The sequence below is a fragment of the Candidatus Bandiella woodruffii genome (assembly GCF_034359465.1).
Taxonomy (GTDB): domain Bacteria; phylum Pseudomonadota; class Alphaproteobacteria; order Rickettsiales; family Midichloriaceae; genus NDG2.
Genome location: NZ_CP110820.1, coordinates 1,063,225 through 1,120,755 on the forward strand (window position 1 = coordinate 1,063,225; position 57,531 = coordinate 1,120,755).

Annotated in this window: 64 protein-coding genes, 1 tRNA gene and 6 pseudogenes (1 of these 71 only partly in view); 40 read left to right on the forward strand and 31 right to left on the reverse strand. The window is 35.8% G+C overall.

The annotated features are described in order from the left end of the window. Positions 1-208: 208 nt before the first annotated feature. Positions 209-694, forward strand: a pseudogene (locus Bandiella_RS06470) (IS6 family transposase); the annotation flags it as partial. A 304-nt stretch (positions 695-998) separates the two neighbouring features. On the opposite strand, the gene Bandiella_RS06475 reads toward Bandiella_RS06470, so the two are convergent. From Bandiella_RS06475 to Bandiella_RS06520, 10 genes and pseudogenes are all read right to left on the reverse strand, one after another. Beyond that, on the reverse strand, positions 999-1,691 hold the full coding sequence (locus Bandiella_RS06475; RefSeq protein ID WP_323732848.1) for a hypothetical protein: 693 nt from the start codon (positions 1,689-1,691) through the stop codon (positions 999-1,001). A 62-nt stretch (positions 1,692-1,753) separates the two neighbouring features. After that, positions 1,754-2,122, reverse strand: coding sequence for a TrbC/VirB2 family protein (locus tag Bandiella_RS07635; protein WP_407651245.1), 369 nt, complete (start codon positions 2,120-2,122; stop codon positions 1,754-1,756). Between the two features lie 11 nt (positions 2,123-2,133). After that, positions 2,134-2,619, reverse strand: a pseudogene (locus Bandiella_RS06485) (IS6 family transposase); the annotation flags it as partial. 489 nt (positions 2,620-3,108) lie between these two features. Next, positions 3,109-4,299, reverse strand: a complete 1,191-nt coding sequence (locus Bandiella_RS06490) for an MFS transporter (protein ID WP_323732850.1) — start codon at positions 4,297-4,299, stop codon at positions 3,109-3,111. Between the two features lie 16 nt (positions 4,300-4,315). Then, on the reverse strand, positions 4,316-4,684 hold the full coding sequence (locus Bandiella_RS06495) for an IS1 family transposase (RefSeq protein ID WP_323733367.1): 369 nt from the start codon (positions 4,682-4,684) through the stop codon (positions 4,316-4,318). Further along, on the reverse strand, positions 4,588-5,061 hold the full coding sequence (locus Bandiella_RS06500) for an IS1/IS1595 family N-terminal zinc-binding domain-containing protein (RefSeq protein ID WP_323732851.1): 474 nt from the start codon (positions 5,059-5,061) through the stop codon (positions 4,588-4,590). Before Bandiella_RS06500 ends, Bandiella_RS06495 begins: the two co-directional genes overlap by 97 nt. A 378-nt stretch (positions 5,062-5,439) precedes the next feature. After that, positions 5,440-5,994: a 30S ribosomal protein S9 gene (rpsI, locus tag Bandiella_RS06505; RefSeq protein WP_323732852.1), complete on the reverse strand. Its 555-nt coding sequence runs from the start codon at positions 5,992-5,994 to the stop codon at positions 5,440-5,442. A 3-nt stretch (positions 5,995-5,997) separates the two neighbouring features. Continuing rightward, on the reverse strand, positions 5,998-6,456 hold the full coding sequence (gene rplM / locus Bandiella_RS06510) for a 50S ribosomal protein L13 (protein ID WP_323732853.1): 459 nt from the start codon (positions 6,454-6,456) through the stop codon (positions 5,998-6,000). Between the two features lie 141 nt (positions 6,457-6,597). After that, positions 6,598-8,151, reverse strand: a complete 1,554-nt coding sequence (locus Bandiella_RS06515; protein WP_323732854.1) for a lysine--tRNA ligase — start codon at positions 8,149-8,151, stop codon at positions 6,598-6,600. A 138-nt stretch (positions 8,152-8,289) separates the two neighbouring features. Beyond that, a complete protein-coding gene (locus tag Bandiella_RS06520) occupies positions 8,290-9,231 on the reverse strand; it encodes a DMT family transporter (RefSeq protein WP_323732855.1) in 942 nt (313 codons plus the stop codon). A gap of 146 nt (positions 9,232-9,377) precedes the next feature. Here Bandiella_RS06520 and Bandiella_RS06525 point away from each other — a divergent pair. The 9 genes and pseudogenes from Bandiella_RS06525 to Bandiella_RS06565 all read left to right on the forward strand — a co-directional run bounded on the left by Bandiella_RS06525 (position 9,378) and on the right by Bandiella_RS06565 (position 16,188). Further along, a tRNA-Ser gene (locus Bandiella_RS06525) sits at positions 9,378-9,467 on the forward strand. Positions 9,468-9,483: 16 nt separating this feature from the next. Continuing rightward, positions 9,484-10,410 carry a lipoyl synthase gene (gene lipA, locus Bandiella_RS06530; protein ID WP_323732856.1) on the forward strand — a complete coding sequence of 309 codons (927 nt, stop codon included), beginning with the start codon at positions 9,484-9,486 and terminating at the stop codon, positions 10,408-10,410. Continuing rightward, the gene (mreC, locus tag Bandiella_RS06535; RefSeq protein WP_323732857.1) at positions 10,411-11,271 is read left to right on the forward strand and encodes a rod shape-determining protein MreC; all 861 of its coding nucleotides are present in this window, start codon (positions 10,411-10,413) and stop codon (positions 11,269-11,271) included. After that, positions 11,255-11,626, forward strand: coding sequence for a dihydroneopterin aldolase (locus Bandiella_RS06540; protein ID WP_323732858.1), 372 nt, complete (start codon positions 11,255-11,257; stop codon positions 11,624-11,626). The genes mreC and Bandiella_RS06540 overlap by 17 nt, the downstream gene beginning before the upstream one ends. 207 nt (positions 11,627-11,833) lie before the next feature. Beyond that, positions 11,834-12,597, forward strand: a protein-coding gene (locus Bandiella_RS06545; RefSeq protein ID WP_323732808.1) for an IS5 family transposase whose coding sequence is annotated in 2 segments (ribosomal slippage) — positions 11,834-12,206 and positions 12,206-12,597 — 765 coding nt in all. Because the reading frame shifts where the segments join, the coding sequence is not laid out codon by codon here. 484 nt (positions 12,598-13,081) lie between these two features. Then, positions 13,082-14,062, forward strand: a complete 981-nt coding sequence (locus tag Bandiella_RS06550; RefSeq protein ID WP_323732859.1) for a polyprenyl synthetase family protein — start codon at positions 13,082-13,084, stop codon at positions 14,060-14,062. A 17-nt stretch (positions 14,063-14,079) separates the two neighbouring features. Beyond that, complete coding sequence (locus Bandiella_RS06555; protein WP_323732860.1) at positions 14,080-14,916, forward strand: 4-(cytidine 5'-diphospho)-2-C-methyl-D-erythritol kinase; 837 nt, start codon at positions 14,080-14,082, stop codon at positions 14,914-14,916. A gap of 202 nt (positions 14,917-15,118) precedes the next feature. After that, positions 15,119-15,882: pseudogene (locus Bandiella_RS06560) on the forward strand (IS5 family transposase). 84 nt (positions 15,883-15,966) lie between these two features. Then, positions 15,967-16,188, forward strand: a complete 222-nt coding sequence (locus Bandiella_RS06565; RefSeq protein WP_323732861.1) for a transposase-like zinc-binding domain-containing protein — start codon at positions 15,967-15,969, stop codon at positions 16,186-16,188. 5 nt (positions 16,189-16,193) lie between these two features. Here the strand turns inward: Bandiella_RS06565 and Bandiella_RS06570 are convergent, their stop codons facing one another. Further along, positions 16,194-16,958 (reverse strand): IS5 family transposase, encoded by a 765-nt coding sequence (locus tag Bandiella_RS06570; protein WP_323732862.1) that lies wholly within the window; start codon positions 16,956-16,958, stop codon positions 16,194-16,196. A gap of 186 nt (positions 16,959-17,144) precedes the next feature. Between Bandiella_RS06570 and Bandiella_RS06575 the strand changes: the two genes are divergently transcribed. Further along, on the forward strand, positions 17,145-17,549 hold the full coding sequence (locus Bandiella_RS06575) for an IS1 family transposase (RefSeq protein ID WP_323732863.1): 405 nt from the start codon (positions 17,145-17,147) through the stop codon (positions 17,547-17,549). On the opposite strand, the gene Bandiella_RS06580 is transcribed toward Bandiella_RS06575, so the two are convergent. After that, a complete protein-coding gene (locus Bandiella_RS06580; RefSeq protein WP_323732864.1) occupies positions 17,536-17,991 on the reverse strand; it encodes a transposase in 456 nt (151 codons plus the stop codon). The genes Bandiella_RS06575 and Bandiella_RS06580 overlap by 14 nt on opposite strands. A 68-nt stretch (positions 17,992-18,059) precedes the next feature. Here Bandiella_RS06580 and Bandiella_RS06585 point away from each other — a divergent pair, with 68 nt between their 5' ends. The 15 genes from Bandiella_RS06585 (at position 18,060) to Bandiella_RS06655 (ending at position 30,733) form a co-directional block, all read left to right on the forward strand. Next, complete coding sequence (locus tag Bandiella_RS06585) at positions 18,060-18,668, forward strand: ankyrin repeat domain-containing protein (protein ID WP_323732865.1); 609 nt, start codon at positions 18,060-18,062, stop codon at positions 18,666-18,668. A gap of 22 nt (positions 18,669-18,690) precedes the next feature. Next, positions 18,691-19,392, forward strand: coding sequence for a hypothetical protein (locus Bandiella_RS06590; protein WP_323732866.1), 702 nt, complete (start codon positions 18,691-18,693; stop codon positions 19,390-19,392). Between the two features lie 22 nt (positions 19,393-19,414). Next, the gene (locus tag Bandiella_RS06595) at positions 19,415-20,521 is read left to right on the forward strand and encodes a hypothetical protein (protein WP_323732867.1); all 1,107 of its coding nucleotides are present in this window, start codon (positions 19,415-19,417) and stop codon (positions 20,519-20,521) included. Between the two features lie 185 nt (positions 20,522-20,706). Further along, on the forward strand, positions 20,707-21,147 hold the full coding sequence (rimP, locus tag Bandiella_RS06600; RefSeq protein ID WP_323732868.1) for a ribosome maturation factor RimP: 441 nt from the start codon (positions 20,707-20,709) through the stop codon (positions 21,145-21,147). 19 nt (positions 21,148-21,166) lie between these two features. After that, positions 21,167-22,462 (forward strand): transcription termination factor NusA, encoded by a 1,296-nt coding sequence (gene nusA, locus Bandiella_RS06605; RefSeq protein WP_323732869.1) that lies wholly within the window; start codon positions 21,167-21,169, stop codon positions 22,460-22,462. Between the two features lie 396 nt (positions 22,463-22,858). Continuing rightward, complete coding sequence (locus tag Bandiella_RS06610) at positions 22,859-23,065, forward strand: cold-shock protein (protein ID WP_323732870.1); 207 nt, start codon at positions 22,859-22,861, stop codon at positions 23,063-23,065. Between the two features lie 29 nt (positions 23,066-23,094). After that, positions 23,095-23,370 (forward strand): HU family DNA-binding protein, encoded by a 276-nt coding sequence (locus Bandiella_RS06615; protein ID WP_323732871.1) that lies wholly within the window; start codon positions 23,095-23,097, stop codon positions 23,368-23,370. Between the two features lie 85 nt (positions 23,371-23,455). Next, positions 23,456-23,914 (forward strand): single-stranded DNA-binding protein, encoded by a 459-nt coding sequence (gene ssb / locus Bandiella_RS06620; protein ID WP_323732872.1) that lies wholly within the window; start codon positions 23,456-23,458, stop codon positions 23,912-23,914. Positions 23,915-24,148: 234 nt separating this feature from the next. Further along, positions 24,149-24,574 (forward strand): tRNA (adenosine(37)-N6)-threonylcarbamoyltransferase complex ATPase subunit type 1 TsaE, encoded by a 426-nt coding sequence (tsaE, locus tag Bandiella_RS06625; RefSeq protein ID WP_323732873.1) that lies wholly within the window; start codon positions 24,149-24,151, stop codon positions 24,572-24,574. Positions 24,575-24,710: 136 nt separating this feature from the next. Beyond that, on the forward strand, positions 24,711-25,103 hold the full coding sequence (locus Bandiella_RS06630; RefSeq protein WP_323732428.1) for a transposase-like zinc-binding domain-containing protein: 393 nt from the start codon (positions 24,711-24,713) through the stop codon (positions 25,101-25,103). After that, entirely contained in the window at positions 25,052-25,183 is a 132-nt protein-coding gene (locus Bandiella_RS06635; RefSeq protein ID WP_323732528.1) for a hypothetical protein, read from the forward strand. Before Bandiella_RS06630 ends, Bandiella_RS06635 begins: the two co-directional genes overlap by 52 nt. Next, positions 25,132-25,455 carry an IS1 family transposase gene (locus tag Bandiella_RS06640; protein WP_323732685.1) on the forward strand — a complete coding sequence of 108 codons (324 nt, stop codon included), beginning with the start codon at positions 25,132-25,134 and terminating at the stop codon, positions 25,453-25,455. The genes Bandiella_RS06635 and Bandiella_RS06640 overlap by 52 nt, the downstream gene beginning before the upstream one ends. Positions 25,456-26,250: 795 nt before the next feature. After that, positions 26,251-27,014 (forward strand): IS5 family transposase gene (locus tag Bandiella_RS06645; protein ID WP_323732779.1). Its coding sequence is split into 2 segments (ribosomal slippage): positions 26,251-26,623 and positions 26,623-27,014, totalling 765 coding nucleotides; the frame shifts between segments, so codons are not numbered across the junction. A gap of 34 nt (positions 27,015-27,048) precedes the next feature. Then, positions 27,049-28,641: an MFS transporter gene (locus Bandiella_RS06650; RefSeq protein ID WP_323732874.1), complete on the forward strand. Its 1,593-nt coding sequence runs from the start codon at positions 27,049-27,051 to the stop codon at positions 28,639-28,641. A 37-nt stretch (positions 28,642-28,678) separates the two neighbouring features. After that, positions 28,679-30,733: an MFS transporter gene (locus Bandiella_RS06655; protein WP_323732875.1), complete on the forward strand. Its 2,055-nt coding sequence runs from the start codon at positions 28,679-28,681 to the stop codon at positions 30,731-30,733. A 67-nt stretch (positions 30,734-30,800) separates the two neighbouring features. Here the strand turns inward: Bandiella_RS06655 and Bandiella_RS06660 are convergent, their stop codons facing one another. Continuing rightward, positions 30,801-31,196, reverse strand: coding sequence for an IS1 family transposase (locus Bandiella_RS06660; RefSeq protein WP_323732876.1), 396 nt, complete (start codon positions 31,194-31,196; stop codon positions 30,801-30,803). A gap of 435 nt (positions 31,197-31,631) precedes the next feature. Between Bandiella_RS06660 and Bandiella_RS06665 the strand changes: the two genes are divergently transcribed. After that, complete coding sequence (locus Bandiella_RS06665) at positions 31,632-31,841, forward strand: hypothetical protein (protein WP_323732877.1); 210 nt, start codon at positions 31,632-31,634, stop codon at positions 31,839-31,841. Next, the gene (locus tag Bandiella_RS07640; protein ID WP_407651266.1) at positions 31,790-32,134 is read left to right on the forward strand and encodes an IS1 family transposase; all 345 of its coding nucleotides are present in this window, start codon (positions 31,790-31,792) and stop codon (positions 32,132-32,134) included. Before Bandiella_RS06665 ends, Bandiella_RS07640 begins: the two co-directional genes overlap by 52 nt. A 242-nt stretch (positions 32,135-32,376) precedes the next feature. Here the strand turns inward: Bandiella_RS07640 and Bandiella_RS06670 are convergent, their stop codons facing one another. Further along, the gene (locus Bandiella_RS06670) at positions 32,377-32,727 is read right to left on the reverse strand and encodes a transposase (RefSeq protein ID WP_323732514.1); all 351 of its coding nucleotides are present in this window, start codon (positions 32,725-32,727) and stop codon (positions 32,377-32,379) included. Between the two features lie 20 nt (positions 32,728-32,747). Then, entirely contained in the window at positions 32,748-32,948 is a 201-nt protein-coding gene (locus Bandiella_RS06675; protein ID WP_323732878.1) for a hypothetical protein, read from the reverse strand. Positions 32,949-33,226: 278 nt separating this feature from the next. On the opposite strand from Bandiella_RS06675, the gene Bandiella_RS06680 reads away from it, so the two are divergent. Next, positions 33,227-33,811, forward strand: a complete 585-nt coding sequence (locus Bandiella_RS06680; RefSeq protein WP_323733405.1) for an IS6 family transposase — start codon at positions 33,227-33,229, stop codon at positions 33,809-33,811. 394 nt (positions 33,812-34,205) lie between these two features. Here the strand turns inward: Bandiella_RS06680 and rho are convergent, their stop codons facing one another. Both rho and Bandiella_RS06690 read right to left on the reverse strand, forming a co-directional pair. Continuing rightward, positions 34,206-35,729: a transcription termination factor Rho gene (gene rho / locus Bandiella_RS06685; RefSeq protein WP_323732879.1), complete on the reverse strand. Its 1,524-nt coding sequence runs from the start codon at positions 35,727-35,729 to the stop codon at positions 34,206-34,208. Between the two features lie 248 nt (positions 35,730-35,977). Then, on the reverse strand, positions 35,978-36,424 hold the full coding sequence (locus Bandiella_RS06690) for a DDE-type integrase/transposase/recombinase (protein WP_323732880.1): 447 nt from the start codon (positions 36,422-36,424) through the stop codon (positions 35,978-35,980). A 90-nt stretch (positions 36,425-36,514) separates the two neighbouring features. Here Bandiella_RS06690 and Bandiella_RS06695 point away from each other — a divergent pair. Beyond that, positions 36,515-37,080 (forward strand): annotated as a pseudogene (locus tag Bandiella_RS06695) (IS5 family transposase); the annotation flags it as partial. Here Bandiella_RS06695 and Bandiella_RS07675 read toward each other — a convergent pair. Next, entirely contained in the window at positions 37,067-37,240 is a 174-nt protein-coding gene (locus tag Bandiella_RS07675) for a transposase-like zinc-binding domain-containing protein (RefSeq protein WP_458693266.1), read from the reverse strand. The pseudogene Bandiella_RS06695 and the gene Bandiella_RS07675 overlap by 14 nt on opposite strands. Before the next feature lie 87 nt (positions 37,241-37,327). Further along, on the reverse strand, positions 37,328-37,612 hold the full coding sequence (locus Bandiella_RS06700; RefSeq protein ID WP_323733417.1) for a DUF2610 domain-containing protein: 285 nt from the start codon (positions 37,610-37,612) through the stop codon (positions 37,328-37,330). A 314-nt stretch (positions 37,613-37,926) separates the two neighbouring features. Between Bandiella_RS06700 and Bandiella_RS06705 the strand changes: the two are divergent. From Bandiella_RS06705 to Bandiella_RS06730, 6 genes and pseudogenes are all read left to right on the forward strand, one after another. After that, positions 37,927-38,412: pseudogene (locus tag Bandiella_RS06705) on the forward strand (IS6 family transposase); the annotation flags it as partial. Between the two features lie 129 nt (positions 38,413-38,541). Beyond that, positions 38,542-39,015 (forward strand): IS1/IS1595 family N-terminal zinc-binding domain-containing protein, encoded by a 474-nt coding sequence (locus tag Bandiella_RS06710; RefSeq protein WP_323732830.1) that lies wholly within the window; start codon positions 38,542-38,544, stop codon positions 39,013-39,015. Further along, the gene (locus Bandiella_RS06715; RefSeq protein ID WP_323733418.1) at positions 38,919-39,287 is read left to right on the forward strand and encodes an IS1 family transposase; all 369 of its coding nucleotides are present in this window, start codon (positions 38,919-38,921) and stop codon (positions 39,285-39,287) included. The genes Bandiella_RS06710 and Bandiella_RS06715 overlap by 97 nt, the downstream gene beginning before the upstream one ends. Then, the gene (locus tag Bandiella_RS06720; protein ID WP_323732577.1) at positions 39,272-39,883 is read left to right on the forward strand and encodes a transposase; all 612 of its coding nucleotides are present in this window, start codon (positions 39,272-39,274) and stop codon (positions 39,881-39,883) included. The genes Bandiella_RS06715 and Bandiella_RS06720 overlap by 16 nt, the downstream gene beginning before the upstream one ends. A gap of 20 nt (positions 39,884-39,903) precedes the next feature. Next, positions 39,904-40,254, forward strand: coding sequence for a transposase (locus Bandiella_RS06725; protein WP_323732514.1), 351 nt, complete (start codon positions 39,904-39,906; stop codon positions 40,252-40,254). Between the two features lie 190 nt (positions 40,255-40,444). After that, positions 40,445-40,576: a hypothetical protein gene (locus tag Bandiella_RS06730; protein WP_323732807.1), complete on the forward strand. Its 132-nt coding sequence runs from the start codon at positions 40,445-40,447 to the stop codon at positions 40,574-40,576. A 43-nt stretch (positions 40,577-40,619) separates the two neighbouring features. On the opposite strand, the gene recR is transcribed toward Bandiella_RS06730, so the two are convergent. Then, on the reverse strand, positions 40,620-41,210 hold the full coding sequence (recR, locus tag Bandiella_RS06735; RefSeq protein WP_323732881.1) for a recombination mediator RecR: 591 nt from the start codon (positions 41,208-41,210) through the stop codon (positions 40,620-40,622). Between the two features lie 4 nt (positions 41,211-41,214). Then, a complete protein-coding gene (locus Bandiella_RS06740; protein WP_323732882.1) occupies positions 41,215-41,937 on the reverse strand; it encodes an SDR family NAD(P)-dependent oxidoreductase in 723 nt (240 codons plus the stop codon). 29 nt (positions 41,938-41,966) lie between these two features. On the opposite strand from Bandiella_RS06740, the gene Bandiella_RS06745 reads away from it, so the two are divergent. The 3 genes from Bandiella_RS06745 (at position 41,967) to Bandiella_RS06755 (ending at position 46,317) form a co-directional block, all read left to right on the forward strand. Then, the gene (locus Bandiella_RS06745; RefSeq protein WP_323732883.1) at positions 41,967-43,715 is read left to right on the forward strand and encodes a cation:proton antiporter domain-containing protein; all 1,749 of its coding nucleotides are present in this window, start codon (positions 41,967-41,969) and stop codon (positions 43,713-43,715) included. Between the two features lie 26 nt (positions 43,716-43,741). Next, the gene (gene nhaA, locus Bandiella_RS06750; protein WP_323732884.1) at positions 43,742-44,899 is read left to right on the forward strand and encodes a Na+/H+ antiporter NhaA; all 1,158 of its coding nucleotides are present in this window, start codon (positions 43,742-43,744) and stop codon (positions 44,897-44,899) included. 194 nt (positions 44,900-45,093) lie between these two features. Then, complete coding sequence (locus Bandiella_RS06755; RefSeq protein WP_323732885.1) at positions 45,094-46,317, forward strand: pyridoxal phosphate-dependent aminotransferase; 1,224 nt, start codon at positions 45,094-45,096, stop codon at positions 46,315-46,317. 152 nt (positions 46,318-46,469) lie between these two features. Here Bandiella_RS06755 and Bandiella_RS06760 read toward each other — a convergent pair whose 3' ends face one another. Next, positions 46,470-48,098, reverse strand: coding sequence for a phosphoethanolamine transferase (locus Bandiella_RS06760; RefSeq protein WP_323732886.1), 1,629 nt, complete (start codon positions 48,096-48,098; stop codon positions 46,470-46,472). Positions 48,099-48,136: 38 nt separating this feature from the next. Further along, positions 48,137-48,541 carry a cytochrome d ubiquinol oxidase subunit II gene (locus Bandiella_RS06765; RefSeq protein ID WP_323733419.1) on the reverse strand — a complete coding sequence of 135 codons (405 nt, stop codon included), beginning with the start codon at positions 48,539-48,541 and terminating at the stop codon, positions 48,137-48,139. A 350-nt stretch (positions 48,542-48,891) separates the two neighbouring features. Here Bandiella_RS06765 and Bandiella_RS06770 point away from each other — a divergent pair. Continuing rightward, positions 48,892-49,377: pseudogene (locus tag Bandiella_RS06770) on the forward strand (IS6 family transposase); the annotation flags it as partial. Between the two features lie 156 nt (positions 49,378-49,533). Here the strand turns inward: Bandiella_RS06770 and Bandiella_RS06775 are convergent. The 8 genes from Bandiella_RS06775 to acnA all read right to left on the reverse strand — a co-directional run. Continuing rightward, positions 49,534-50,418 carry a recombinase family protein gene (locus Bandiella_RS06775; protein ID WP_323732887.1) on the reverse strand — a complete coding sequence of 295 codons (885 nt, stop codon included), beginning with the start codon at positions 50,416-50,418 and terminating at the stop codon, positions 49,534-49,536. Then, positions 50,415-50,696 carry a type II toxin-antitoxin system RelE family toxin gene (locus tag Bandiella_RS06780; RefSeq protein WP_323732888.1) on the reverse strand — a complete coding sequence of 94 codons (282 nt, stop codon included), beginning with the start codon at positions 50,694-50,696 and terminating at the stop codon, positions 50,415-50,417. The genes Bandiella_RS06775 and Bandiella_RS06780 overlap by 4 nt, the downstream gene beginning before the upstream one ends. Continuing rightward, entirely contained in the window at positions 50,668-50,886 is a 219-nt protein-coding gene (gene relB, locus Bandiella_RS06785) for a type II toxin-antitoxin system RelB family antitoxin (protein WP_323732889.1), read from the reverse strand. Before relB ends, Bandiella_RS06780 begins: the two co-directional genes overlap by 29 nt. 133 nt (positions 50,887-51,019) lie before the next feature. Further along, the gene (locus Bandiella_RS06790; RefSeq protein WP_323732890.1) at positions 51,020-51,331 is read right to left on the reverse strand and encodes a hypothetical protein; all 312 of its coding nucleotides are present in this window, start codon (positions 51,329-51,331) and stop codon (positions 51,020-51,022) included. 1 nt (position 51,332) lies between these two features. After that, positions 51,333-56,156: a hemagglutinin repeat-containing protein gene (locus tag Bandiella_RS06795; protein WP_323732891.1), complete on the reverse strand. Its 4,824-nt coding sequence runs from the start codon at positions 56,154-56,156 to the stop codon at positions 51,333-51,335. Between the two features lie 46 nt (positions 56,157-56,202). Further along, positions 56,203-56,907 carry an IS6 family transposase gene (locus Bandiella_RS06800; RefSeq protein WP_323732571.1) on the reverse strand — a complete coding sequence of 235 codons (705 nt, stop codon included), beginning with the start codon at positions 56,905-56,907 and terminating at the stop codon, positions 56,203-56,205. A gap of 109 nt (positions 56,908-57,016) precedes the next feature. Then, positions 57,017-57,169 (reverse strand): IS1/IS1595 family N-terminal zinc-binding domain-containing protein, encoded by a 153-nt coding sequence (locus Bandiella_RS06805; RefSeq protein WP_407651246.1) that lies wholly within the window; start codon positions 57,167-57,169, stop codon positions 57,017-57,019. A gap of 204 nt (positions 57,170-57,373) precedes the next feature. After that, positions 57,374-57,531: the final stretch of an aconitate hydratase AcnA gene (gene acnA, locus Bandiella_RS06810; protein ID WP_323732892.1), read on the reverse strand. It continues 2,464 nt past the right edge of the window; 158 of the gene's 2,622 nt are visible here — the last part of the coding sequence; its start codon lies off the right edge, out of view; the stop codon is at positions 57,374-57,376.

The window sequence follows — 57,531 nt, forward strand, 5'->3', positions numbered from 1 at the left end:
AGCGAGCAGATACAGATATCCAATGGTGATAATAGGACATGCAGTTTGGTTGTACCACAGATTTAATTTGAGTTATAGAGACGTAGCAGAAGAGTTGTTATAAAGGGGTATAGAAGTAAGCCATGAAACGATAAGAGCATGGTGTATTAAATTTGGAAAAAGGTTTTTAGATATAATCAAGAAGAAGTAGAGGAAAGCAAAGGATAAATGGCATTTGGATGAGATGAGCATTAAAATTAACGGTAAATATTTTATTTTGTGGAGAGCTGTAGATGAAGATGGATATGAGATAGATGTCTTCCTACAGACCAGACGTAATAAAAAGTCTGCGATAAGGTTTTTATCAAGATTATTACAATCAAATCCAGTACCCAGAGTAATCGTGACAGATAAATTAAAAAGCTATACCAAACCTATAAAAGAAATGTGCCCTAAAACAGAGCATAGGCGCCATAAAGGATTAAATAATAGGGTTGAAAATGCACACCAACCAACACGCAGGAAAGAGAAATGCCTAATAAAATTCAAATCTCCTTCTGGGGTACAGCAAACTCTTTCTTTGATGGGAAAAATAAGGAACATATTTTCAGTAGATGTGGGCAGGTATATTAACAGTTCTAGCAAGCAAAAAGAAATGTTTTTTGAAGCTAAATCTATTTGGGATCACGCCGCTCAATCCATAGCTGCTGCATAATTTTCAAAAAGATGCTCTGTCACGCCCTTACCTCCATTAACTTGACGGTGCCCTGGGTACATTTTGAGGATAACAATAATTTCCTAAGTGAGCAGGGCAATTTTATATCTATTTTTGGCTAACACTCTGCTCGAGTAAATCAAGTGTTGGCAAATTTATAGACGACAGAGAACTTGGAAAAGAGCGAGGAATACAAGCGATGAGCATGATCGGCGTACAAAAGTACGTGACGAAATGCGAAGTCCGAAGTGTTTTGACGCCAATTTTTCAAGTTATCGGAGTATGGGTGTTATATGTGTTATAACTAGGCTAGGCTATGCATTATTATAAATTCAAATGTAGCGGGGATTCTTTTGTCATCTCCATAAAACTTCAAGTATAACTCTTCCGCTTTTGGAAAATAGTCTTTCCCAGCGTAGCCATTATATCTATCCGTTAAATAATTGAATTGCCCAGCTTTCTTAATATCTGTAATCAGAGATTCTATTCCGTCGTAATATAAAGTGACTTTTTCAACGCTAATGATAGAATTCTTATATTCAGCTCTTTGTAGCAGAGAAGGTATGACTTCTGGTTTTATCATCGGCATGATTCTTGGATAAATCTTGCCAAATTTCAGCATATCAACCTCGATCAAACACCTCTTTAGTTCTGTTAACGTTTCTCCCCCCAAAATTATCGCTAAGAATGATCCATCATTGGTTAAATACTTTTTATACTGAATTAAAGAACCTATAATATCATTGCTATAGTGTAGAGAAAGGAGGCTGACTATGTTATTATATTTTTGCGTAAGTACTATATGGTCTTCATCATAATCTGAGGGAGAACAATAATTTATGGTTTTATTGGTAATCCAGGTTCGAACATCGCTTGATACTGGTGAATAAAACAATATTCCCCCATCATCAGCCCCATTGCACAAAAAAAGTGTTAGATAATCAAGTAAGATATCTTTAAAAGCGGTAAGAAAAGAGCCTAGACTTTCCTGGGACAATCTGGGCTCAAACTTTATGTTTTTTGTAAATAATTGTTTTATATTTTACCTTTGTTTTACTGTTAAGGACAGATATTAGTATTGGTACCGTCCGCAACAAAGCTCACAACAGTATTGGCTCCAAATAGCACGCCCATGCCAACGGCCACAGCAATCGCAACGCCCCATGTTATCTTACCTAAAAACAACCCTATTGCAACGGAAATAATTACTAGAGTAGCTATAGTTTTACCAACGCTTCCCTGTGCTACTTTTATTACATGGCATAGGATATTTGCGATGTCACTTCCACCATCACTATTGGTTACTATTGTGTTAGGTGATGCTGGTTGTGGACCTTCAGCAATTGCAAATGGTGCAGAAAAGATACTGGTTGCGAACATCGTTATTGGCACCGTCAAGTTAATGGAGGTAAGGGCGTGACAGAGCATCTTTTTGAAAATTATGCAGCAGCTATGGATTGAGCGGCGTGATCCCAAATAGATTTAGCTTCAAAAAACATTTCTTTTTGCTTGCTAGAACTGTTAATATACCTGCCCACATCTACTGAAAATATGTTCCTTATTTTTCCCATCAAAGAAAGAGTTTGCTGTACCCCAGAAGGAGATTTGAATTTTATTAGGCATTTCTCTTTCCTGCGTGTTGGTTGGTGTGCATTTTCAACCCTATTATTTAATCCTTTATGGCGCCTATGCTCTGTTTTAGGGCACATTTCTTTTATAGGTTTGGTATAGCTTTTTAATTTATCTGTCACGATTACTCTGGGTACTGGATTTGATTGTAATAATCTTGATAAAAACCTTATCGCAGACTTTTTATTACGTCTGGTCTGTAGGAAGACATCTATCTCATATCCATCTTCATCTACAGCTCTCCACAAAATAAAATATTTACCGTTAATTTTAATGCTCATCTCATCCAAATGCCATTTATCCTTTGCTTTCCTCTACTTCTTCTTGATTATATCTAAAAACCTTTTTCCAAATTTAATACACCATGCTCTTATCGTTTCATGGCTTACTTCTATACCCCTTTATAACAACTCTTCTGCTACGTCTCTATAACTCAAATTAAATCTGTGGTACAACCAAACTGCATGTCCTATTATCACCATTGGATATCTGTATCTGCTCGCTCTTTCTTCCATTGTTTTTCTATTATTTTTTATTTTGCTCCAATTTACTATTTTTTCCCTCTTCTCTCAATACCTTTTGCACCTCAACTTTTTTAACTTGACGGTGCCGTAGCGAATATAAAGAGGGGGATTGGTATAAATTCCAAGAGGCAATCAAAGCACACTACAATTATGTATACTCAAAGTATACCTCAAATCAAATTAAGAATTGATATCTGTCGTCTATAAATTTCGCCAACGTTTAAACTTATCTCATTAGAGGTTACTTGTTCAAAAGCGATTTCAAGAAGATTGTGAACGAATGGAAGATGAAGTTAATGTCAAATATGAAATCACCACAGCTGCCAATGCAAATATTTCCATTGGATAGATTGTTTGATTATAAAAGTTGCTTACCAATTTTACAAAAAAAGCACCTATTAACGCCTCAAGAGTCACCATAGATGCAGAGGCGCTGCCGGATAATTGTGGTATTGCGCTAACAACTTTAGATGTAGCATTGCCAAATATCAATGCAATTGCAATCAGATAAGGAATTTTTATAATTTGGATCCCAATCGCAGTAAGTAATCCAAACCACTCCATTGAAATTAAAGTCAAGCTACTGAGTGCGCTGGACAATAATGAATACTTTATGATTTTATCTGTTGAAAAGTAATTCACCAACCTGCCATTTATAACGCCACCAAGCACAAATACGGCTGACCCTAATGCCATTAACGCGCCGCACCACTCTACGCTAGACTGATATCCTTCTACAAATATTAAGGGAAGATTGGAAATGTTAACGAAAGCGAGCGAGACCATCAATACTTTTATAATTAGGTGCTTTATATAAGTATAATTTGTAAATAATGTTCTGTAATTATTAAAGATATGCTGAAAGTTAATTTTGGATTTTGTTTGTAAAGTTTCTGGTAAGAAAAAAATACTATACATTAATATTGCTAACCCAGATATAGCCATAACATTGAAACTTTGTCTCCAACCTATGGCACCACCAACATAGCCGCCAAGGCTTGGAGATATAACGGTAACTATACCCATCATAATGGTAAAGCTAATTATAGCTTTCTGGAAATCCTTTTCTTTATAAATGTCATGGATAATTGCATTACCTATAGACCATGCTACTCCTGCTCCCACTCCTTGAAGAAATCTAAAAAAGAATAAGGTGTAAATTGATGTGGCTAGTGAAATACCATAAGATGCTATTGTGAAGCTCAGCATTCCAAATAACACGATTTTTCTTCTCCCCCAAGCGTCAGACAGTGTACCATACACTATAGATGAAATGCTAATGCCAAGTAAATTAACGGCCGCGCTAAATTGGATCAGCGATTGACTGACCTTAAACTCCTGCCTAACACTTGATAATAATGGTAAATAAAAGAATATAGCCAGATCAAAAACGGCAACTGCAAAAACTACTATGCAGAAGATGTTTTTTTTCTGAAGTTTTGAGAAAATCATATAATTTTACAGAGTGTTAGCCAAAGATAGATATAAAATTGCCCTGCTCACTTAGGAAATTATTGTTATCCTCAAAATGTACCCAGAGCTTAATCGTAAGATCGACAACTTCTTCAGATTTTGAAACTACCTTTGTTTTTCTGGTCATTCTTGCAATTCTGTGCCTTGTGTTTGAGTTATTGGACTCAATTGAGAGTGTATGTTGTTTGCCAACAACATGTTGATGGCGAGGTATAACCTCTGAATAAACAGACCAATCGTCTGTGTAATAACTGCAATTATCTCTACTTATGATTTTCCACAATTTTCTAAAGGTTGTAACGTTACGCTTACCAACCACCCAGGCAACAACTCTCTTGAGCTCCCTACTATAGGCTTTCCATATCCATAATTTGTTTTTTTTGAATCTACAAAATGCCACATCTCATCTATTTCAACTTCTCTCAATTCTTCCGGCACTGTTGGTCTTGGTATCTTTTTAGCATACAGTATTATCCACTTATATACGCTAGTATGAGCTACTTTAAATAATTTCCCTAGCCATCTAAAGCTACTTTTTCCCATGCTGTACAATAACACTGCCAGAGCCTTCATCTCTGGCGAACAGCCTCTTAATTTAGTGCTTGTAAAATTACATCCACACTCTTTGCATTTATACCTTTGCATACCCCTAATATTACCATTCTTAACGTATTTACTGCTACTGCATTTTTTACACTCTGTATTCATATCTCTATTTTCTTTGTTGCTCGCTATATTCATTTTAGCATCTTATCTATCTTATGGCAACACTCCCTCTTTATTGTTATATTTTAAGAGTTGGGGATAATACTTTTCAATGCGTGTTAATCATGCAAAACTGCACTTCATTTTTTAATTAACCCCTCAAAATAATTAGAAATAACTATCTATACTCTGCTAACTTCAAAAATTTGCGTCGTCATATTTCATGCTTCATTACATACTCACAGCTCTTTTTGAATTATCTATCGTCTATAAACTTTGCCAACATCTAATTTACCAAAAGTATGTACGCGAACTTTTAAAGTAAAATATGATAGATCAAAGTATGCGTATAAGTCAACAGATAAATAACCTATCAAGTTCTTAAAATGCTCAGTTTGAGGCGTCAAAAAGATGTTATCTTTTAGAGAACTGGAATCTTTTCCTCGCCTTAGGCTGCCCGTATTTTTTTCTTTCCACTTGTCTACTATCTCTGGTCAAAAACCCACCACTTCTTAACGCTTGACGGAACTCTTCGCTGATTTGGTTCAGAGCTTTACTGATTCCGTGCCTAATCGCACCAGCTTGCCCAGATAACCCACTGCCAGAAACTTGACAATCCACATCATATACACCATCAGCTTTGAGCAGACAAAACGGTTGGTTAATCAATGTTTTGTACACAGGTCTTTGAAAATATTCTGTCACGGGCTTACCATTGACCATAATTTTTCCTGTGCCCTTGGTCGTCATCCACACTTTTGCAACAGCGGTTTTTCTTTTGCCAGTAGCGTAAACTCTTGGCACAGCTGTAGCAGAAGTCGCTTTTTTTTCAGCACGACTACTAGCTTTTACTTCTTTGCTGACCTCAACTGTAGTTTGAGTAGCTTTTTTTGTTGTTACTTGTGCTTTTTCGCCCGCAGCAGAAGCTTTTTTAGGCTTGATAGCAACTTTTACTTCTTTATTCTCCATAGCTTATCTTTTGACAGGGTTAACTAATTCAGGTTGTTGCGCTGCATGAGGGTGATTTTCCCCGGCATATACATAAAGGTTTTTGAACTGCTTCCTTGCTAGCGGACTTTCTTTAGGTAACATACGTTCAACAGCTAATTTTATAACCCTCTCAGGATATTTGCCAGACAACATATCATCGACTTTTGATTCTTTGATCCCTCCAGGATGGCCTGTATGTCTGTAATATACTTTTTGTTCCAGCTTTTTACCTGTTAATTTTATCTTTTCCGCGTTAATTATCACAATGTTGTCGCCGCAGTCCATATGCGGAGTGTAAGAGCATTTATGCTTCCCACGTAAAATCTTCGCTACTTGCGCAGATAAACTGCCCAGCACTTGATCTTTTGCATCAATCAATAACCACTTTTTTTGTAGATCAGAAGGTCTAGCAAAATAAGTTCCTGATAGTTTCGTACTCATGAATTAATATCTATGCTTTGTTACATTATTTCTTGCATACCATACCCCCAAAAAACTGAGATTGATTTTGAAGGTACCTCTAGGTATTAAAGGTAAGATAATACATAAAATTTACATTATTACAACTGAAATTGCGCAAACTTACAGCTTTATTTTGTCTAAGATCAATTGTTTTGTTTCTTTTATACCATAAAACTTCACAAACGTACCAATTCTTGGTCCTTCTTTTGTCCCCAATAAAATTTCGTAAAGACTGGAAAACCAGTGTTTTAAATCTAACCCGTTATCTTTGCCTATCTTGTAAATGGCGTTTTGTATTTTTTCCGCATCATCTTCTATTATGTCTAACACTTCAAGAAGATGTTGAAGTAGCTTGATCTCTTCTTGATTTGGGATTTTATACTGTTTCTTAGGTTTTACAAAGTCTTGGTAATAATTTATTGCAAACCCTAGCATAGAGTCTATGTACTTCCTGTCATTTTTGGTTAGGCTTGGATTTGAGTTATCAATATAGCCCCATGCCACTTCCTTGCTATCTGTGTTACAGGCATTAACCAAATTCAGTAACAATGTGAAGCTTATTTTCCCCAGGTTTACCTTTGGGGGGGTGTTACCATGGATGTAAAAAATAGGGTTGGAAAGGCGTTTGCACTCATCTAACTCATTATTGTAGTTCTCAAGATGTTGCAAATACTCATCGAAGATCTTCGGGATGATATCGTAGTATAATTTTTTGGCTTTTTTAGGCGATTGGTACATGAACAACGCTAGGCTTTCCTGACTTCCATATTTCAACCATTCTTCTATAGTTACTCCGTTGCCCTTGGATTTTGAGATTTTTTGACCATTTTCGTCAAGAAATAATTCGTAGGACATCTGCTGTGGTGGCGATTTGCCTAATATTCTACAGATTTTATCGTAAAGATAAGCATTTGCCTGGATATCTTTGCCATACATTTCGTAGTCAACGTCAAGAGCAGCCCAGCGCATTGCAAAGTCAGGTTTCCATTGTAATTTACAGTTACCATCTAAAACACTTACCGTGATAGCTTTTTTGTCCTCATCCAAGTAAGTTATTTTTCTTGAGGCTAAGTCTTTTTCCACTACTTGTACCTGCAATACTCTTCCGGTTTTAGGGCATATGGGCAGAAAGGGGCTGTAAGTTTTCTGCCTGTCTTGTCCTAAGGTTGGGAGCATTAAATCCATTATGTCATCATATTTTTCCAATACTTTAATTAGGTATTCGTTAAATTTGCCTGATTTATAGTACTCAGTCGCACTAACAAACTCATATTTAAAATTAAACGAATCCAAAAAGTTTCTCAGTCTGGAATTCATGTATTCCCCATAACTGTTGCATTCACCAAATGGGTCTGGCACTTTGGTTAATGGTAGGTCTAAATATTGTTTGTAATGTTCCTTGTTTGGTATGGTGTCTGGTATTTTTCGCAGGCCATCCATATCGTCCGATACGCAAATCAACTTTGTTGGTATGCCTGAAATGCGTGCAAATGCTTTTTGCACCATATTATTACGCACTACCTCTCCAAATGTGCCAATATGTGGAAATCCTGAGGGGCCATATCCAGTTTCAAATAGTACATAACCCTTAGCTGGAACTTTATTGCCAATTTTTTTTAATATCAACTCCGCTTCTTTAAAAGGCCAGGAGTTAATTTGATCAAGTTCCAACATTATGAAATACGGAAAATTATTTATGCATATTTTATATATAAATATCGAAAGAAACACAAGGGGTTATGAGTATGATTCACTGACTTCAAAAGTTGTGATTATCTTTTTTGACGTTACGTTTTTTAATAGCTTACTTAGCTATCTCGACTCTTTTTTCTTCTTATGCATCACGAAGTATATGCCACTTATAATAATGACCGTGTATCCTATTATTGAATAAACATCAGTTATCATTTCCCCCAATATTATGTATGCAAGCATTCCAGTGAATGGCAACCTTAAGTAGTCATAGGGACCAACTATCGATATATCAGCTAATTTATAAGCCCTGAAAAATGATAGTTTGTGTAATAAACTTGCTATGCTTGCGCAAAGAATCAAGACAATTGCATGAAAAGAGAAGGTAGGCCACTCTCTAGCTGTAAAATCTAGGGCATAATTTGTGGGGTCAAAGGAAAAACTAAAAAAGGCAACTGGCATAGCAAATACTGAGGCGAAAAGCGCAGAGTAAAATAGCTGTGCCCTGGAGTGCTCAGTTTTTGTGAGCTTCTTCACAACGATATTGTTAAGTGACCAAGCTGCCAGTGCTAAAAATGCGTAGAAATACCCTGACTCTATGTTCTTGTCAAAATTCATTAGTATAACACCTACTATCGTTCCAATAAACAGAACCATTTTAGGAACAGTGATATTTTCGTTAAATAGTAAAATGCCTGTCACTGCCATAACAGATGGAGTTAGTTCTGATATGGCTGCTGCGTCAACAACGTTTAGCACTGATACTGCATAAAACATAGATAAAGAGCCAACAATACTAAAAAATCCCCGTAACGCATGAAAAAAAAGTTTTTTTGTTTTTAAGTGATGTACAAACCCTAGTTTCATACACGAAAGCAATGTTATCACCACTATACTCAGCTTATATAACAGCCCAACTTGATTGGATGATATGTGCATGTTGTTAGTTAAGACTTTCACGACCACATATAACAACGACATAAAAAAAGCATTTGTTGTCATCAGCAGAATGCCAGAAATATGTGGGTTAGATTTGAAATAGGACTCTTTCGATTTGGCCATGAACTTAAGGACACCATTAAAGCTTTTTATTACTGCAAGTACAGGAGCATGTCAACGAAATTTTTTATTGCGTACTAGTACTTTTTTATATATTACTGGTGTGTCCGCACTAGATATAAAAAGGTGTACTGAATGTTGCAAAACCTGGAAGGGTGGCCGAGTGGTTGAAGGCGCACGCTTGGAAAGCGTGTTTACTCTCGCGGGTAACAAGGGTTCGAATCCCTTTCCTTCCGCCATAATATGCATAAATATATGAAGGAGATAAATTTGGCAGAAGAAAATATCCATAAACAGAGCGTTGGCACATTACAGAAACCCTCATGGTTAAGAGTTAGAGCTCCAACAGGGGCGGTTTATGAAAAAACAAAGTCGATCGTAAAAGATAAGTCATTAAACACGGTTTGCGAAGAAGCAGCATGTCCTAATATAGGTGAATGTTGGAATAAAAAACATGCTACTTTCATGATTCTTGGGAGTGTATGCACTAGGGCGTGTAGATTTTGCAATGTTGCAACAGGTTTGCCAGATAAACTTGATCCACACGAACCAGAAAAAATTGCTATGTCTGTCAAAGCACTTGGCTTAAAACATGTTGTGATTACTTCCGTTGACAGGGATGATTTGGAAGATGGGGGGGCTGACCATTTTGCGAAGTGTATTATTGAAATCAGAAAATTATGCAGTGATACAACTATCGAAATCCTCACCCCAGATTTTCTAAAAAAGGGAGAGGCATACGATGTTATAGTCAAAGCTAAACCTGATGTTTTTAACCATAATATAGAGACTGTACCTTCACTTTACCCTGAAATTAGACCAGGTTCTAGATATTTTAATTCGTTAAACCTGTTGCATAATATAAAGAAAAAAGACAGAACTATATTCACGAAGTCTGGAATGATGGTGGGCTTAGGCGAAACAAAACAGGAAGTGCTGCAGGTAATGGATGACTTAAGGGCGGCTGATGTCGATTTCCTTACCATAGGTCAGTATTTGCAACCAACTGCTAAGCACGCTGTAGTTGCGAGGTATGTTGATTTAGAAGAATTCGATTATTACAAGAGGATGGCGCAAGTGAAAGGATTTCATATGGTTGCGTCAAGTCCATTGACTAGGTCTTCATACCATGCACAAGAGGACTTTGATAAGCTGAAGCACAATAAGTTATTGGCAGGTTGAATGGTTAAAGATAGATATCGCACAAAGAAAATTGATTTACTATCCAGTAATACAAAATTGTTTAAAACAGTTTACGGTAAATTGTTTTTGTTAATAGTGTTTTCCATCACATTAGTTTGCTTGAACGTGCCTAGCTTTAAAACTTTTCGCGATCGGGCGCATGATGTTTCGGGTGCGACATATTCAATTGTCTCTTACCCTATATACTGGGTTAAAAACAACTATGATGCTGTCAGAGAGTACCTTACTACGTTAAGAGAGGGTAAGGAGATTTACTTAGAAAATCAGAAATTAAAAGAAGACCTTTTGCATTTAAACTTGGTAAAAGAAGAAAATGAGGAGTTAAAGCGGTTATTAAATTTTCAAAATAATTTCGTTTTTTCAAAAATCACTGGAAGAGTGGTGCTTGAATCCAATGAAGACTTATATAGCCAATACTTATTGAATATCGGTCTGAAAAACGGGGTTCAAAAAGGCAACGCTGTCATCAGCCACAACAGACTGGTTGGCAGAGTAATTGATGTGAGCGAAAAAACTTCAAAAATTCAACTGTTAACCGATAAGGATTCGAAAGTTTCTATATCCATAGTTAACACAAGTTATAAGGGGATTGCGACTGGTACATACAGCAATAATCGTCTGAAAATATTGTATTTACCAAGTGATGCAAAGTTAGAAGTTGGACAAATGGTTGTGACATCTGGTGTAAAGCATTCTATGCCATATGGCCTTTATGTTGGTAAAATAGTGAAATATGACAATGAGTTTTACATTGAAGTCTCTGAAAGCTTCAATAAAAAATTTGCTTTGGCAAGTATTTTAAGATTGCAAGAAAATTTTGCTGATGCAAGAAAAAAATAACAGCATATTGCAAATCACAGATTACGAATTATTTGTGAATATTGGAGTTGAGGAAGGTGAAAGGAAAAATAAACAAAGAATTTTGCTATCGATAAAAATCTTTTTCAAAACCATTCCAAAAGCTGTAATTACCGACAGAATAACAGATACAAAATGTTATCTCAATCTCTGCAATAAATTGGATATCTTCAATAACCAAGAATTTAATACTATAGAAGCTCTTGCGCATGCAAATTTCAAATTTGTTAAAGACATTTTCCAAGCAGACAATGTGAGACTACAAGTGACTAAATTTCCAGATATTCCTAGTCTAAAAGGTGGTGTTAGTTTTGCTATAGAGGACAAGTGTGAATAATTTTGTATGTTCCTCCTCCGCGCTATAGTCCTAGCTCTTTCCCAAGTTCTCTGTCGTCTATAAAATTGCACCCCTTGATTTACTAGGGGTACACAACTTTACTTTACTCAAGGTTGTTTTAAATGTAGCATATTATTATACAATTTAGATAATGTCGTCATGAGATTTGTGGTATAATATGAAAGAAAAGATAAATCAGGAGTAAAAATGGATTTAGGGCTACATAGGCATGATATAACAGATAATATGTGGGATTTGATAAAGGATCATTTACCAGGAAGGGAAGGTACGTGGGGAGGTTTGGCACATAATAACAGAAGATTCATTAACGCAGTATTTTGGATATTAAGAACAGGTTCTCCCTGGAGAGATTTGCCTTCAGAATATGGAGGATGGAAAAATACACATAAAAGATTTTGCAGATGGAGAGACAAAAGGATATGGGAGGCTTTATTGGAGATATTTGTGAAAGAACCTGATATGGAATGGTTAATGATAGACGCAAGTCATAGTAAAGTGCATCCACATGCTTCAGGTGCAAAAGGCGGCAATCAAGATATGAGTCGTACAAAAGGGGGCTCAATACAAAGATTCACCTTGCCTTGGATTCACATGGTATGCCACTCAAAGTTATTATCACAAAAGGCTCAGAAGCTGATTGCAAGCAGGCTGTTAATCTTATTGAAGAGATGAAAGCTGAGTACTTACTAGCCGACAGAGGGTACGATGTTAATTACATAATTGACCATGCCCAAGAATTGGGCATGAGAGTTGTTATTCCTCCTAAAAAGAACAGAATCACCCAGAGAAAATACGATAAAGATTTATACAAAATAAGGCATATTGTAGAAAACACCTTTCTTCATCTTAAAAGATGGAGGGGAATTGCAACCAGATATGCTAAAAATTCAGCTTCTTTTCTTGCCGCAATTCAGATTAGATGCTTATCTCTTTGGCTTAAAATCTCATGACGACATTATCTAAATCAAACCATCACATTTATCCTTATTTTATCTTTCAACGCTCCCAAGTAATCGAGATCAAAAGACACAACAGATAGTATAGATTGTTATTGGCCTCAAGCCTAATGCCTTTGAATAACAGAGAGTAAACTTTATTTTTTAAATGGACCACCACTTTTAAGTTTTAACGTTAAAACAGAAATTCGATTATTCAGCATAACACATTTATAAAGCTTGTATAATAAAATAAAATATGTAACCTGATCAATGTCCTATGAATTAGGTTAATTCTGTATTTTAAGAGCTTTATGTTTTTATGGCTTAAACGCTATTTATCGTTTTTAGGCTATTTCTAGGACTTAATAATGCTTCAAGATTTGAATGGTGGCATACAAGACTTAGAGTGCCTACTGTTGAAATCTTTAAAAAACAACTATCAAAAAGTACGGAGCATGTATGAAAATTAAATTTAAAAACAAACATGGATGCACAATTGACAGCTAAATTTACCAATGATTTGGCTACTGAGCTTAGTAAGCTGGATTCAATTCTATTAGGCGTCTCTAGCAGCAATAAAACCCAACTTCTAAACCAAATTGCCAATCACATCGTATCATCTGGGGGCAAAAGAATAAGGCCGTTACTAACGATTGCTATCGCTAAGTTATTCCTAACCGATGAAGTGATAATGAATAAAGTCCTGATGCTCGCATCAGCAATAGAGTTTATTCACACTGCAACGCTGTTGCATGACGATGTTGTAGATAATGGAGATATGAGGCGCAATCACATAACAGCTAATTATGTTTGGGGCAATAAGCCAAGCATATTGGTTGGGGATTTTTTATTCAGCCAGTCTTTTGAGCAGATGGTCAAAACAGAGAATCTGAAAGTGCTTGAAATATTGGCAAGAACTTCAGCAAAAATTGCGGAAGCAGAGGTTTGGCAGCTTGATATCGTAGGAAAGTTGGATTTACTTTTTAGTGACTATATTGACCTGATTTCTGCCAAAACTGCTGACTTATTTGCAGCAGCTTGTGAATGTTCTGCAATACTTGCTAATGCTGATGAAAAGCAGATTAAAAGCTTGAGGAACTTTGGATTGAATTTGGGAATAATTTTTCAAATCAACGATGACATCTCTGATTATTTTAGCAATATCTCTCGCTTAGGAAAAAAAGCAGGCAATGATTTTTTTGAAAACAAAATAACATTGCCAGTAATTTTGCTGTTAGAAAAAGCAGCCTCAGATGATCTTGCAGTGATACATAATCTTTTAGCAGCAGAAAATAAAACTTCACTTGATTTGACCAAGCTGCTAAATTACTTTGAAAAATATTCAATCAAAGAAGAGTCATACGCTGTTTCAAATCAATTTATAACCAAGGGGATCAAAAACCTAGAGATAATACCAGACTCTGCAGTAAAAGGCATGCTTTTTGACTTGATTGCGACTTATAAAAAATCATTTTAAAACGCTAGTAAAACAACATGTTGTGTACAAAATCTTACGCAAAGGTCAATCTATTTTTGAATGTCGTGGGTAAAAATTTAAACGGGTATCACGATGTTCAAAGCCATTTTTTGAGGTTAAAACTTCACGACATTGTATATGTCAGCCTCTCAGATACATTGAGATGTAGCGTTGAGGGCGCCAAAATTTCAGCTGAAGGGAACATAGCGCTAAAAGCAGCGCAATATTTGCAGAAAACGCATAATGTCTTGCAAGGTGCTGATATCAGAATAATAAAAAACATCCCCGTTGCAGCTGGTTTGGGTGGAGGCTCGTCCAATGCAGCAGCTGTTTTAAAGCTATTAACGAAACTTTGGGGTTTGAAAGAGTTGAAAAAAAATGTATTGGGTGAAATTGCGTTTAAAATTGGAGCAGATGTTCCATTTTTTATCAGCAATTATCAAAGCTCTTTCGTAGAGGGTGTGGGTGACATATTAACACCCAAAAAATTAGGAATAAAATTTTATATTCTGCTTGTTAACCCTAAGATAAATATTCTTTCAAAAGAAGCTTATGCACATATCTTGACCGACGCTTTCTCCCCAAATATTATCTGCAATACACAACCCATAATAAACGAGATTTTTCATGGAAAAAATGACTTAGAGCCCCATATAAAAAAACATTACCCAGTCATCGATAAACTGCTTAAAACAATTCAACAACAACAGAATTGTATTGTCAGTAGAATGAGTGGCTCTGGTTCCACATGTTTTGGAATTTTTGATAAAAAGACAGATGTACTTAGTGCTGCCGAAAATATGTCAAGAAAACACCCTGATTACTGGTTCTACAACCAATTAGTCTTAATTTAATAATATATACTCAAAGTATTTTTAGAGTTGGCAAGGAATTGAGTGCCGAGCATGAGGCGCGTACATATGTACGTAACGAAATGCGAAGTATGACGACGCAAATTTTGAGTCAACGGAGTATATATATTTTTTTTTACTTTTAGATAGTGTCGTCATGAGATTTGTGGTATAATATGAAAGAAAAGATAAATCAGGAGTAAAAATGGATTTAGGGCTACATAGGCATGATATAACAGATAATATGTGGGATTTGATAAAGGATCATTTGCCAGGAAGGGAAGGTACGTGGGGAGGTTTGGCACATAATAACAGAAGATTCATTAACGCAGTATTTTGGATATTAAGAACAGGTTCTCCCTGGAGAGATTTGCCTTCAGAATATGGAGGATGGAAAAATACACATAAAAGATTTTGCAGATGGAGAGACAAAAGGATATGGGAGGCTTTATTGGAGATATTTGTGAAAGAACCTGATATGGAATGGTTAATGATAGACGCAAGTCATAGTAAAGTGCATCCACATGCTTCAGGTGCAAAAGGCGGCAATCAAGATATGAGTCGTACAAAAGGGGGCTCAATACAAAGATTCACCTTGCCTTGGATTCACATGGTATGCCACTCAAAGTTATTATCACAAAAGGCTCAGAAGCTGATTGCAAGCAGGCTGTTAATCTTATTGAAGAGATGAAAGCTGAGTACTTACTAGCCGACAGAGGGTACGATGCTAATTACATAATTGACCATGCCCAAGAATTGGGCATGAGAGTTGTTATTCCTCCTAAAAAAGAACAGAATCACCCAGAGAAAATACGATAAAGATTTATACAAAATAAGGCATATTGTAGAAAACACCTTTCTTCATCTTAAAAGATGGAGGGAATTGCAACCAGATATGCTAAAAATTCAGCTTCTTTTCTTGCCGCAATTCAGATTAGATGCTTATCTCTTTGGCTTAAAATCTCATGACGACATTATCTAGAATTTTCTTCTATTTTTCTTCAGGCTATTTTATTTTTGGGAGTGTTGCCATAAGATAGATAAGATGCTAAAATGAATATAGCGAGCAACAAAGAAAATAGAAATATGAATACAGAGTGTAAAAAATGCAGTAGCAGTAAATACGTTAAGAATGGTAATATTAGGGGTATGCAAAGGTATAAATGCAAAGAGTGTGGATGTAATTTTACAAACACTAAATTAAGAGGCTGTTCGCCAGAGATGAAGGCTCTGGCAGTGTTATTGTACAGCATGGGAAAAAGTAGCTTTAGATAATGTCGTCATGAGATTTTAAGCCAAAGAGATAAGCATCTAATCTGAATTGCGGCAAGAAAAGAAGCTGAATTTTTAGCATATCTGGTTGCAATTCCCCTCCATCTTTTAAGATGAAGAAAGGTGTTTTCTACAATATGCCTTATTTTGTATAAATCTTTATCGTATTTTCTCTGGGTGATTCTGTTCTTTTTAGGAGGAATAACAACTCTCATGCCCAATTCTTGGGCATGGTCAATTATGTAATTAGCATCGTACCCTCTGTCGGCTAGTAAGTACTCAGCTTTCATCTCTTCAATAAGATTAACAGCCTGCTTGCAATCAGCTTCTGAGCCTTTTGTGATAATAACTTTGAGTGGCATACCATGTGAATCCACGGCAAGGTGAATCTTTGTATTGAGCCCCCTTTTGTACGACTCATATCTTGATTGCCGCCTTTTTGCACCTGAAGCATGTGGATGCACTTTACTATGACTTGCGTCTATCATTAACCATTCCATATCAGGTTCTTTCACAAATATCTCCAATAAAGCCTCCCATATCCTTTTGTCTCTCCATCTGCAAAATCTTTTATGTGTATTTTTCCATCCTCCATATTCTGAAGGCAAATCTCTCCAGGGAGAACCTGTTCTTAATATCCAAAATACTGCGTTAATGAATCTTCTGTTATTATGTGCCAAACCTCCCCACGTACCTTCCCTTCCTGGTAAATGATCCTTTATCAAATCCCACATATTATCTGTTATATCATGCCTATGTAGCCCTAAATCCATTTTTACTCCTGATTTATCTTTTCTTTCATATTATACCACAAATCTCATGACGACACTATTTAGATGACTAGGGAAATTATTTAAAGTAGCTCATACTAGCGTATATAAGTGGATAATACTGTATGCTAAAAAGATACCAAGACCAACAGTGCCGGAAGAATTGAGAGAAGTTGAAATAGATGAGATGTGGCATTTTGTAGATTCAAAAAAAACAAATTATGGATATGGAAAGCCTATAGTAGGGAGCTCAAGAGAGTTGTTGCCTGGGTGGTTGGTAAGCGTAACGTTACAACCTTTAGAAAATTGTGGAAAATCATAAGTAGAGATAATTGCAGTTATTACACAGACGATTGGTCTGTTTATTCAGAGGTTATACCTCGCCATCAACATGTTGTTGGCAAACAACATACACTCTCAATTGAGTCCAATAACTCAAACACAAGGCACAGAATTGCAAGAATGACCAGAAAAACAAAGGTAGTTTCAAAATCTGAAGAAGTTGTCGATCTTACGATTAAGCTCTGGCTACATTTTGAGGATAACAATAATTTCCTAAGTGAGCAGGGCAATTTTATATCTATCTTTGGCTAACACTCTGCAAAAAAGTAAATACCTCGCTCATATATCCTTGAGATTTTAGTTGATCTCTAAAAATGGCAAAGATTTTTGATAACAAATTTGTTCCTATCTTTGAGCGGATTCTACTAAAAACGCTATAATCAGGTGTGGCTTCGGTTAAATCAAAATCACAAAACCACTTGGCTGCAACACTGTCACTCAAATATCTTTCTAGTTCACGATCTGACAAATCTTCCATAAACTGTAACAACAAGCATTTAAATAAACGTAAAACACCATATCCCTTATAATTAGCAGGAGATTCAATTCCCTTCAGCTCTTGCTCTACTGCCCCAAAATTAAACAGCTCCTTAAATTTGCGATATTGATGCTCACTACCAACCAATTGATCCAAACATACCATTATTATTTGATGCGCTGATGACATTTTTCTCTTCTTTATTCTGTAATCCACTCCACTATACCTTTCTTTATTCCATCTTGCAACACTCCCAAGATAAGCCTGTGCTATTGGGCAGAATCTTGGAAAAAGAAGGGGAAGAAATATTTCGAAAAGGTGGGAGATACAGTGCTTTAGAGGCAATATGGGAGCGTATTATGAAGCTGTTTGGATTTGAATATAATTCTACAAATTCATTGGACAGGGATGGTAAAGGACCGTTGGATTATCTATATTCCTCCAAACCTGTGTTGGAGTTGGTTGTTGAAAAAAATGTGGTCGACATAAACCTAAAAAACAAAGATGGGGAAAGTTCAATCATGCAAGCTGCCAAGGGTGGGTATTGCGAATCTTTTGAATATTTAGCAGACAAGGGAGCTAATCTAATGCTTCAGGACCATCAAGGCAAAAATTTAGTACACAAATTAATTGAAAGTTTTGATGTAACCAAGAAAGATGAACAGCTGGCAATTATAAAAATTTTAAAAGATAAAGGCGTGCTAAACGAATTGTTAGATCAGAAAGATGTAAATGGAAAAACACCACTGGATATTTTAAAAGACAACCCCAAACCTGATCTTATAGCAGACCTATATACCGTATCTGGAAAAGTGCATAATCCTAAACCTTCCAGTTGGGAATCTCGAGTCACAGCCCAGCCACCTTCTACAAACACTTCAAGAATTATGTAACCAACTGTAATTAGGAGTACAAATGTCAAAAAAAAACAATACTCAGCCTAGCTCACCAATCTCACCAGAGCAAGATAAGCTCAGGAAGGAAGCGGCAGCGAGAATGCACGACGCTCGCGAAGCGCTTATAACAGATATGCAGGATATGCTAAAGAATACTGAGGATATTTCCAAGTTGCTAGAGGATAGTCAGAGCGTCCCTATGTTTGTTCAAAAGTCAGAAAGGGAAATGGAGGATGCACTAAGAGAGAAATTTGCTGAAATTCGGAATGGGAGTGGAAAATCTTCTCCTTATTTTACTATTGAAGAGCAAATAACTTTGGATAATATATTAGAGAAGGGTGATACATCCATATTACAAAGTGAGAAGGCAAAGGAAAACTACACCTGGCGTGAAAGCATAACTCAATTCTTTTGCAAACTGGTTGGTATCGAGTATAAAGTTATGGACATCAACGCATTGGATAAAAATGGTAAAAGACCGTGGGAATACTTGCTGCATTCAGAAGAAACGTTAAATTTAGCAAAATCGAATGGTGTTGACATAGGATTAGCCAATGCTGATGGTAAAAATGCAACTCAAAGGTTGGCTGAAGTTAATAATCATGACAAAGAGGTGGATACAAAAACCATATCCGAAAAGACGCATGATAATACTCAATCAGTTTGGAGAGAGCGAGTTGCTGCGCAACCAAGTTCTCCGAATATTTCAAGAAATGTGTAAACAACCTTAGTCAAGAGGGTAAATGCCAAAGAAGTATAAGACTCAGTCTCCACCACCAATTCCTTTGAAACCATCTGTACTGAAGGAAGAGGTGGGTACGGGGGAAAGCAAAATTCTCCAAACGCCCATAGAAAAAGAAAGGGAGAATGAATTAAGAAAAAAATTTGCTGATATTCGTAACGGGAATAAAGCTACTATTCCTTATTTTACACCGCAAGAACAGGTTGTTTTAAATAACATGTTGCAGCGCGGTGACGCGTCCATACTGCAGAGTGAGAAGGCAAAAGAAAACTACACTTGGCGTGAAAGCATCACTCAATTCTTTTATAAACTGGTTGGTATTGAATATAAGGCTATGGATATTAATGCGTTAGACAAAAATGGCAAAAGACCGTGGGAATATTTGCTGCATTCTGGAAAAGCATTAAATTTAGCAAGGCTGCAAGGTGTTGATATAGAGTCACATAATGATGATGGTAAAAATATGGTCCACAGATTGGTTCAGCAAACCAATGATCAAAATAAAGAAGAAAGCCTAAAAATCATAAAAACTTTCGGGAGAGGGGGTATGTTTTTGGCAGACGACTACGGTATAACGCCATTTGATCTCGCGAAGAATCAAGCTGCAACAATGCCTCTTGGTAAAGAAGTCTTGGATACGCTGGTTACAAGTACTATAAAACCTTTAAAAAAAGGAGAAGTTGCGACTAAGGAGACTATAGACGTCATAAGCCGCGTGGGAATTAGTTATTTCTTGGATTCTCCGAAAATTTTTGTGTCAGCCGTAAACAATGGTGCAGATCTAAGACACCAAGACCATGAAGGGAAAAATGTCTTGCATAAGTTGTTTGAACAGTTCTACCCTAAAGACATGGCAAATAGGCAAATGTTGGAAACCTTGGTAGGTCATGAGGATTTTCGTTTATTATTGAAACAAAAGGATTTTGAGGGTAAAACGCCTCTTGATATAGCCAAAGCTTCCTATAATGCAGAAGAACTTATCCCTCAATTGGAAAAAAGTCAGCAGAGTACAACAACTACAAAAGACCGTTCAAACACTGCAAAGTCATGGGTGGATAATATTGAAGCTAAAGAAGCTAAGGCCTTAGGTGCAAAGTTGAATAGGTAGGGTTTTAAGACTTACTTTTTAAGTTAGCGGAGTATGATCCAGTGGGTGGTGGTCACGTCAAGCGACTTGACTTTTTTGTTTTTAGAATTATTATTTCTTTATCTTTAGATTAGCCCTATATATTAAGTAAAGCAATGATGAATGTATGTAACACTCAACAAGAGAACAAGCTTGCTGATGAATTAATGCATTTTGTTGAGAAAGAAGGGTATGAGATTGTCAGAATAAGGATAAATAAAAGTAAAAAAAGCCAAAGCTGCCAGATAATGATAGAAAGGTCGGATAATCAACGGATAGATATAAAAGATTGTGAAAAAGTAAACAAAGAGGTTGTTCGGTTATTAAAAGAGAACGATCTGGGGCTGGTTGATTGCAATATTGAGGTTAGTTCGCCTGGAATAGACAGGCCTTTAACTAGGTTAAAAGATTATGTTGCATCTAAAGGTAAATTGGTTAGGATAAGCACTTTATACAAGGTTCAGAACAGACGTAGTTTTAAGGGGCGCTTGGTTGACATGGACGATCAATCAATCAAAGTCAGATTGGCGGGCAGTGATGATATATTGGTTTTGAGTTTTGAATCGATAGCCGAGGGCTATTTGCAGTATGAATTTAATAAGGTATAAAAATTATTTGGTATAATTAATGAAAGTTAAGAATTTTGGTGGCAGTGAGATTTTGCATGTGGCAGAAGCTGTAGCAAAAGATAAGGGAATAGCAAAAAACCATATTTTAGAAGCGCTTGAAGAGGCTATTAGCGTTGCAGCAAAAAGAAAATATGGAGCAAACGTTCCTGTAAAGACCCACATCAATAGGCAGTCTGGAGATATTGAGCTGTATAGAGAAACACTTGTTCTTGAAGATGTTTCAAAATTCGATACTGATCAAGAAAACGTCAGAGTTATTAGCTTAGAAGAAGCAAGGGCTATCAACCCTGATTTGCAAGATGGAGACACCATAAAAGAAATATTGCCACCATTGGAAATAGGTAGGCTAAACGCTGGTTCTGTAAAACAGGTGATAATTTCCAAAGTGAAAGAGCTCGAAAGAGATAAACTATACGAGGAATTCAAAGATAGAATTGGGGAAATACTAAATGGCGTAGTGGAGAGAATAGAGGGAAATGGATTTATAATAAAAATATCTGGAGCTGAAGCGGTCCTTAGAAAAGACCAGGCGTTAAAAACTGATTATTATAAGTTAGGGGATAGAATAAGAGCATGTTTGGTAAAATTAGACAAAGAGTCTAAAGGGCCTATACTGATTTTATCCAGAACTCATAAAGAATTTGTCAGTCAATTGTTTAAGCAAGAAGCGCCTGAGATATACGATAAAATTATTGAAATAAAAGATATTGCTAGAGACCCGGGCTCAAGAACGAAGATATCTGTATACTCATCGGACCCATCTGTTGATCCTGTTGGTTCTTGCGTGGGAGTGAGAGGAGCAAGGGTGCAAACTGTGATAAAAGAATTGAAGGGTGAGAAAATAGACATAGTCAAATGGAGTGAAGACCCAGCTACATATGTTGTTAATGCATTGGGTTCTATGCAGGTTTCTAAGGTTGTGATTGATGAAGAGCAAAATAGAATAGAAGTGGTGATTCCTAACGATGATCAAAGTCAAGTTATTGGAAGAAGAGGGCAGAATGTAAAATTGATTTCCGAGCTAGTTGGTTGGAAGATTAGCATAACAACAGAAGAGACAGAAATCCGTAAAAGACAGGAAGAGTTTAGTCGTATTACTGAGTTGTTTATGGAAAGGTTAAATTTGGAAGAGATCTTAGCGCAATTACTAGCATCGGAAGGTTATAATAGCATACAAAGCTTAGCTGAGGCTAGTGTCGTTGCTATCGCTTCTATAGAAGGGTTAGATGAAGAGATAGCGACAGAGTTGATTTCAAGAGCCAAGGAATCCATGGCCGAAGAAAAGGTAGAATAGCTAACGCTATATACCTCTGATAAAAATTCAACGTTGGCAAAATTTATAGACGATAAATAGCTTGAAAAGAGCTAGGACTATGAGCGATGAGCATGAGGCGCGTACATATGTACCTAAACGAAATGCGAAGTCCGAAGTATGACGACGCCAATTTTTCAAGTTATCGGAGTATATTTGTTGAAAAATAGAACTTTACCATGAACCAATGGACAAAAATAAGCTAAAAATAAGGGAAATAATGAATTATTATCTTTTAAACTTGTAATATATGTGGTATCAGGGTTATATGTAGGGTTTATCAATCTTTTATATCCTTGCTTTAGTTAATAAAAAGACGTGAAGGTTGAAGGATTGGTTTAGCTACTGTGTTTAATTATTATTAGGAGAAACAAAAAAATGAAATTTACTGGTACAGTTAAGTGGTTTAATACCGAAAAAGGATACGGATTTATTCGTCCTGATGATGGACAAAAAGACGTTTTTATCCATATGTCTGCATTAAAAGGTGCGGGCCTGAATGGTTTGAAAGATAACCAGAAAATAGAATATGAGATTGCAAAAGAAGGTGGCAAAGAGTCAGCTGTTAATATATCTTTAATCTAATTATAATTAACTTTATCAAAGGAGACAAAATGAATAAGAATGAATTCATAGAAAAATTATCACAAGAGTTGGGTAGTACTAAAGTTGCTGCTAATAAAAGTTTAGATGCGGTTCTGAAATGTATAACCTATGCCATGAAAACTAACGATGGATTAAGGTTTGTTGGATTTGGAACTTTTAAAGCAAGAAAAATTGCAGCTAAAGAAGTTAAAACACCAAAAGGAACAATGGCAAAAGTACCTGCTCATAAAAGAATAAGTTTTTCTGTTGGTAAAGAATTTAAACAAGTTGTAAACGGTAAATAGGTTTGTTGCTTGCATTCGCGCTTGGTGGACTAATTGCTCTGCTATGCTTTTTTATTGGTTATCGTTTGGGTAGTAGGAGGTAATAATGTCTGGTAGTGTGAATAAAGTTATATTGGTTGGAAATGTGGGAAGCCAACCTGAAGTTAGAAGTATACAATCAACCGGAGAGGAGCTTGTAACTTTTTCTTTGGCGACAAGCGAAAAATGGAAAGACAGAAACACAGGAGAAAATAAGGAGAAGACTGATTGGCACAGGATAGTGGTTTTTTCTCCTGGTTTAGTCAAGATCATCAAAAGTTATGTAACTAAAGGAAGTAAGTTATATTTGGAAGGTAAGTTGCAAACTAGGGAGTATCAAGATTCAGATGGAGTTAAAAAGTATACTACAGAGGTGGTTTTGACTCAGTATAATAGTGCTTTGACTTTGTTGGATTCCAAAAAAGACACTTTCTCGACCGGGGCGTCTGATGGACCTATGAGGTATGATCAGGTTAAGGAGAAAGAAAGTGAAGATTTGATGAACGACGATGATATTCCATTCTAGACGCGCCAATTGGTGAGTCCCCATGCTTTGAAAGGGATGTGCACATCAAGTGGGTGGGAGAGTAGAGAGAATTAAAAAAGGAAAGGGCTTTGTTTGCTTGTACTTTGAATTGGCCGATTGGGCTTTGATCATTTTTTTAACTTGCAGGTGAATTTGATATGAACCTAAAAGCAATTGTTGAAACGCGTCAAATATATATCTATTATGTCGTAGTCGCATACCAAAATAAAAACAATGAAAGAATACATATGCAGTCTTGAGCAACTAGATGAACTTGCTGGTACTTTCTCGTCCAAATTAAAGAAGGGAAGTGTTGTATTGCTACATGGGGAGTTGGGGAGTGGAAAAACAACGTTTGTAAAGTTTTTAATAGGCCATTTAGGTGGCAACTGGGATGACGTAACAAGTCCAACTTTTAACCTTGTGCACCAATATAAAACAGCAAGATTTGATGTATGGCACTTTGACTTATATAGATTGAAATCCAAGGAAGAATTATACAATTTGGGCGTTGATGATGCTTTGGAAAATGGGATATCTATCCTAGAATGGGGTGAGATTGCAGAAAGTTTACTACAACCTATCCATACTAAAATTTTTTTTGAATATGCTGGCGATCCTAAAGTAAGAAAGGTATTGGTAGAAAATATGCACTGCTAACTTCAAAAATTGGCTTTAAAATATATCGGATTGCGGCATTTTGTTACGTGTTTTTACACGCCCCTTATGCTCTCGCCATTATATTATGCAGGAGTGTTTTTAGGGAGTGTTGCCATAAGATAGATAAGATGCTAAAATGAATATAGCGAGCAACAAAGAAAATAGAAATATGAATACAGAGTGTAAAAAATGCAGTAGCAGTAAATACGTTAAGAATGGTAATATTAGGGGTATGCAAAGGTATAAATGCAAAGAGTGTGGATGTAATTTTACAAACACTAAATTAAGAGGCTGTTCGCCAGAGATGAAGGCTCTGGCAGTGTTATTGTACAGCATGGGAAAAAGTAGCTTTAGATGGCTAGGGAAATTATTTAAAGTAGCTCATACTAGCGTATATAAGTGGATAATACTGTATGCTAAAAAGATACCAAGACCAACAGTGCCGGAAGAATTGAGAGAAGTTGAAATAGATGAGATGTGGCATTTTGTAGATTCAAAAAAACAAATTATGGATATGGAAAGCCTATAGTAGGGAGCTCAAGAGAGTTGTTGCCTGGGTGGTTGGTAAGCGTAACGTTACAACCTTTAGAAAATTGTGGAAAATCATAAGTAGAGATAATTGCACTTATTACACAGACGCTTGGTCTGTTTATTCAGAGGTTATACCTCGCCATCAACATGTTGTTGGCAAACAACATACACTCTCAATTGAGTCCAATAACTCAAACACAAGGCACAGAATTGCAAGAATGACCAGAAAAACAAAGGTAGTTTCAAAATCTGAAGAAGTTGTCGATCTTACGATTAAGCTCTGGGTACATTTTGAGGATAACAATAATTTCCTAAGTGAGCAGGGCAATTTTATATCTATCTTTGGCTAACACTCTGTGTTTTTAAAGCAGCTTTGCACAGTAAGGGCCGTATATATACTCCGATAACTTGAAAAATTGGCGTCGTCATACTTCGATTTCGCATTTCGTTACGTACATATGTACGCGCCTCATGCTCATCGCTTGTATTCCTAGCTCTTTTCCAAGTTCTCTGTCGTCTATAAATTTGCCAACCCTTGATTTACTAGAGGTATACTAAAATACAAAAAATTTTTTATATAAATAAAAAACTGCAAGACTTCTGTAATAAGTTATGTTACAATGCGTCCGTAACTAAAAAGTTACGAAACGGTTTGTTTGAATGATAAGGATGTAAAAGGACTGTACTTCCGTAGCTGTTATTCACCTATCCCCCATATATAAATACAGTCCCTTTACTCCATTTAACAGTACTTTTACTGAAACTTCAACTGATTTTCTCTTCTACATTAAGCATGTTATTATCTTCCATTATACTTCGCTAACTTCAAGAATTGGTCTCAAAATATATCGTAATTAGTATAGCGTCTGAGTATACTCCGATAGCTTGAAAAATTGGCCTCAAAATACTTCGGACTTCGCATTTTGTCACGTACAAATAGTAAGATCCTCATGTTCATCACTCATCTTGCTAGCCCTTTTTAAAGTGATCTGTAGCCTATAGATCTACCAATTCTCAGTTTGACTTGAGGTACGTAAATCTCTTAAATAAGATTAAAGAAGCGCAGCGAGCCCAGCGCTTCTTTAGATAATGTCGTCATGAGATTTGTGGTATAATATGAAAGAAAAGATAAATCAGGAGTAAAAATGGATTTAGGGCTACATAGGCATGATATAACAGATAATATGTGGGATTTGATAAAGGATCATTTACCAGGAAGGGAAGGTACGTGGGGAGGTTTGGCACATAATAACAGAAGATTCATTAACGCAGTATTTTGGATATTAAGAACAGGTTCTCCCTGGAGAGATTTGCCTTCAGAATATGGAGGATGGAAAAATACACATAAAAGATTTTGCAGATGGAGAGACAAAAGGATATGGGAGGCTTTATTGGAGATATTTGTGAAAGAACCTGATATGGAATGGTTAATGATAGACGCAAGTCATAGTAAAGTGCATCCACATGCTTCAGGTGCAAAAGGCGGCAATCAAGATATGAGTCGTACAAAAGGGGGCTCAATACAAAGATTCACCTTGCCGTGGATTCACATGGTATGCCACTCAAAGTTATTATCACAAAAGGCTCAGAAGCTGATTGCAAGCAGGCTGTTAATCTTATTGAAGAGATGAAAGCTGAGTACTTACTAGCCGACAGAGGGTACGATGTTAATTACATAATTGACCATGCCCAAGAATTGGGCATGAGAGTTGTTATTCCTCCTAAAAAGAACAGAATCACCCAGAGAAAATACAATAAAGATTTATATAAAATAAGGCATATTGTAGAAAACACCTTTCTTCATCTTAAAAGATGGAGGGGAATTGCAACCAGATATGCTAAAAATTCAGCTTCTTTCCTTGCCGCAATTCAGATTAGATGTTTATCTCTTTGGCTTAAAATCTCATGACGACATTATCTAATGCTAATAGTTTTAACTTATTATGCAACTTTTAATTGCACCACACTTAAACTATGATCCAAATATAACTAGACGCACCTCTGATAAATGTTGGCAAAATTTGTGGAGAACAAATAACTCCAAAAATAGCGCTTATGTAGTGGCCTTTAATATTGTGTTTTATTTGTTCGTAACTTATGGGTCTACAAAGTCTAAGTCTGGTGGTAAGACAAAAGATAAAAAAATCTTGCTAATTAAAAAAAAGTATGTTGTGCTTAGCACTCACAGTGAAAGACAAATTTATTTATGGGGTTGTATGTCTAATAATAAGCTAACCAGAGGGCAGAGAGAAGCTGTAGCTCTTCTTTCTATTGGAATGTTTCTGGAGTATTTCGACCTAATGCTGTATATTCATATGGCAGTGTTCTTAAACGAGATTTTTTTTCCGCAGGCTGATAAAACCACCGCTCAATTGGTTACTGCTGCAACTTTTTGTTCAACTTATCTGATGAGACCAGTGGGTGGTTTTATCATCGGGTGGATAGGTGACCGTATGGGAAGGAAAACGGTGATAATGATCACAACAACCATAATGGCAATTTCATGCATTGTGATGGCGTCTGTTGGAACTTATGCAGAGATTGGGGTGACAGCAAGTGTTGTGATGATATTATGCAGAATGTCGCAAGGGCTCTCTTCTGTCGGAGAAGCAATTGGCTCTGAAATATACATATCTGAAACCTTTAAATCACCTTACAAATATATATATTGTGGGATAATTGATATTAGTGGTATGATGGGGGGTATATTTTCTTTACTTGTTGCATCGTTTGCTCTCTCTGTTGGGTTGAATTGGAGATTGGCGTTTTGGATAGGGGCTAGTATAGCGATATTCAGCTTTGTAGCGAGAGTAAGACTGGGTGAAAGTAAGGAGTTTATAGAGCACCAAAATAAACTAAAAGCCCAAGCTGGTTTAGATAAACAGAAGGTGGAGGATAAATCAGTTCATCCAGAAAAAATAGATAAGAACGCTATTTTTGCATATTTTTTGATTCGTATTATAGCAGTGGCTTGTATTTATATTGTATTTGCATACATGGGTGAGTATATGAAGGAAAAATTGGGTTATACTTCTGAAGAGGTAATCCATCAAAATACAATCATTAGCATCTTGGTGATCATTGGCACAGTAGTAGCATTAAGTTTTGCAAAAAAATATCATCCCACAAAAATAGCTAAAGCTACGGTATTCTTTTTCCTGGTTTTTTTACCGTTTATTCCATGGTGGTTGTCTAATATTACTGGGGCCATATCATTAACATGCGTGCAGTTTGTGATGTTTTCTTTTGGGTTGTACTTAATTGGAATGGAGGTGGTCTGCTTCAAATATTTTCCCATTACTAAACGTTTTACCATCTTAGCAACCACGTTTGGGGTTGCCAGTGTGTTAGGGCAGATAGTAATTGCTTTTGGCCTGATCCCCCTGACGGAGCATTTAGGCTATTATGGGCTTTGGGTAATTTATATTCCTGTCATCGGCGGATTTTTATATGGGATTAATTATATTGAAAAGCTGGAGAAAAAAAGGGGGGTATATGATATTTATCCAAATGAAAAATCTATCAACATAAACTAATCTCGCACCATAATTGAAACAAATTCAGGAGATATAAATGAGTCATCCCAAACTTACAAAATATCAAAAAGAAGCAGTAGTATTGCTTTCTTTAGGAACTTTTCTAGAATATTTTGACTTAATGCTTTACCTTCACTTAGCAGTTTTTTTTAATGACCTGTTCTTCCCCCCGACTGAACCATGGATTGCTAAACTACTGGTTGCTGCAACTTTTTCTATCACCTACGTTACAAGACCAATAGGTGGATTTATTATCGGTTGGATTGGGGATCATATAGGCAGAAAAACCACTATAATTATCACGACATTTATAATGGCTTTCTCGTGCATTGTTATGGCAAATATCGGCACTTATGCGGAGATTGGCATCACCGCAACTATTGCGATGCTCTTGTGTAGAACGCTGCAAGGGTTTTCTTCTATGGGAGAAATAGTTGGAGCACAACTTTATATATCGGAAATTTTAAAACAACCTTATAAGTACGTATATACTGGTATTGTTGATATTGCAAGTTGGATCGGTGGGCTAATTGCTTTGGCAATAGGGGCTCTTGCTATTTCTGTACAACTTAATTGGAGGATGGCTTTTTGGGTCGGGGCAGTAATCGCTTTAGTTGGCATGTTTGCCCGTACAAGATTAAGGGAAACTCCAGAATTTGTGGACTATAGACGTAGAATGAAAATCAAGGCTGAGCTAAATAAACAAGATCCGGAAATTATAAAGCGTCTTAAGATTTATCAAGATAAGATGGATAAGAAAGTTATTGTCTCCTATTTCCTTATTCGGTTAGTAGTTGGCTCCTGTTTCTATATTACTTATGGTTATATGAGCGAGTTTATGAAGGATTCCTTGGGCATGACTGCTGCAGAAATAGTCAACCAAAATACGATTATAAGTATTGTAACATTGGTGGCGATGGTAGTGGCGCTGTGTTTTGTGAGGAAGTATCATCCAATAAAAATAGTCAAAGTAACGATATTCTTTTTTCTAATTTGTTTACCGTTCATTCCATGGTGGTTGTCTAATGTTTCAGGTACAATATCCTTAACTGCTTTGCAATTTGTGATGTTCTCTTTCGCAATATACGTGGTTGGAATGGAGGTAGTGTGTTTTAGGTATTTTCCTATTGCAACGAGATTTACCCTCATAGCCACAACATTTGGGGTTGCAAGTGCAATAGGGCAAGTGGTTATAACATTTGGTTTAATTCCATTAATGGAGCATTTAGGCTATTATGGGCTTTGGGTGATTTATGTTCCTGTTGCAATTGGTTTCTTATATGGGGTCAACTATATTGAAAAATTAGAGAAAAAAAGAGGCTCTTATTATAAATATCCAGAAGAAGAAAAGTTAGACATCCCAATTGACACGGCAATGGAGCAAAGTGGATTTAGTTATAACTTAGGAGAAGAATATAAAAACTATAACACGTATTGCAAGTACTCCCAAAAATTGCTTAATCGAATAGAAGACCTAAATCAACGTGCAAAGAAGAAAGTGAACATTGAGTTGATAAAAAAAGCCATTATTTTTGCAAAAAAATGGCATGGGTTAGATAAAAGAAACACAGGTGAACCATTTTACTCTCATCCCTTAGCTGTGGCCGATATTGTTTTGGACTATTATTTCAAAACTGATGTTATAGTAGCTGCAATATTGCACGACGTTGTTGAGGATACAGATTGTACAATTGAGTTGATAGAACAGGAGTTCAATCCGCGTATAGCGCAGATGGTAGATAGGCTTACTAAAATACAAAAACGAGATGATAAGATAGTAAAGCTGAGCTTAGACGAAACTGTTGATAACTTACATAAAATGCAGGATAACGAAGTGTTACTTATCAAACAACTCGACAGACTGCATAATATGCATACCATTAGCGGAATGAAGAAGGAGAAGCAAAGGAGAGCAGCTATTGAGACTATGAATATATTGATCCCCTCCATTGCAGACACCGTGGAGAAGCTAGACATTAGCGATAAGTTGAAATTAGAAGATGAGCTTTATAATCTTTCTAGTCCCTATCTTAAGGATGAGGATGAAGATCAGAATGAGGATGAGGATGATAAAGCTCCTCGACAAAAATAAGTGATAAAAATGCGAAATATGACAACGCCAATTTTTGAAGTTAGTAGGGTAAATTTGGTGGGAGTGTTCATAAATAGATAGAAAGAGCTAAAGCTTTGTTAAAAAATAAAACAAGGGATAATCTTAGCATTTCAGAACACTTGCTAAAGCGTTTAGTCTTGCGATTTAATCTAGCAAGCATATCCCTTAAGGAGGAATTGAAGCTCTCAACCAAACAAGTTTCAGACTTTGTCTGCAGATGTATTTGAGCAATTTTATAATGACAATAGACCTCATACCCATCTGTACACATATAACGAATTTGGTATTTTTCTCCTAGCTCACGAGCTAAATCTACGTAATTTTCTTTATCACCTGAACCTACTTTAAACGCAACAGTTTTGAATCTGTCCCTATCGACAGCAGTCCATATTCTTGTTTTATTCTCTTTTTTTTGACGTATGTATATAGGGTTCTGTCGCATCTGTTAATTTTTGAAATAAAAAGTAAAAATTAAGAATTTTTAACTCCCGATTTTCCGCACTTTGAAATTTTCACTTTTCACTTTTTGCACTGAATTTTCACAGATGCGACAGAACCATCCGCGTGCAACGTGGAAATCGAACCTGGGAGCGTTGAAAGATAAAATAAGGATAAATGTGATGGTTTGATTTAAGGAAGTTTGGACCATGGTCTAAAAAAATTAACAAAAAACTGGTTTCCCCAAGAATTCAAAAGATTTCTTTGAGGTGGGATATGGTAATTTTTAGCTTTTTATTGATTCTGCGAAGCGTGATTTTATGGGTTCTGTCGCATCTGTGAAAATTCAGTGCAAAAAGTGAAAAGTGAAAATTTCAAAGTGCGGAAAATCGGGAGTTAAAAATTCTTAATTTTTACTTTTTATTTCAAAAATTAACAGATGCGACAGAACCCAGTATTTTATTGGATCAAACAAGCAGGGAAAGTAGTAGATGAGATGGTGACGAATCAAAAGATAGAGGGAGATAAGAAGCGTATAGAGATATTAGAGATGGATGAGCTATATACATACGTCAAAAAAAAGAGAATAAAACAAGAATATGGACTGCTGTCGATAGGGACAGATTCAAAACTGTTGCGTTTAAAGTAGGTTCAGGTGATAAAGAAAATTACGTAGATTTAGCTCGTGAGCTAGGAGAAAAATACCAAATTCGTTATATGTGTACAGATGGGTATGAGGTCTATTGTCATTATAAAATTGCTCAAATACATCTGCAGACAAAGTCTGAAACTTGTTTGGTTGAGAGCTTCAATTCCTCCTTAAGGGATATGCTTGCTAGATTAAATCGCAAGACTAAACGCTTTAGCAAGTGTTCTGAAATGCTAAGATTATCCCTTGTTTTATTTTTTAACAAAGCTTTAGCTCTTTCTATCTATTTATGAACACTCCCTTGTTTTATAGTTGGACATGTTCAAAACAACATGATCTCACCATCTTTTCCAGAAAGGGAGCGTTGAAAGATAAAATAAGGATAAATGTGATGGTTTGATTTAAGGAAGTTTGGACCATGGTCTAAAAAAATTAACAAAAAACTGGTTTCCCCAAGAATTCAAAAGATTTCTTTGAGGTGGGATATGGTAATTTTTAGCTTTTTATTGATTCTGCGAAGCGTGATTTTATGAGCTTAGGCAGTAAGAACCGTTAAACGTTTTAAATTAAAGCAGATAGCATTCATAAATTCAGCAAACTGATTTTTGGCAATTCCTATGTATCGCAATCGTTTATTATCTTGAGAAAACACCCTCTCAAACGGAGCCCTTATGGAAGTATAGTATCGATCAAGGTCAAAATTCTTTTGCTTCATATTGTTTTTCTTGATGGCGCAAAAATGAATACCTCTGCTTTTAGCTGCATTCTTTGCTGGTGCAACACAATACCCTTTGTCAGCATAAACTGCTCCACTATTTGGTAAAACATGCGCAACTCCCTTTGCATCGGTAACATTAGCAGGCGTTATAGCAACCTTGTTGATCATTCCGGATTGAATATCTACGCTTACATGTTTTTCTTATAGCCATACCAAAATTTACTACCACCCTTGCACCCTATTTTGGCTTGTTTATCATGTGCGACTTTAGGCAAGACTTCGTTGTTAAGTTTTTCATATTTTTGTTTTCTGGCTTCATCCCGCTCTTCCCATAAATTAGCTTTGGAGATCAAGTGACTTGCATCAACAAAAGTAAATACCTCGCTCATATATCCTTGAGATTTTAGTTGATCTCTAAAAATGGCAAAGATTTTTGATAACAAATTTGTTCGGCACCGTCAAGTTAAAAAAGTTGAGGTGCAAAAGGTATTGAGAGAAGAGGGAAAAAATAGTAAATTGGAGCAAAATAAAAAATAATAGAAAAACAATGGAAGAAAGAGCGAGCAGATACAGATATCCAATGGTGATAATAGGACATGCAGTTTGGTTGTACCACAGATTTAATTTGAGTTATAGAGACGTAGCAGAAGAGTTGTTATAAAGGGGTATAGAAGTAAGCCATGAAACGATAAGAGCATGGTGTATTAAATTTGGAAAAAGGTTTTTAGATATAATCAAGAAGAAGCAGAGGAAAGTAAAGGATAAATGGCATTTGGATGAGATGAGCATTAAAATTAACGGTAAATATTTTATTTTGTGGAGAGCTGTAGATGAAGATGGATATGAGATAGATGTCTTCCTACAGACCAGACGTAATAAAAAGTCTGCGATAAGGTTTTTATCAAGATTATTACAATCAAATCCAGTACCCAGAGTAATCGTGACAGATAAATTAAAAAGCTATACCAAACCTATAAAAGAAATGTGCCCTAAAACAGAGCATAGGCGCCATAAAGGATTAAATAATAGGGTTGAAAATGCACACCAACCAACACGCAGGAAAGAGAAATGCCTAATAAAATTCAAATCTCCTTCTGGGGTACAGCAAACTCTTTCTTTGATGGGAAAAATAAGGAACATATTTTCAGTAGATGTGGGCAGGTATATTAACAGTTCTAGCAAGCAAAAAGAAATGTTTTTTGAAGCTAAATCTATTTGGGATCACGCCGCTCAATCCATAGCTGCTGCATAATTTTCAAAAAGATGCTCTGTCACGCCCTTACCTCCATTAACTTGACGGTGCCCCCCTTTCCCTTTGCAATATTTACATTCTATTTTCTCCATTTTTCCCTTTCTTTTTTTTCCTTCCCTCTCCTTATATCACATTCTTTTCTTCTTTCCTATCCCTTTTAAAACACTCCCATAAGGACGGGCAGTCTATAGTTGCCATAGTCCATACTGTTGATAAATGTATACCTCTAGTAAATCAAGGGTTGGCAAATTTATAGACGAAAGAGAACTTAGAAAAGAGCTAGGAATACAAGCAATGAGCATGAGGCGCGTACATATGTACCTAAACGTTATGCGAAATCCGAAGTATTTTGAGGCCAATTTTTCAAGTTAACGGAGTATATGCTTCCAATTTCTTAGTCTTGCTTCTTGCTTGGGCTATAAGTGTTCATTTGCTCGAAGAAATCATAATTACTTTGTGAATATTTCAACTTATTAATTAAAAATTCTATCGCTTCTGTTGAACTCATAGGGCTTAATATTTTTCTTAAAACCCATGCTTTACTTAGGTTTCCTTTATCTACTATTAATTCTTCTTTTCTAGTTCCAGATTTAGTTATATCAATCGCGGGGAAAACCCTTTTATCAGCTATCTTTCTGTCCAGTATGATCTCTGCATTACCGGTTCCTTTAAATTCTTCGAATATTACTTCGTCCATTCTAGAACCAGTTTCAATTAATGCAGTAGCAATAATGGTAAGAGAACCACCACCCTCTATGTTCCTTGCCGCCCCAAAGAATTTTTTTGGTCTTTGTAGCGCGTTAGAATCAACGCCCCCGCTTAGTACTTTACCTGAAGAAGGCGCTACATCGTTGTATGCCCTTGCCAGCCTAGTTATAGAGTCTAGTAACACGACAACATCTTTTTTCGCTTCAACCAGCCTTTTTGCTTTTTCTATAACTATCTCAGCTAACTGTACATGACGATGCGATGGCTCGTCAAACGTTGAACTTACTACTTCACCCTTAACCGACCTAAGCATGTCTGTAACTTCCTCTGGCCTTTCTCCTACGGATAAAACTATCAGGTATATCTCTGGATAGTTTTTGGCTACGGCATGTGCAATGTTTTGCATTAAAACCGTCTTCCCGGTTCTAGGAGGCGCAACAACCAATGCTCTTTGTCCTTTGCCTAAAGGGGATACTATGTCAATAATGCGTCCACTTAATGTACTTTTGCTTCCGTCTAAAAATTCCAAGCTTATTCTGTCTTCTGGATAAAGAGGGGTTAAATCTTCGAAATGTATTCTGTGTTTACTACTTTCTGTTGATTGATAGTTGATTGTTTGGACATTTACAATTGCAAAATACCTTTCATCTTTTTTTGGAGCTCTAATCAGACCAGTTATAGTATCACCGGTTCTTAGACCAAACCTTCTAATTTGGTTGGGGGACACATAAACATCATTAGAGCATGGGATATAGTTTGATTTGGCAGATCTTAAAAACCCATAACCATCCGGCAATATTTCTAACACACCTTCTCCTACTATATCCACCCCCTTTTCGGCATAATCTTTCAAAATGGCGAATACCAAATCATGACGGTTTAGACTGTTTGGATTTTTAAGGTCTAGAGATTCTGCAAGCAATACAAGCTCATCTGGAGACTTGTTTTTAAAGTCACTTAAATTTAAGGTTTCTCTAGCTATTTTATTTTGTTCTGCATTGTTTTTGGAATCTAAGTGACGATGATTATAGTCTTTATCTTCCACTCTCTCTTGAATGGATTTTTCATCACTAGGTTTGGCTTTATGATCCACTTTTAACCTGTAGCTAAGCTTTTTCACACTTTTATCCGTTTTCTCTTGAGCATCTTTTACGCTGCCAAAATTATCCTCTGAATCTATAGCACCTAATGTGCCATTTACCTTTTTCATTTTTTGAATTGTATATTGTTTGTAATTAAGACGAAAAACCCCATCCAGTGCTTGTATGCAAGTCTAGTGTGATTTTTCATTGTTATCGAATTGCCCGATCATAATTGTATTTTTATTTTTCGTCAACAATTTAAATATTTTGTACCCGGCGCTGTTAAGTAAGTATAGCTAACAAGGTTGTTTTATGAAATAAAATCGGTATCGATGCAAAAATCATATCGAATGCCTTGGAGTATCGTTTCGTCCTTCTATTGAACCTTGTTAAGTAATGTCGTATAAGGGGATTGACTCAACCAGACATGTTTCAGATTTCGATACAATGTGCTTATCTGCCAATTTATAGTAGCCATATCCTTTTCATAACCATCGCTACATAAAATCTTGGCCTTGTAGCCTTTGCGTTGCAATCTCTGAGCCATTCTAACAAAAACAAATTTGTCACGGCTTTTACTTACTGCAATATCAATAGCTTGATTCCTGTTTTGGTCCACAGCAAGCCATATATAGGCGCGTTTTGTTTTTTTTTGATAATAAGTAAATAACTCATCTGCTTCCAATATCTCTATCTCTTTAGCATTATCTGGTATTTCTGTGGTACGAAGCTTTTCTTTTATCGCTTTAGCAAATGATCTAATCCAATGAATTAGCAGTGGGGCACAGACATTTTCTATGCGGGATATAGCTCTTATTCCCATTCCTTCGGTATAAAGTTTCACAACTTTGATCTTTTTCTCTAGATAGTGTCGTCATGAGATTTGTGGTATAATATGAAAGAAAAGATAAATCATAAAAGATTTTGCAGATGGAGAGACAAAAGGATATGGGAGGCTTTATTGGAGATATTTGTGAAAGAACCTGATATGGAATGGTTAATGATAGACGCAAGTCATAGTAAAGTGCATCCACATGCTTCAGGTGCAAAAGGCGGCAATCAAGATATGAGTCGTACAAAAGGGGGCTCAATACAAAGATTCACCTTGCCGTGGATTCACATGGTATGCCACTCAAAGTTATTGTCACAAAAGGCTCAGAAGCTGATTGCAAGCAGGCTGTTAATCTTATTGAAGAGATGAAAGCTGAGTACTTACTAGCCGACAGAGGGTACGATGTTAATTACATAATTGACCATGCCCAAGAATTGGGCATGAGAGTTGTTATTCCTCCTAAAAAGAACAGAATCACCCAGAGAAAATACAATAAAGATTTATATAAAATAAGGCATATTGTAGAAAACACCTTTCTTCATCTTAAAAGATGGAGGGGAATTGCAACCAGATATGCTAAAAATTCAGCTTCTTTCCTTGCCGCAATTCAGATTAGATGTTTATCTCTTTGGCTTAAAATCTCATGACGACATTATCTAATGGATATTTTTCCCTACCATCCCCAATACGAAATGTTCTTCTACATTCCTTGCATAAATATCTCTGCTTATTTTTGACTATTCCGTCTTTAACTATCTTCTCACTTCCGCAACTTTTGCACAAAATCACATAAATCTCCATATTCATGAATAACTCACATCATTATAGAGCGTTTTATTGCAAATATCTATATTTAATTAACAATACCTCCACATAAGACTCAAAGATAATATGCTATTCATCATTCTCCTTTTGCTTTTTTGCTAGGTTTTGGTTAATCTGTATGGACTCCAGCGCATAGGAACATAACTCCTCAAATGGAACACCGTTTTTATCAGACAATGCCTTTAGTTCCTCTAAGCTTTTCATTATTTCCGCAGGAACAGTCCCTCCTCTTTCTTTAGAAAGCCAATCGGCTTGAAATTGAATCGGGTGATGATCTTTTTCGGGATTACCAATATAAAATGTGACAGGTGATGTATTACCCCCAAAAGTACACGGTATCTTAAACTTTTTCAGGCACCGTCAAGTTAAAAAAGTTGAGGTGCAAAAGGTATTGAGAGAAGAGGGAAAAAATAGTAAATTGGAGCAAAATAAAAAATAATAGAAAAACAATGGAAGAAAGAGCGAGCAGATACAGATATCCAATGGTGATAATAGGACATGCAGTTTGGTTGTACCACAGATTTAATTTGAGTTATAGAGACGTAGCAGAAGAGTTGTTATAAAGGGGTATAGAAGTAAGCCATGAAACGATAAGAGCATGGTGTATTAAATTTGGAAAAAGGTTTTTAGATATAATCAAGAAGAAGTAGAGGAAAGCAAAGGATAAATGGCATTTGGATGAGATGAGCATTAAAATTAACGGTAAATATTTTATTTTGTGGAGAGCTGTAGATGAAGATGGATATGAGATAGATGTCTTCCTACAGACCAGACGTAATAAAAAGTCTGCGATAAGGTTTTTATCAAGATTATTACAATCAAATCCAGTACCCAGAGTAATCGTGACAGATAAATTAAAAAGCTATACCAAACCTATAAAAGAAATGTGCCCTAAAACAGAGCATAGGCGCCATAAAGGATTAAATAATAGGGTTGAAAATGCACACCAACCAACACGCAGGAAAGAGAAATGCCTAATAAAATTCAAATCTCCTTCTGGGGTACAGCAAACTCTTTCTTTGATGGGAAAAATAAGGAACATATTTTCAGTAGATGTGGGCAGGTATATTAACAGTTCTAGCAAGCAAAAAGAAATGTTTTTTGAAGCTAAATCTATTTGGGATCACGCCGCTCAATCCATAGCTGCTGCATAATTTTCAAAAAGATGCTCTGTCACGCCCTTACCTCCATTAACTTGACGGTGCCTTCGCTACTGTTCCAATGTAATTTGCCATCATTTTCTAATTTTGGGAGTGTTGCCATAAGATAGATAAGATGCTAAAATGAATATAGCGAGCAACAAAGAAAATAGAAATATGAATACAGAGTGTAAAAAATGCAGTAGCAGTAAATACGTTAAGAATGGTAATATTAGGGGTATGCAAAGGTATAAATGCAAAGAGTGTGGATGTAATTTTACAAACACTAAATTAAGAGGCTGTTCGCCAGAGATGAAGGCTCTGGCAGTGTTATTGTACAGCATGGGAAAAAGTAGCTTTAGATGGCTAGGGAAATTATTTAAAGTAGCTCATACTAGCGTATATAAGTGGATAATACTGTATGCTAAAAAGATACCAAGACCAACAGTGCCGGAAGAATTGAGAGAAGTTGAAATAGATGAGATGTGGCATTTTGTAGATTCAAAAAAAACAAATTATGGATATGGAAAGCCTATAGTAGGGAGCTCAAGAGAGTTGTTGCCTGGGTGGTTGGTAAGCGTAACGTTACAACCTTTAGAAAATTGTGGAAAATCATAAGTAGAGATAATTGCAGTTATTACACAGACGATTGGTCTGTTTATTCAGAGGTTATACCTCGCCATCAACATGTTGTTGGCAAACAACATACACTCTCAATTGAGTCCAATAACTCAAACACAAGGCACAGAATTGCAAGAATGACCAGAAAAACAAAGGTAGTTTCAAAATCTGAAGAAGTTGTCGATCTTACGATTAAGCTCTGGGTACATTTTGAGGGAGTGTTGCAAGATGGAATAAAGAAAGGTATAGTGGAGTGGATTACAGAATAAAGAAGAGAAAAATGTCATCAGCGCATCAAATAATAATGGTATGTTTGGATCAATTGGTTGGTAGTGAGCATCAATATCGCAAATTTAAGGAGCTGTTTAATTTTGGGGCAGCAGAGCAAGAGCTGAAGGGAATTGAATCTCCTGCTAATTATAAGGGATATGGTGTTTTACGTTTATTTAAATGCTTGTTGTTACAGTTTATGGAAGATTTGTCAGATCGTGAACTAGAAAGATATTTGAGTGACAGTGTTGCAGCCAAGTGGTTTTGTGATTTTGATTTAACCGAAGCCACACCTGATTATAGCGTTTTTAGTAGAATCCGCTCAAAGATAGGAACAAATTTGTTATCAAAAATCTTTGCCATTTTTAGAGATCAACTAAAATCTCAAGGATATATGAGCGAGGTATTTACTTTTGTTGATGCAAGTCACTTGATCTCCAAAGCTAATTTATGGGAAGAGCGGGATGAAGCCAGAAAACAAAAATATGAAAAACTTAACAACGAAGTCTTGCCTAAAGTCGCACATGATAAACAAGCCAAAATAGGGTGCAAGGGTGGTAGTAAATTTTGGTATGGCTATAAGAAAAACATGTAAGCGTAGATATTCAATCCGGAATGATCAACAAGGTTGCTATAACGCCTGCTAATGTTACCGATGCAAAGGGAGTTGCGCATGTTTTACCAAATAGTGGAGCAGTTTATGCTGACAAAGGGTATTGTGTTGCACCAGCAAAGAATGCAGCTAAAAGCAGAGGTATTCATTTTTGCGCCATCAAGAAAAACAATATGAAGCAAAAGAATTTTGACCTTGATCGATACTATACTTCCATAAGGGCTCCGTTTGAGAGGGTGTTTTCTCAAGATAATAAACGATTGCGATACATAGGAATTGCCAAAAATCAGTTTGCTGAATTTATGAATGCTATCTGCTTTAATTTAAAACGTTTAACGGTTCTTACTGCCTAAGCTCATAAAATCACGCTTCGCAGAATCAATAAAAAGCTAAAAATTACCATATCCCACCTCAAAGAAATCTTTTGAATTCTTGGGGAAACCAGTTTTTTGTTAATTTTTTTAGACCATGGTCCAAACTTCCTTAAATCAAACCATCACATTTATCCTTATTTTATCTTTCAACGCTCCCAGAATTGCAAGAATGACCAGAAAAACAAAGGTAGTTTCAAAATCTGAAGAAGTTGTCGATCTTACGATTAAGCTCTGGCTACATTTTGAGGATAACAATAATTTCCTAAGTGAGCAGGGCAATTTTATATCTATCTTTGGCTAACACTCTGTGATAAAGATACTAACCGAGTGTATATATTGATCGGCTAAAATTTATGGCGTAACTTCAATGCAAGTGCTAAAGTTCCATCATCGATATAATCCAGCTCCGCACCTATTGGGATGCCGCTTGCAAGCCTGGACATTTTAACACCTAATGGTTCCAATAACTTCGCAATGTAATGTCCTGTGGTCTGCCCCTCTAACGTTGAATTTGTTGCGATGATTACCTCTTGTATTGAGTGAACAGTCACTCTGTCTTGAATGTTATTGATATTCAAACTTTGTGGAGTTTTCCCTTCAATGGCGGATAATGTTCCACCTAAAACATGGTAAGTCCCTTTGTATGTTTTACTTTTTTCTATCGCCCATAAATCAGCTATATTTTCAACAACACATAAAACACTTCCATCTCTTTTATCGTCCATACAAATAGCACAAGGATTAGAGACATCAATATTGGCACAAATCTTACAAATCTTTATCTCAGCAACAGTTTGGTCCAACAAAGAGGATAACTTTACCATCTCATCTTTGTTTTGTATTAAAGAAAGTGCAATTCTTTTTGCCGATTTTGGACCAAGCCCTGGTAGCTTTGATATCGTCTTAATTAGCTGCTCTAAGGAATTTATCTGCATAATTTCATGGATAATTAAGGTTATCTAAATGACTTCCTCCATCTAAAGAAATAATTTGCCCCGTTAAAGACTTTGTTTTTAATATAAAATCAATCGTATAACAAATTTCATCAACTGTAGCTCCATACTCTAGAGGTGCCGCATTTTTTGTTTTTTCAAAGTTTGCCTCGCTTTGTTTTGGGTTTTGCATGATTTGTCCTAATGCTATGCCATTAACCCTGACTTTGGGAGCATATAGTTTTGCTGCAAGTTTTGTGAAGTTGGCCAGAGAGGTTTTACTAAAATAGTACGAAATAAAATTTTTAGGCAGTTTGAATATTATGTTGTCGAGAATATTAATGATATTAACTTGTCCATCCACACCGCTATGGCTTTGCATCAAGGCTTTGCTTAGAATCAGCGGAGTAGAAAAGTTGACTTTTAGGTTGTTAAGTAAATCTTTTTCTTTTAAGTTATGTAGATTGTCATTTTCAAACATGGATGCATTATTTACCAAAAGGCCTATTTTGAATTCCTGCATGATCTGATTATAATCATCAGCATGCAAAAAGTTACTTTTGTATATAATACACTTTCTGCCCAAGCTTATAACCTCATCCTGCAGTTGGTTCGCTTTATCCTCGGACGTATTGTAATGAATTATAATATCCCATCCATGTTTTGCCAAAAATAATGCAATCTCCTTGCCTATTCTTTTAGCTGACCCTGTTATTAACGCGTAAGGCAATTGATTATAAGTAAATTTGCTGCTATCCTATGAGCCTCAGTATAACAAAATTTTTTGAAAGAACCAGTTTAATGAATGATATCACTTATTTACCTAGTATTTTGATACTTTTAGCAGCATCAATATTAGTGGTTGTATCTTTGTACAAACTGAAAATCAGCCCTGTATTAGGCTATTTAATAGCTGGAGCTGCAATAAGCCATTTGGGCTTAATCAAAGAAACAGAATACGCACATCAGTTGGCTGAGTTTGGCGTGGTTTTTTTGCTGTTTATGATAGGGCTTGAGCTTTCGTTTGATCGGCTCATCAAGATGAAGTTACAGGTGTTTGGATTTGGAGGCCTGCAAGTCATCATAACGTCCTCGGTAATTACTTTTGTGTTAAACAAATTTTTTCATTTTCCAATATCGGTATCTGTCGTTATAGGAGCAGCACTTGCATTGTCATCAACTGCCATAGTTTTACAGATATTATCTGAATCTGGTAGACAATCTAGCCAAGTGGGGAGGTTGTCTTTGGCAATGTTATTGATGCAAGATTTTGCAGTTGTCCCATTGCTTGCCGTCCTTCCACTTCTTACTGCTGGGCATCATGAAGATGTGATGCATATGATAGGCCTGGCTGGACTAAAAGCGCTAGCAGTTATATTCGCCATAACTATCTTTGGTAGACTGTTTTTAAGGCCATTCTTCTCATTGATTGCATCTGTAAAAACCGATGAAGTTTATGTTACGACAGCTTTGTTGATAGTGCTGGGGACAGCATGGATTACCAATGAGCTTGGTTTGTCATCTGCTATGGGCGCTTTCATTGCTGGCATTTTGATTGCAGAAACTGAATATAGAAATCAGATAGAAAACAGCATACATCCATTCCAAGGGCTATTTTTGGGGTTATTCTTTTTAAGTGTTGGCATGTCAATAGACATTGATTTTATGCTAAATAAATTCAGAAGCATTGTTTTGGCAGGTTTTGCTCTTTTATCACTTAAGGCAGTCATAATATTAGTTTTATGCAAAATATTCAGATTGCGTTGGGGTGCAGCTTTACATTCTTCATTATTATTGGCGCAAGGTGGAGAGTTTGCGTTGATACTATTAAGCTTAGCAGCATCAAAGGGAATCATAAGCATGGATACTTCCAAATTCATGCTGATGGTGGTTGCAGTGTCAATGGCTGTTACCCCATTGCTTTCGATATTAGGGTCTTGGATTGAGGATAAATTTGATTCAGAGGAGGAGCTGGATAACAACAAAGAGTTCAAAGGAATTAGTGATTTGGATGATCATGTTATCATCGCAGGTTTCGGACGAGTTGGCAAAATTGTGGCTTACATGCTTGAACGTGAACAAATTAATTACATAGCAGTTGAGAGCAATACTGATGTAGTCAAGAAGGCAAAGCAAAAGGGGTACCCAGTATTCCATGGAGAGATAAGTGATGACGGTACTTTACAGGCACTGGGAATCAAAAGAGCAAAAGCTGTAATTCTCACAATGAGCGAAAAGATCACGTTAAGAAAAAGCACAAAAAAAATCTTTTTAAATTATAAAAATGTACGAATAATCTCAAGAGCGGAAGATTATAAACATAGTAAAGACATAAGGAAGTTAGGGGCAGAAAATGCAATCCCAGAAAGAATAGAGGTTGGATTACAATTAGGGGGAGTGGCGCTGCAAAATCTGGATTCTCCAAAACACAATGTGCTTGCCATTAAAGAAGAAATTCGCAGGAATAACTATAGCAAAATAGAAGAGAATGAATTATTTAAATACTAATTCTCTACTATAGTGGGGCTAGAAACGTGACTACTAAAAGACTACTTGATTTCGCCTTACTAATTCACAGAGCAACTGATAAGGGACTGCTTCTTTTCGGAAGCGCAGTGCTTGCTTTGATTATTGCCAACTCCAAACTCTCCGGCATATATAATGACCTCTTAGGGTATAGTCTTAAGATACCTTTTATCCCCCAATTATCCATTCATGATTGGATTAATGACTTTCTGATGGCGATTTTCTTTCTTGCTGTTGGTCTGGAGATTAAACGTGAGATGTTGGGCGGGCATTTGATGGCTAAAGAACAAAGGATACTGCCAGCTGTATCGGCTTGCTTCGGTGTTATATTCCCTGTCTTAATTTATATGGCTTTTAATTTTAACGATAAAATCGCCATGAAAGGATGGGCAATTCCAGCAGCAACAGACATCGCATTTGCACTTGGCATATTCGCAGTGTTTGGCAAAGGATTGCCTGTTGCGCTTAGAGTTTTTTTAGCGGCTTTGGCCATAATTGACGACCTAATAGCAGTCATCATTATTGCATTGTTCTATAGTGGAACTTTGTATTGGGGTTATTTGATACCAATCATGCTTTGCTGTTTTTTGCTATACTTACTTGGCAGATATAAAATTACTTATTTAACACCATATATGGCAGTTGGTGTTTTTATGTGGTATTGCTTTTTAAAATCGGGAATACATTCAACGATTGCAGGCATAGTTCTTGGAGCTTTCATCCCACTAAAGCTCAGCAATAACAAACAGCCTTTACAAAGGCTGGAGAGAAAGTTAACTCCAAGTGTTGAGTATGTAATTTTACCCTTATTTGCCTTGGCAAATGCTGGCATTAATTTTGATAACTTAAACTTTGGATCATTTTTTCATCCAGTTGTGTTTGGAATAATGCTTGGTCTTTTGATTGGTAAGACTGTAGGAATATCTTTCTCGGTGCATATTCTGCGCAAATTTAACATCATATCAATGCCACCAAATGTTACTATGAAACATTTTTACTATGTGTCGATGCTTTGCGGTATCGGCTTTACTATGAGCTTGTTTATCGCACTTATTGCTTTTGCAAGTAATTCAGCTTACTTAGAATTTGCCAAAATAGGGGTTATATTTGGCTCTATATCATCAACAATTTTTGCTGTTGTTATGATGAAAATTTTTAAAAAATAGGCATACTCTGCTAACTTTAAAAGGAGTGTGAAATATCAATAAGTAATGTTGATAGTTGAAAAAGAGAAAACAAGCGTCTAGTATACTTTATACCCCTCAAGAGTGAGGCTGCAAAAGGAACCATAAAGAAAAAGTTTTTTCACGAAGAACTAGGTTTTTGGAATTTAAGATATGTTTAATAATATTGAAAAACTATGATATCACACGAACAACCCCTTTTTTTATCTAAAAGATTGGAACTCATCAAACCATCTCCCACTCTTGCGGTGAGTAACAAGGCAAAAGATTTAAAGTCTCAGGGCAAAGACGTTATAGATTTAGGAGCGGGCGAACCTGACTTTGATACTCCAGAGCACATAAAGCAAGCAGCGTTTGATGCTATTAAATCCGGTAAAACTAAATACACGGCAGTGGATGGTATACTAGACTTAAAGAGAGCTATTATTAAAAAACTAATTGATGAGAACGGACTTGAATATCAACCTGAACAGATAACGGTTGGATGCGGTGCGAAACATGTGTTGTTTAATGTGTTTGCAGCAACTCTGAATCCAGGTGATGAAGTGATTATTCCGGCACCATTTTGGGTGTCATATCCTGATATGACTTTGATTAATGGAGGACTTCCTGTCATAGTAACTACCAAGGCTGAAAATAATTTTAAAATAACCCCAGAAGAACTGGAAAAAAATATCACTAATAAAACAAAATGGTTAGTCATAAACTCTCCTAATAACCCAACAGGGTTTTATTATACTGCAGAAGAATTGCAGATGCTGGCAAAGGTGCTGGATAAACACCCTCATGTTAACATCATTTCAGACGCTATATATGAACACATAAGATATGGGGGAGAAGCATACGTAAATATTGCCAATATAAGCGATGATATGAAGGCAAGGACATTTGTGGTGAATGGTGTGTCTAAGACATACTCAATGACTGGTTGGAGAATAGGTTACGGAGCTGGGAATAAAGAACTGGTTAAGGCCATCTCTAAGATACAATCTCAAAGTACTTCAAATCCATGTTCCATCAGCCAATATGCATCAGTGGAAGCATTAAGTAAAAACTCGGCAGAATTCATAGAACAGAGTAAAAAACGTTTTGAAGAAAGGTGCAATTTAGTTATAGGGCTGTTAAAAAATATAAGAGGTATTACGACACCCTATCCCAATGGAGCTTTTTACATATTTCCAAGTTGTGAGCAGTTGATAGGGAAGAGAACGCAAAACGGGAGAATCATAAATGATGATAGTGATTTTGCGGATTATTTGCTTGAAGAAGCTTTGGTTGCAGTTGTTCCAGGTATCGCATTTGGAACCAAAAACTTCTTCAGAATTTCATATGCAACATCTGAAGAGCTGTTAAAAGAGGCCTGCGCCAGAATTAAACTTGCTTGCGATAAATTATCATAGTTATATACCTCTCGTAAATCAAGAGTTGGCAAATTTATAGACGACAGAGAACTTGGAAAAGAGCTAGGAATACAAGCGATGAGCATGAGGTGATTACATATGTACGCAAACGTTATGCGAAATCCGAAGTATTTTGAGGCCAAATTTCGAAGTTAGCGGGATATGCACCCATAGAATATACTAAGTTTTTTATCCAAGACTTTTGTTTTAATTTGCAAAGCATCTAATATCGAATGGAAAAGGTTATCATGCGAAAAATTATCTTCTTTTTTCAATGATAAGCAGTTTTTGTGTATTTTAAAGTCATCCAGATAGTTATCTGAAAGCCACATTATCATTGGCACATGTTTTTGATTTTTAGGGGCAATCATATAAGGCATTCCGTGTAAATATATCCCATTTTCTCCCAATGACTCGCCGTGATCTGAAACATATAACATAGCAGTGTTAACATCCTTTTTATCCTTTAAAAACGCGATCAACTTCGCCAAGAAGTAATCAGTGTATAAAATTGTATTATCATAACTATTCACTATAGACTCTGGGCTGCATTGTTGCAATTCTGTGGTCTTGCAGATTGGGGTAAATTGATAAAAGCTCTCCGGCGTCCTAATGTAATAAGCTGGCCCATGGCTTCCCTTCTGATGCAGTACCACAAATAAATCCTGCCCTTTGTTGTGGGAAATATAGTCCTCAAGAATCTCCAACATTGATTCATCGTAAATTTCTTTGTCATATTTGTTTCTTAACCATTTATCTGTATGTATTGTTGTGCTCCCATCGCATACTTCTTTACAGCCGCTATTATTATCGATCCATAGCACCTGAAAATCTGAACTTTTGATTAAATTTAATAGATTATCACTATGTTTTAGATTACCTTTAGTAAAGTTAGCCCTATCAAAAGATGAAAAAATACAAGGAACAGAAGCAGCGGTAGAAGTACCACAGGCAGACACGTTCTCATAATTGATTATATCCAGTGCCTTTAATTTTGGATTTGTTTCTCTTTTATACCCGTTTAATGAGAAATTTTCTGCTCTGGCTGTCTCTCCAACAACAAAAACAAATATACTAGGTCTCTTGTGGATGCTCCACCTTTTGTCTTTTACTGCCTCACTTGGAATAAAATCAATCGGTTTTTCTGCTGGATATATCAACTTTAAGTTCTGGTATATTGCATTAACAAAGTTATTCGGAATGATACGGTGGACAATATCTTTATGATTTCTAAATATCGAAGCGAAAGTTTTAAATTGAAAAAATATCAGCAGCAGCATCAAACCCGCACATACTATGACCCCAGATAAACATTTTAAAAAGGTCAACACCTTATTAGGATAAACGATATTTGAGCGGCAGACAAGAATCGTTGGTAATAAACCAGTGATGAAAAATATAAAAACTAGGTTTGATGTGAGCAATTCCCTGGACTCTTTAAAATCTGTTTCCAAAACATTCTCTACCATAAAAGAATCAACCACTATCCCGTACTTGAGCATGAAATATTGAGCCAAAGATGCTGTAAGTAATATCAGAATTACAATCGGCTTGTGAATGAACGGTATTGATATACAAGAAAATCCTATATAAAGAAAACATATCAGTACTAGCAAAAAAACAGCCAAAAAATACATTGGAAGAAAGCCGTCGCCCACGGGTGATAAATTCAGAAGGAATATAAATAACGGGATATTTAAAAAAACGGCCGTATACAATGCCATCAACAAATTAAACACCGGCAATTGGATGTTTAATTTAGTTAAAAATTTTTCTCTCATCGTTCGCTTAAGGAACCTATATTTTGTTGAGTTCAGATTCAGTAGTGTACATCATTTTCTTGGGCTTTTCCACGAAATATATAGTAACTACACCCTGTATAAACTAAAACCACGGGTAAAATTAAGGCAACACCTATAAGCATAAAAGACATAGACTCAGGGGAAGCAGCTGCTTCCCAAATTGTGATTTTCCTTGGCACAGCCCACGGCCATAAAGAAACCCCAAAGCCAAAAAATCCAAGACAAAACAGCAATATTGTCAATAAAAATGGACTTAGCTCACCATTCTCAACTACTGCCTTATATAAAAAATAGCTTACCACCACAGCCATCACAGGCGCCGGCAATAAATAAAATATATTAGACACCTTAAACCAAGTATTATATATATCTTGATCAATAAAAAGTATCCACAAACTTACAATCCCCAGTAATATAGGCAGGCACCGTCAAGTTAATGGAGGTAAGGGCGTGACAGGGCACCGTCAAGTTAAAAAAGTTGAGGTGCAAAAGGTATTGAGAGAAGAGGGAAAAAATAGTAAATTGGAGCAAAATAAAAAATAATAGAAAAACAATGGAAGAAAGAGCGAGCAGATACAGATATCCAATGGTGATAATAGGACATGCAGTTTGGTTGTACCACAGATTTAATTTGAGTTATAGAGACGTAGCAGAAGAGTTGTTATAAAGGGGTATAGAAGTAAGCCATGAAACGATAAGAGCATGGTGTATTAAATTTGGAAAAAGGTTTTTAGATATAATCAAGAAGAAGTAGAGGAAAGCAAAGGATAAATGGCATTTGGATGAGATGAGCATTAAAATTAACGGTAAATATTTTATTTTGTGGAGAGCTGTAGATGAAGATGGATATGAGATAGATGTCTTCCTACAGACCAGACGTAATAAAAAGTCTGCGATAAGGTTTTTATCAAGATTATTACAATCAAATCCAGTACCCAGAGTAATCGTGACAGATAAATTAAAAAGCTATACCAAACCTATAAAAGAAATGTGCCCTAAAACAGAGCATAGGCGCCATAAAGGATTAAATAATAGGGTTGAAAATGCACACCAACCAACACGCAGGAAAGAGAAATGCCTAATAAAATTCAAATCTCCTTCTGGGGTACAGCAAACTCTTTCTTTGATGGGAAAAATAAGGAACATATTTTCAGTAGATGTGGGCAGGTATATTAACAGTTCTAGCAAGCAAAAAGAAATGTTTTTCGAAGCTAAATCTATTTGGGATCACGCCGCTCAATCCATAGCTGCTGCATAATTTTCAAAAAGATGCTCTGTCACGCCCTTACCTCCATTAACTTGACGGTGCCGGTCTGTTAGATGTCTATTGTAGGTCAATATGACATACAATAGTATAAAAGTAAAGAGTATATTTATGGGTCTGTTAGACTTACATTGGACCTACATCGTGGGTCTACCAACTTTTATCTAACTTCTCAGAAGTAATACTATGTTCAATAAAGCAATTTCTCATGTCAGCAATATTTGCCATTTCATAAATTATTTCTTCTATTTCACTATCTAAATTTTCTTCAGTAGTATATTTTATAGTCAATTTATAATCCCAAGAATCTTTACAAGGTTTTTCTAAATCATAGTAGCTATTTAAATAATCTTCTATTTCTTGTCTAACTCTTGTTTTTCCTCTAACAAACTTACTATTATTTTCAACCATCAGCCATAAATCAAGCTCAATAGATTTCTCTATATCTTTGGATATATCGTATGTTTTTAAAATCTTTTGAACAGTGCCAGTTCCTATATTTAACTTTTTTGCTATTTTTAATATAGCCATTCCGCCAGCTCTTAAACTTAATACGTCTTGTACCTTCTCTTCAAATATAATTGGTCTACCTAGTTGAGTACCACTATTTTTAGCTCTCTCTAATCCAGCTTTAACTCTTTCACTAATTATAGAACGCTCAAATTCACTAAATACACCTATCATCTGAAACATTGCTTTTCCAGATGAGGTTCTTGTATCTATGCCTTGTTGATGAAGATATAAATCTACACCTTTATCATCAAGGAGTTTAAGGAAACTAACCAAATCCTGTAATGATCTACCTAATCTACATACAGACCATGCAGCTACTATATCTATTTTATTTTGCAATATAGCTTTTTGTAGCTTTAAAAACTCAGGTCTATCTGATTTAGTACCACTTATCCCAGTATCTATATAATATTTATAAATATGCCAGCCAGATTTCTTAGCAACTTTATCTAACTCTAATCTTTGGTTATCAGTGGTTTGCTCATTTGTTGAAACCCTTAAATAAAATGCTACTTTCTTCATGTTATTTTATAAACAGAATCTCTTTTTCCAATTCTTATGACTAGTACTACAAGGTCATTATCTTTAATCTGTGATAAAATCCTATATTTGCCAACTCTGTATCTCCATATTTTAACTAAATCATTAGACTTTAATGCAATTCCATGAGCTCTAGGGTCTTGTTGTACTTTTTGTCGTAAATAGCCTATAATCCTTTTCTGCTCTTGTTTTTCTAGCTTACTAAAGTCTTTATCAGCCCCAGTAGTAAAATTAATCCGCCAAGTCATATTTTTTTTCAATCTCATCCAAAGATATAGTAGACTCTCCTTTTTCTATTCTAGCTAAAGCAATTAAAATATCAGCTTTCTCTTCTAAATAATTTTCTAAAGCCTTTTTTATAATATATCCTTTGTTACGATCTGTTTCAGAAGAAACAATATTAAGAATATGATTTAACTCTTCTGGAATCCTTGCAGTAATTGTAGCCATATAAATTTACAATAAATTATTTAATAAATATAACTTATGAATACAACGTATTCAATGTTATTTGTTATAAATGTAAGATTTATTATAACTGAAGCCTGTACAAAAAACAATGGTTTATTGTATGAAAATTTACCTATTCTGCAGAGCCCCTTTCCCCTTGATTATTTTCCTCATTTTCATTAGGGTTTTTTGTATGGTTGGCTAGCCATTTAATTTCCAATCCTTCATATTCTATTTGCTGCTTGACTTCATCTAAAGATAAAAACCAGTCATCATACATCATTTCTTCATTTGAATCTGGCCATTTTGTTCCATCATTTGGCCATGTAAATATATAATATCCCTTTCTACCGTCACTTGCGGCACTTTCAATCATAATTTCGCCATGAGGACTATATTCGCCCTTTGTTATTTTTCCTTTTACTCCTAATTTTATTTCTACCATATCACTTTATTATTATATGATTATTTGTTATTCTTTTTCCTACTTGATTGTACCTTTCTAAGTGAAAATGCCTTGGATAAGGTGGGTGATTACCTTCAATAGAGCCCCTATCAATCCTAAATTGTCTTAAACCATCAGCACTTCTGAATACACCTTTATCAATTTCTTTATACCCTTCACCAAGCCATTTCTCTCCTAATTCTAAAGCTTCAGATTCTGTAAATTTTTGTGAACTAGTAAATTTACCATCCTTATTATTTGTTTCTTTAATTGTTTCTTCGAATTTATTATCATCATTATTATCTCCTGGATCGAAGTCATCATCAGGATCAGGTGCTCCTGATGAGGCTACTGCTGTTCCTGGCTCTTGCTGAGTTTGCTGCTTATCTTTAGAAATATCATCATTGCTATCTTTGTAAGATTCTTCATTAAGCTTATCTGTTGTAATTTTAATTCCAAGCCAAGCTGCAGCTCCTATTGAAATTTCCAGAACAGCTTTTACGCATGCAGAACTTGTCGCACAGCTTCTTATTGCCTGACCAATTCCCATCGCCGCTAATGGCAATGCTGCTGGTCTAATCACTGGATTTTCTGACATATACTTCGATACTGCTGCATATGCTGTATCAATTGCGCCATTTCTATCTAATACCAAATTATTACTTTCTAAGTGATGTGCTAATCTAATAATTGATAATTTTTTATATATATCACCATTGAGTTCTGGATATTTTTCTAAAATTTTTTGATCTATTTCTGATAATTCATCTAGAGTATTTTTTCTTGCATATTTATTATTTGTAAATACTTGATCCTTGGGATTAAATTTAGTTTTCTCATCTTGTGTGATGCTTTCTTTATTTGGCAATATATTACCTAATGCTTCCCCAACCTCACCAACTGCATCCATAAAGCTAGTTGCAATATTCTCAAAGAACTTTCCAGATTTTAGATTTTCTATTGCCTTCTTCTTTGTTTCTTCATTTAAAGAGCTAAACTTAGCTCTTATTGTTTCTATTTTATAATTATAATCAAAGCTACTTGTCTTACTTACATCTCTATTTGCTTTTTCTATTTCACATACTTTATTAACTTCACTTTCTGTACATTTGACTTCTCCTTTTCCTATTGTCGCAAATGTATATCCATCCCCATCTCTTCCGCCAATCACAACTCCGTATTTACTTATCTTTCCATCGCTTCCTTTGTTTTCAGTTATATAATTAATACTTGCTCCAAGAGTATGCCCCTCATCACTATCGTATACATGCTTCACAAATAACTCTCCTACAGTAAGTATCAAATTACCCACATCTTTGTAATTCCCTTCTTCATCTACTTCAGCATTTGCTATCATTGCTCCATTTAACTCTAGCGCATGTGCTACTATTATATTTGTATCTTCTTGTCCAACTAACCTTGTTAACTTACTTACTACATTTCTCTTACCACTACTTACTTCAAATGATCCACCATAGTTCTTAGATACACTATTACCCCATCCTTTTGATAATCCAAAGCTCCTACCACTGCTTTCTTCTAGCTCTTTTACTGATTCCAATATTAAACTCTCAAAGCTTGCTTCAAGTGATTTTGCTTCTATAAATGTACCTTTGATATCCGCATGTCCCTTTACTTTTAACTCTAATCTATTTGTTACATATATTTCTGCATGAATAGGAACTATCTCGTCACTATTTAGCTTTCCTGTATTGCCACCTACATTTGAACCTACAGTTCCACTCATTCCAACTTGGATATTTATTCCACCGCCTTGTGATCTTCTATGTTCTTCGTTATTTGCTGTATTTGTAGTTAGCTTATTTGTATTAAAATATGCATCATATGCTTTGATCTGTGTTGATTTTAATCTCAACTCCTCACTTGTGCTTTCATATGTGCCTTCTTTTAATTTTCCATCTTCTTCTTTTCCTACTTCTATTGTTGTAAACTTAACTGTTCTTTTATCTAACTCATTACTGCTTTCTGAATAACTTGCAGATAACCATACTCCACCTTGGAATAATCCTCCACCTGCTGCTATACCCATTAATGTATTATATGCATCCCATGCTGCAAATGCTGTATTAATCGCTCCTTCTTTCCCACCTTGCCTAATACTTTTATCTACACTCTTACCACTTTCTATAAGTCCTGCTATACTATTTTGTATCCCTAACTTCAATCCTAAAAACCCTTCTACTTTCCTTTGGCTATGTGTCTTAGTATCATATACCACATCATGTATTTCTAGTTTAGATCTTGTTGTTAACTTTTCCTCTGCTTTTATATACGCTCCTTCTGTATAAATAGTTTCATCTGTATCTAGTGTTATAAAATGCCCTACTAAACTTGAGACCCTATGTATTGCTTCCGCACTCGTCTCTCTACTTTTACTCACCTTAATCCCAAGCCCTACACTTTGCTCTCTTGAATTTGATGTAAATGCAAAGCCTATTCCTTTTTTATCTACAGCCGCATAACTAAAATCTAATTCTGGTGCTGCCACTAACTTTATCCCTTTTGGTGCTTTTATTTCTATCGTCTCAGCCTCTACCTTACTTGCCAACTGTAACCATCCGCCACTTCCATAGCCTATAAATGTGGCACATTTTCCATCCATAGTTTTAACCACATTTTTCTCATCTTCTAACCCCTTACAGTCGTTATTAATTTGAATTATTGTAGGAACTATCTCCTCAGATACTGATTTGCCAACATATTTTTTGCTTCTTATTACATAATCACTTTCTCCCCACTCTTCTTTTAGCAGTATATTCTTACCAGGTAATAAGCTTATTAATCCAACAATATCATCTTTTCCAGTCTTAATCTCCATTGAGCTTGTTGTTATGATCGCTGCCCTTATTGCTGTATCTTCTAATGACCCAAATACTACTTTCTTAGCTGCACTTATAAAAGGTCTTATAATATTCGTAATGCTACTATATGAATATGTTTCACTACTAAACACGAACCAACTATCATCTTCATATCTCTCACTTATATACTTATTCGCAACTGCTTCTATTACATTCTTCCCAAGCTTTGCTTCTAACTCAAATTCTCCTTCTGTTTTAATTATTGGTGAGTATAAGTAATTTCCATTTTGACTTACTATCTTTATATCTCCACTTGCCATTATCCTAGCAAGTTCATATTCTAAACTCTCACTTCTACTATACCCATCACCCCATGAATAATATAATTTATTATATATTGCAGCTGGTATAACTATTACCTTATCTCCTGATTCTATTGCAATGGTATTAGCTTTTATCTCTCCACCTTTTACACCAATATTTCCTTTAGAATTTACTTTAAAGCTTCCACTCAAATCTACTGCTGGACTATTCATTGGCACATAGCTTACTTTATGCGAGTTACTACTATATTGTTCAATCACCTTCACAAGCATTTCCATTATAAAGCTACCTCTAGCCTCGACATTTAAACTACCACTTCCCTTAATTTGATTTAGCTGATAAATATTCCTTGCTTCTATAAATGTATCTCCTATTGAATCTATCAATCCACCATTAAATACATCTTCATCTATAATTAATGTTGTATCCTTAAGTGCTATCGTTGCACTACTATAACCATCCTTAAGTATCTCTTCTGTTACATACAATCTTAAAGACCATGCTTCAATTTCATTTATATTTTCTTTTACTGGCCACAGTATTGCATCCACAAGCTCACTTTGTTGCCATCTTGTTAATTCTATGCCTGGTATTAACCCTAAATCCCTTTTAGCTGTGACTGCATTCTTAAGCAATTGATCAAACTCTTCATCATCATTCTTCTTATGATTCCATATATATGCTTTACCTAACTTATCAAAGATTGCTCTTTTTAATACCTCATGTTCATAATCAGGGTCTGCTAGTATTTGTATAATATCACCTGTACTATATCCCAATTCCTTCAGTAAATAAGCAGTTCCTTTTTGTTTCATTCCTGGAAGCTCAAATATACTTTCAAATATGTAATTGGTTACTAATCCACCACTTGCAACTAACCCAGTCCCATCACCAGCAAGTGCACAACTATCTCCGCAAGACCCATCTCCTATTGCTAATTGATTTGGTGTATTTACTTTGTAAATCCCAGGATTATATTGCTCAAAGAAATATCTTAAAAATCTTGCTTCTTGACTGCTTTGACCACCAAAGTTAAATACATTATCCAATCTTATTTCATAACCTTCCTTCCTTAGACTATTCATCATATCAATTGCTGATAGCTTAAACTCTTCTATCTCCTGTGATTTTAAATCATATGGTACCAGTGCATTGCTATTATCCTTAAACTCATCAAGTAGTTTTGACAATTCACTTTTTGCTACTGCATAATTTGAAAGCCCTGCTACCCTAGCTCCTTCTACATCTGTAAATGCTACTGTTGAAGGATAGGTTTTATATATTGTGGTTCCTTTTCTTGTGTTATAAAAATTGTTATTTGTTTGCACATCTTCATTTATATATCTGATCGCTTCTTGACCTCTCAGAATTATTTCTAAAATTGGGTTTTTAAAGAATGCCTCAAATTGACTATTACTTCCTGTGGTTTGTATTATATTGTCATTAAAATATGCTTCCGTACTAGCTTTTATACATTTAAATTTTAAAATAAAATCTGATTGTCTACCCCTTTTTGTTAGATCATCCCCTATATTTCTTAGGTATTTCTCATTAGAGACTGGAACCATGTACTCGTCTCCAGGGTAATATTCCCAATAATAAAACATACTAATATTATGCTCTTCTATTACAAGACTTTTAGCTATGTTTTCTATACTAATTTTTGGGCTCTGTCGCATCTGTAATATGATGCAAAAACTTTCAAATTATTTGTATATTTTTCCATTAAGCAGTTAGTGAAAGAAATTTATCAAAGTCAGAATTATAATTGTCATTGTCAGCAAGTTGTCCTTTTTTAATCATGTGCAAGAGCTCTATTCCTGCAATAGTCCTGGCGGCACTTCTAAAGGATTTGAAACCAAGCATCGGTCTAGTTCGTTTCTTTACAAATCTGTGATCGCCTTCTATCCTATTGTTTAGATATTTGTTATGCCTAATTTCTATTTGGTCTTCTTTAGATAATGGCTTATTGATCGAATTCAAAGCAGAAGTATTAGAGCCACTTTTATCTATATTAACCTTTATAGGCTGGCCACTAGATTTAATTGCTTTCCTGAAAAACGCTTTAGCTGCCCTTTTATCTCTTTTTGCTCTTAGCATAAAATCTATGGTATCCCCGTATTTATCAACTGCTCTATACAAATAGACCCATTTACCTTTAACCTTGATATATGTCTCGTCCATTCTCCAGCTGCCGTTGACTGGCTTTTTTCTTTTTCTGAATCTTCCTTCAAGTATTGGCATAAACTTTACTACCCATCTTTGTAGAGTGGCGTGATCTATGTTGAGTCCTCTCAACCCGCCTATCTCTTCTATCTCTCTGTAACTTAAAGAATATCTTCCTTTCATATACAGCGATACCATAATGATTTCTGCGCCATATTCATGGTTCTTAAAATACTTCATTAATTTTGGGTCTACTTTAAACATTATTACCAGCAACTATTTCTTTCAGAATATCAAAAATTCTTATGTGTTTCAACAGATGCGACAGAACCCAGAATTTTCAAAAAGATGCTCTGTCACGCCCTTACCTCCATTAACTTGACGGTGCCGTAAAATTACATCCACACTCTTTGCATTTATACCTTTGCATACCCCTAATATTACCATTCTTAACGTATTTACTGCTACTGCATTTTTTACACTCTGTATTCATATTTCTATTTTCTTTGTTGCTCGCTATATTCATTTTAGCATCTTATCTATCTTATGGCAACACTCCCAAAAAATTGGCTTCAAAACATTTCTGCAGTATCTCATAACATCTGAGCGCTATTTGTACGTTTCTAATCCTAATCGTTCGTGTTCCTGGATTTTTTAAAGCTATCTGTCGTCCACACATTTGCCAATTCTTAATTTGACTTAAGTTGCACGACTTACGTTGACAGATAAATCAAACATCAAACTTTTTCAGAACATAACTCAGAATTCCATCATTCAGGAAATACTCCAGCTCCATATCTGTATCTATTCTTACAAGCAGATCAATCTCGTATACGGACTTCTTATCACGTTCTATTATACACTTTATAGCTCCTTTAGGCCGCACTT

Excerpts from the sequence above, each read along its gene's own strand:
- Bandiella_RS07635 (WP_407651245.1), bottom strand. The coding sequence starts at position 2,122 with ATGCTCTGTCACGCCCTTACCTCCATTAACTTGACGGTGCCAATAACG.
- Bandiella_RS06595 (WP_323732867.1), top strand. The coding sequence starts at position 19,415 with ATGCCAAAGAAGTATAAGACTCAGTCTCCACCACCAATTCCTTTGAAA.
- Bandiella_RS06630 (WP_323732428.1), top strand. The coding sequence starts at position 24,711 with ATGAATATAGCGAGCAACAAAGAAAATAGAAATATGAATACAGAGTGT.
- Bandiella_RS06590 (WP_323732866.1), top strand. The coding sequence starts at position 18,691 with ATGTCAAAAAAAAACAATACTCAGCCTAGCTCACCAATCTCACCAGAG.
- nusA (WP_323732869.1), top strand. The coding sequence starts at position 21,167 with ATGAAAGTTAAGAATTTTGGTGGCAGTGAGATTTTGCATGTGGCAGAA.
- Bandiella_RS06805 (WP_407651246.1), bottom strand. The coding sequence starts at position 57,169 with ATGAATATAGCGAGCAACAAAGAAAATAGAAATATGAATACAGAGTGT.
- relB (WP_323732889.1), bottom strand. The coding sequence starts at position 50,886 with ATGGCTACAATTACTGCAAGGATTCCAGAAGAGTTAAATCATATTCTT.
- Bandiella_RS06670 (WP_323732514.1), bottom strand. The coding sequence starts at position 32,727 with ATGATCAACAAGGTTGCTATAACGCCTGCTAATGTTACCGATGCAAAG.
- lipA (WP_323732856.1), top strand. The coding sequence starts at position 9,484 with ATGAAGGAGATAAATTTGGCAGAAGAAAATATCCATAAACAGAGCGTT.
- rimP (WP_323732868.1), top strand. The coding sequence starts at position 20,707 with ATGCATTTTGTTGAGAAAGAAGGGTATGAGATTGTCAGAATAAGGATA.
- Bandiella_RS06540 (WP_323732858.1), top strand. The coding sequence starts at position 11,255 with ATGCAAGAAAAAAATAACAGCATATTGCAAATCACAGATTACGAATTA.
- Bandiella_RS06800 (WP_323732571.1), bottom strand. The coding sequence starts at position 56,907 with ATGTTTAAAGTAGACCCAAAATTAATGAAGTATTTTAAGAACCATGAA.
- Bandiella_RS06490 (WP_323732850.1), bottom strand. The coding sequence starts at position 4,299 with ATGATTTTCTCAAAACTTCAGAAAAAAAACATCTTCTGCATAGTAGTT.
- rplM (WP_323732853.1), bottom strand. The coding sequence starts at position 6,456 with ATGAGTACGAAACTATCAGGAACTTATTTTGCTAGACCTTCTGATCTA.
- Bandiella_RS06570 (WP_323732862.1), bottom strand. The coding sequence starts at position 16,958 with ATGGATTTAGGGCTACATAGGCATGATATAACAGATAATATGTGGGAT.
- ssb (WP_323732872.1), top strand. The coding sequence starts at position 23,456 with ATGTCTGGTAGTGTGAATAAAGTTATATTGGTTGGAAATGTGGGAAGC.
- recR (WP_323732881.1), bottom strand. The coding sequence starts at position 41,210 with ATGCAGATAAATTCCTTAGAGCAGCTAATTAAGACGATATCAAAGCTA.
- Bandiella_RS06675 (WP_323732878.1), bottom strand. The coding sequence starts at position 32,948 with ATGAGCGAGGTATTTACTTTTGTTGATGCAAGTCACTTGATCTCCAAA.
- rho (WP_323732879.1), bottom strand. The coding sequence starts at position 35,729 with ATGAAAAAGGTAAATGGCACATTAGGTGCTATAGATTCAGAGGATAAT.
- Bandiella_RS06725 (WP_323732514.1), top strand. The coding sequence starts at position 39,904 with ATGATCAACAAGGTTGCTATAACGCCTGCTAATGTTACCGATGCAAAG.
- Bandiella_RS06690 (WP_323732880.1), bottom strand. The coding sequence starts at position 36,424 with ATGGGAATAAGAGCTATATCCCGCATAGAAAATGTCTGTGCCCCACTG.
- Bandiella_RS06610 (WP_323732870.1), top strand. The coding sequence starts at position 22,859 with ATGAAATTTACTGGTACAGTTAAGTGGTTTAATACCGAAAAAGGATAC.
- Bandiella_RS06760 (WP_323732886.1), bottom strand. The coding sequence starts at position 48,098 with ATGAGAGAAAAATTTTTAACTAAATTAAACATCCAATTGCCGGTGTTT.
- Bandiella_RS07675 (WP_458693266.1), bottom strand. The coding sequence starts at position 37,240 with ATGAATATGGAGATTTATGTGATTTTGTGCAAAAGTTGCGGAAGTGAG.
- Bandiella_RS06555 (WP_323732860.1), top strand. The coding sequence starts at position 14,080 with ATGTTGTGTACAAAATCTTACGCAAAGGTCAATCTATTTTTGAATGTC.
- Bandiella_RS06520 (WP_323732855.1), bottom strand. The coding sequence starts at position 9,231 with ATGGCCAAATCGAAAGAGTCCTATTTCAAATCTAACCCACATATTTCT.
- Bandiella_RS06755 (WP_323732885.1), top strand. The coding sequence starts at position 45,094 with ATGATATCACACGAACAACCCCTTTTTTTATCTAAAAGATTGGAACTC.
- Bandiella_RS06665 (WP_323732877.1), top strand. The coding sequence starts at position 31,632 with ATGCGACAGAACCCAGTATTTTATTGGATCAAACAAGCAGGGAAAGTA.
- Bandiella_RS06790 (WP_323732890.1), bottom strand. The coding sequence starts at position 51,331 with ATGGTAGAAATAAAATTAGGAGTAAAAGGAAAAATAACAAAGGGCGAA.
- mreC (WP_323732857.1), top strand. The coding sequence starts at position 10,411 with ATGGTTAAAGATAGATATCGCACAAAGAAAATTGATTTACTATCCAGT.
- Bandiella_RS06500 (WP_323732851.1), bottom strand. The coding sequence starts at position 5,061 with ATGAATATAGCGAGCAACAAAGAAAATAGAGATATGAATACAGAGTGT.
- Bandiella_RS06660 (WP_323732876.1), bottom strand. The coding sequence starts at position 31,196 with ATGCGACAGAACCCTATATACATACGTCAAAAAAAAGAGAATAAAACA.
- Bandiella_RS06795 (WP_323732891.1), bottom strand. The coding sequence starts at position 56,156 with ATGCGACAGAGCCCAAAAATTAGTATAGAAAACATAGCTAAAAGTCTT.
- Bandiella_RS06565 (WP_323732861.1), top strand. The coding sequence starts at position 15,967 with ATGAATATAGCGAGCAACAAAGAAAATAGAAATATGAATACAGAGTGT.
- Bandiella_RS06655 (WP_323732875.1), top strand. The coding sequence starts at position 28,679 with ATGAGTCATCCCAAACTTACAAAATATCAAAAAGAAGCAGTAGTATTG.
- Bandiella_RS06745 (WP_323732883.1), top strand. The coding sequence starts at position 41,967 with ATGAGCCTCAGTATAACAAAATTTTTTGAAAGAACCAGTTTAATGAAT.
- Bandiella_RS06710 (WP_323732830.1), top strand. The coding sequence starts at position 38,542 with ATGAATATAGCGAGCAACAAAGAAAATAGAAATATGAATACAGAGTGT.
- rpsI (WP_323732852.1), bottom strand. The coding sequence starts at position 5,994 with ATGGAGAATAAAGAAGTAAAAGTTGCTATCAAGCCTAAAAAAGCTTCT.
- Bandiella_RS06775 (WP_323732887.1), bottom strand. The coding sequence starts at position 50,418 with ATGAAGAAAGTAGCATTTTATTTAAGGGTTTCAACAAATGAGCAAACC.
- Bandiella_RS06515 (WP_323732854.1), bottom strand. The coding sequence starts at position 8,151 with ATGTTGGAACTTGATCAAATTAACTCCTGGCCTTTTAAAGAAGCGGAG.
- Bandiella_RS06730 (WP_323732807.1), top strand. The coding sequence starts at position 40,445 with ATGACCAGAAAAACAAAGGTAGTTTCAAAATCTGAAGAAGTTGTCGAT.
- Bandiella_RS06615 (WP_323732871.1), top strand. The coding sequence starts at position 23,095 with ATGAATAAGAATGAATTCATAGAAAAATTATCACAAGAGTTGGGTAGT.
- tsaE (WP_323732873.1), top strand. The coding sequence starts at position 24,149 with ATGAAAGAATACATATGCAGTCTTGAGCAACTAGATGAACTTGCTGGT.
- Bandiella_RS06650 (WP_323732874.1), top strand. The coding sequence starts at position 27,049 with ATGCAACTTTTAATTGCACCACACTTAAACTATGATCCAAATATAACT.